Raw genomic sequence first — 54,868 nt, 5'->3', positions numbered from 1 at the left:
GGATGAGAAGATCGCCGGTTTGAACATGCCGTTTCCGGTGTCACGCCTGTTTGCCTTTTCTTCGAAAAAATCCAGCTTCGTCTCACGATTTCTGGAGAACATCTCCTTCGGGTTGTCAGTATTTTTCTTCATCTTGCGTCAGCGCAAGGTTGATGTGATCTACGCCAACGTGTGGCCGTTGTTCTCCCTCGGCCTGCTGCTGATGGCGGCCAGGCTCAAGGGCATCAAGGTGGTCGCCAGTGTCCAGGACCTGTATCCGGAGTCCTTGGCCGTGCAAAAGCGTATCGAGGAAACCGGCGGCATTTATCGCGGCCTGCTCAAGCTTGATACGCTCATCGCGCGTAACTGCGATCACTTGGTGGTGATTTCCGATGGATTCCATCGTGCTTATACCGAGACGCGAAAAATCGATCCATCGAAGGTGACGCTTGTCAGAAACTGGGTACAAGGCAGTCAGATTCAGGCCTTACCCAAGGAGCAGGCGCGAGCGGAGCTTGAGAAGGTGATGGGCTTGCGCCTGGCGCCTGAGCAGTTTCTTTTTGTGTATGGCGGCAATATGGGCGTCGCTTCCGGCCTGGATGAGTTCATGGGTTATCTGGATGGCGTCGATCCACGGGCAGTGTTCCTGTTTGCAGGTGACGGATCGCTGGTGCCGGAGCTCAAGCGGTTGCTACAGGCCCGCGGTCTGGAGTCCCGTTGCCACTTCCTTTCGCCTTGGCCGTTCGAACTGACTCCGGCAGTGTTCGGTGCCGCAGATGCTTTGTTGCTGCCAACCGCCGCAGGTCAGGAGTTCGCCTCAGTGCCTTCCAAGCTGATCACCTATATGCTGGCTGGCCGGCCCATTCTGTTGCTGGCCGATGAGCGCAGCGAGTCGGCGATCGAGCTGGGCAAATCGGATGCGGGCCATACCATTGGTGTGCGTACCAATGCGGCAGTGCTGGAGGGGATGAACTATTTGCTCAATGCCTCATCTGAGCGTCTGGCCGCAATGGGACGCAACGGTCGTGAATACGCCCAGGAGTTTTACTCGGCTGAGCGAGCAGTGCCCAAACTGAAGGCAATTGTTGAGGATGTCTATGAAGCTTGAACGGGTTAGGTTGGTTGACAGTGCTCAGGTCCAGGCATTTGCCGACTTGCATGTTCAGGCGTTTCCAGGCTTTTTTCTCAGTCAGTTGGGGCCGAAGTTTCTGGCCTTGCTCTACACCCATTACCTGCAGTCCGAACAGTGCGCCTGCATCCTTGCCTCTGATGATTCGGCAGGCCGGGCGCCCAAGGGGTTGGCGGTTGCCATTCGCCAGCCATCGCTGTTCTACAAGGACCTGTTTGCCAAGCATTGGCTGGCATTTGCCTTGCGCGCCTTGCCGAGCCTGCTGAAGAACCCGTTGTTCGTCGCCAAAAAATTATGGGCGGCGGTGTTTTATCGAGGCGATCAGGTCGAGAGTCTCGATACCGAGAATGCGGTGCTGCTGAGCACCATTTCGGTGTCGCCGCAGGCGCAGGGGCAGGGTGTGGGCAGGCAACTGCTGCAAGAAGTAGAGGCGTGGGCTGCCGAATCCGGCGCCGCTTTTGTGTACCTGACAACTGATCGCGATGCCAATGTCGAGGTCAACGGTTTTTATCAACGCAATGGTTATGTGCTGGAGTCCACGCTGAAGAAAAGTGGCAATCGCATCATGAACCGTTACATCAAACGCTTGCGGTGAACCTATGCAGAATACTCCGTTCCTGCCCTTCGCTCTTCCTGAACTGGGTGAAGAGGAAATCAATGAAGTTGTCGACACCCTGCGTTCCGGCTGGGTGACCACCGGGCCAAAAGCCAAGCAATTCGAAGCGGACTTTTCCAGTTTTCTTGGTGGTGATGTTGAAAGCATTGCCGTGAACTCGGCAACCGCCGGGCTGCACCTGGCGCTGGAAGCCATTGGTATCGGCCCAGGCGATGAAGTCATTCTGCCGTCCTATACCTTCACGGCAACTGCCGAGGTTGTCCGGTATCTGGGCGGCACGCCGGTTATCGTGGATGTGCTGGAGGAGACCTTCAATATCGATCCGGCGGCGATCGAGGCGGCGATTACCGACAAGACCCGTGCGATCATGCCTGTGCACTTCGCCGGACTGAGCTGTGACATGGATGCGATTTTGCAGATTGCCCGTCGCCATGGCCTGAAGGTGGTGGAAGATGCTGCGCATGCACTGCCAACCACCTGGAAAGGCAGCAAGATCGGTACCCTCGAGTCCGATATCACAGTGTTCAGTTTCTACGCCAACAAAACCATGACCACCGGTGAAGGCGGCATGCTGGTGACCCGCAATGCGGAACTGGCCAAGCGCTGCCGGATCATGCGCCTGCACGGTATCAGTCGCGATGCCTTCGATCGTTATGTGTCGAAGACGCCGGCCTGGTTCTACGAAATTGTCGCTCCCGGTTTCAAATACAACATGAGCGACGTCGCCGCCGCCATGGGCATTCACCAGTTGCGTCGTCTTGAAGGCTTCCAACTCAAGCGTCAGGCCATGGCCGAGCGTTACCTTGAGGCGCTGAGCGATCTGCCATTGGTGTTGCCGCCTGTGGCCGCTGCTGGCGACATGCATGCATGGCATCTGTTCCCGCTGCGTCTGCGTGCAGAGGCAAATATCAAGCGCGACGACTTCATCATCAAGATGGCCGAACTGGGCATTGGTTGCTCGGTGCATTTCATTCCGCTGCACCTGCAACCCTACTGGCGTGAAAGCTGTGCCCTGAGTCCCGAGCAGTTCCCGGTAGCCCAGAGCCTGTTCGAGCAGGAGGTTTCGATCCCGCTCTACACCAAGATGACCGAAGCCGACCAGGAACGTGTGATTGCGGCGGTGCGATCGGTGTTGGCCAATGCTTAAGCGGCTCTTTGACATTGTCTGTGCTGCGCTGGGTCTCCTGGTGCTGTCGCCGTTGCTGTTGGCGATTTTTCTGTGGGTCAAGCTGGATTCGCCCGGGCCGGTATTCTTTCGACAGGAGCGTGTCGGACGTTTCGGTAATCTGTTCAGGATTCATAAGTTCCGGACCATGAAGCTGCACGCGGAAAGTGCCGGGCGCCTGACCATCGGCGAAGATTCGCGCATCACCCGTTCGGGCCGTTTTTTACGTCGCACCAAGATCGATGAGCTGCCGCAGCTCATCGACGTGTTGCTGGGGGACATGAGCCTGGTCGGACCGCGCCCGGAAGTACCAGAATTCATGAACTGCTATGAAGAATCGGTGCGCCGCAAAGTGCTCTCGGTGCGCCCAGGGATCACTGATCGGGCATCCATCGAGATGGTTGATGAAAGTTTGATCCTGGGCCAGTACCCGGATCCTCGGCAGGCCTATATTGATGTAATTCTGCCAATCAAGCAGAAGTACTATCTGGAGTATGTCGAGCAACATGGTGTGGTGACCGATATCAAGATCATTTTTGCCACACTTGCAAAGATCGTTTCTCGATGAGGTAGCCGTTACCCTGGTAAATCACAGGGTGGTGATGAATTGTTGCCACCGCTGGAGCGCCGGGAACGGGGTGTATGAACATGGAATGCTGCAGCAATGGCAGTGTCGGCTCAGGCGTAGTGGAGTTTGAAGATGGTGAAATACGATAGGCTACGGCTCTGGCTGGTTTCATTGCCGCGCCGTTACAAACGGTTGATTCAAGTCGCGGCAGACGTGGTACTGGTCTGGATTGCGCTGTGGATGGCGTTTGTCGTTCGCCTGGGTATTGAAGAAGCCATCAACCCTTTCACCACGCACCTGTGGATATTTGTTACCGCGCCGTTGATTGCCATTCCGCTGTTTATCCGTTTCGGCATGTACCGTGCGGTGATGCGCTACTTCGGCAACGATGCGCTGGTGACCATTATCAAGGCGGTGAGCCTGTCCTCGCTGATACTGGGCGTAGCGGTTTACTGGTACAGCAACCATCAAGTCGTGATCCCCCGTTCGATCGTGTTCAACTATTGGTGGCTGAGTCTGATCATGGTCGGAGGCTTGCGCCTGGCCATGCGTCAGTATTTTCTCGGTGACTGGTTCGCGGGCATTCAGAATGTACCTTTTACCAACCGTGACGATGGTTTGCCCAAGGTAGCCATCTACGGTGCCGGGGCTGCGGGCAACCAGCTTGTGGCCGCGTTGCGCATGGGCAAGGTGATGCGTCCGGTTGCATTCATCGATGATGACGCCAGCATCACTGACCGGACGATTTCCGGTCTGCAGGTTTTCAAGTCCAAGCATATCCAGCGCATGGTCGATATGACTGGCGCCCAGGAGATTCTCCTGGCCATTCCGTCTGCCACGCGCGCGCGCCGGCGGGAGATACTCAGTTACCTGGAAGGCTTCCCGCTGCATGTGCGTAGTGTGCCCGGCTTCATGGATCTGGCCAGTGGCCGGGTCAAGGTCGATGATATCCAGGAAGTGGATATCGCCGACCTGCTGGGCCGCGACGCGGTTCCGGCACAGGATGACCTGATCGAACGTTGCATCAAGGGGCAGTCGGTAATGGTGACCGGGGCCGGTGGTTCGATCGGTTCGGAGCTGTGCCGGCAGATCCTCAAGTCGCAACCTACTACCTTGCTGTTGTTCGAGCACAGTGAGTTCAACCTCTACACCATTCTCAGCGAGCTGGAGCAGACCATCAGCAGGTCTTCGTTGCCGGTAAGGGTCTTGCCTATTCTTGGCTCCATCCGTAATCAGGCGCAGTTGCTGGATGTCATGAAGACCTGGAGTGTCGATACGGTGTATCACGCTGCAGCCTACAAGCATGTTCCCATGGTTGAGCACAATATCGCCGAAGGCGTGTTGAACAACGTCATCGGCACGCTCAATACGGCGCAAAGCGCATTGCAGGCCGGAGTTGCCAACTTTGTCCTTATCTCCACGGACAAGGCGGTTCGTCCCACCAATATCATGGGCAGTACCAAGCGTCTGGCGGAAATGACCCTGCAGGCGCTCAGCCAGGAGCTCGCGCCGGTTCTGTTTGGTGACTCGGACAAAGTCTCCCAGGTCAACAAGACGCGTTTTACCATGGTGCGGTTCGGCAACGTGCTGGGCTCGTCAGGCTCGGTGATTCCGTTGTTCCACAAGCAGATCAAGGCGGGCGGGCCACTGACGGTCACCCACCCGAAGATCACTCGCTACTTCATGACCATCCCCGAGGCGGCCCAGTTGGTTATCCAGGCCGGCTCCATGGGGCAGGGTGGGGATGTGTTCGTGCTGGACATGGGCGAGCCGGTCCGCATTGCCGAACTTGCGGAAAAAATGATCCACCTTTCCGGGCTAAGCGTGCGTTCTGAAAAGAATCCGCACGGCGATATTGCTATTGAGTTCACCGGGCTGCGTCCAGGCGAGAAACTCTATGAAGAATTGCTGATCGGTGACAACGTCGTTGCTACCCGACACCCGATGATCATGAGCGCTGCCGAAGATCATCTGCCTTGGGAGACGCTCAAGGAGCGTCTGCACCGGCTACTGGCGGCGGTTGCCGGTGATGACTACGGGCGGGTTCGCCAGTTGCTGCGTGAAACCGTTAGTGGCTATACGCCGGACGGTGAAATTGTCGACTGGATCTATCAGCAGCGCCGCCTGGATCCGTGATCTGTACCATTAAATTGTGAGCCGCGCGCTGCCTTGTCTTCATCTGGGAGTGTTGATAGGGTGGTTCTTCGTGAAGCGTATAAAACGGTGAGGCGTTAATGGCATTCCTTACACCTGCTGAACTGGCGTCAAAAGGGTTCAAGAAACTGGGTTCCAACGTACTGATCAGTGACAAGGCCTCTATTTACAACTGCGACCAGATCGAGATCGGCGATAACTCCCGAATTGACGATTTCTGTGTCGTCTCCGGTAAGGTGTCGATCGGTCGCAATGTGCATATCGCCGTTTTCTGCAATGTTGCCGGGGGCGAGCCAGGTATCACCCTGGAAGATTTTTCCGGCCTGGCCTATGGCTGTCATGTATTTGCCCAGTCCGATGACTATTCCGGCAAGACCATGACCAATCCCACGGTCCCCGCGCAGTTCAAGGGCGAAACCAAGGCCGCGGTCCGACTTGGTCGTCACGTGATCATCGGCACCTCCTCGATCGTAGTGCCCGGAGTCAACGTCGAGGATGGCTGTTCTGTCGGGGCGATGACCCTGGTGACCAAATCCACTGAAGCCTGGGGTATCTATTTCGGAATCCCGGCCAAGCGAATCAAGAATCGCAACAAGGGCCTGCTCGAGTTGGAAACGCAGTACCTGTCGACACCCTGAGTCAAAACGCGCCGCCCTGGCGCGCCAGGATATTGTCGATCAATTGTGCTGGAATACCTTGCCTGCCGTTCGTCTGTTTCTGACGGGCAAACCCGAAAAAGTGCCAATTTTGCTGGGCTTTGCGACCTTTTGGTCGGGAACTTTTCCTGCAAAGATTGGCCAGAGAGTGGTTTGCCTTTGCATAAACTGTCACAATGCGCGCCTTTCTCGTCTGATGACAGGGAAGTTTCTCCGGGATCGAGTCAATGGGGCAGGGAGCGCTGCTTACCAGGATTTTGGTGATACCTCGCTTGTCGTTGGAGCCATTGTTACTCGACCAGGCAGGCATGTGCGTGACCAGCATTTCCCGTATACCCCCCGTAAGCCAAAGTAGCGATATCGATTTTTTTGCCGTGGTTCAAAACCTCTGGAAGCAGAAATTTCTGATCGTTGCTGTCACTCTGGCAGTTGGGGCGGCGGCGGGAGCCTATGCCTTCCTCACCACTCCCGAGTATCAGGTCAGCACCACGCTGCGCCCTGCTGCGCTCAACGATCTGGATGCCCTGAACCGCTCTGGTGTTTACTCGCTGCCGCGTGAGCAGGCGCTCACCCGCGTCGGCGCCGCGCTTGATTCCTACGATGTGCGCCTGGGTTACTTCCGCGCCAATCCTCAGCTTTTCGCTCCTTTGCGCATGCCTGGCCAGACCGACGAACAAGCTTTCGAAGAGTTCAACCGCAATTCCATCAAGCTGGTGCAGCCGGACCCCAAAAAGAAGGTTGACCTGCTCAGCGCCTACATTGGCATGGAGTTGCGCTATCCAAAGAATGTCGACGGTGACGAGATCCTCAACGGCTTCGTTAAATACGCCATTGAAAGCGAGCGCCAGCAAGTGGCCTCGGACTTGTCGGTCATTATCAAGAACCGCTTGAACGAACTGGATGGCAAGCTCGACGCAGCCCGTGCTGGATATGAAGCAGGCAAGGAGTCACAAATTGCCACGCTGCTGGAGAAGGACAATCTCACGCGCGCGCAACTGCAAGATGAACTTCGGGCACTGCGCGTTCAGCTCAAGGCGCGCCGTGCCGACCGAATCGCCCAACTGGATGAAGCCATCAGCATCGCCCGTTCGCTGGGCTTGAAGAAACCGTCTACCCCTTCGGCCATGGCCAGCGAAGGCGAGTCTGGTGGCAATGTGATCCGTACTGAGGTCAATAACCAGCAGATCCCGCTGTACTTCATGGGTACTGATGCCCTGGAGGCCGAGCGCAAGGCCCTCCGTCAGCGAACTTCCGATGACTTCACCGACCCGCGGGTGGCGCAGATCGGCAAAGAACTCATGCTGCTGAAGAACAATCGCCGGATCGAATCATTGAAACAGCGTGAGAACGAAGATGTGTTCTTGCAGAACATCGAACCGTTGCGTTCTGAAATGGCCCGCTTGAAAAAGCTCGATATCGATGTGATGCGCTTGAATCTGGTCACCATTGACCAGTACGCGCTGGAGCCACTCAAACCTGTCTGGCCGAAAAAGTCGCTGATGATTCTAGCGGGCCTGGCCGTGGGGGGTATGTTGGGGGTGTTGCTGGCGATCATTCGTTACTTTGTCGTCTTGCGGATGACGAAGGTGGCAAAGGGCGGCGAGCCATTGGGCAATCCCCAGTAAGTCAACACAGGTTCGCAGCCCTTGTACGGGCTGCGGGCAGATCCGCTACCTGGCTCCGTGAAAGGGGCATGGTTACTTCTCAAGTTAATGTGCACGGCAGACGGCTTTCTTGAAGGGCCGCGGCCAGCATTATTCAGTTCATCAAGACCAACTGGTCAGATTTTACATAGGGACGCGTTACATGTTCACTAACAAGACCATTCTCATCACCGGTGGTACCGGCTCCTTCGGCAACACGTTCGTGCCGATGACACTGGCCAAGTACAACCCCAAGAAGATCATCATCTTCTCGCGTGATGAAATGAAGCAGTGGGACATGGCGAAGAAATTCGAAGGTGATTCCCGCGTGCGCTTCTTCATTGGTGACGTGCGTGACAAGGATCGTCTGTACCGGGCGCTGGATGGCGTCGATTACGTGGTGCACGCGGCGGCAACGAAGATTGTTCCGACTGCGGAGTACAACCCGTTCGAATGCATCAAGACCAACATCAATGGTGCAATGAACCTGATCGACGCCTGCATCGACAAGGGCGTGAAGCGGGTCGTGGCGTTGTCCACCGACAAGGCCAGCAGCCCGGTTAACCTGTACGGCGCCACTAAACTGGCTTCCGACAAGCTGTTTGTTGCCGGTAACTCCTACGCTGGCGGCCATGACACGCGCATGTCGGTGGTCCGTTACGGCAACGTGATGGGGTCGCGTGGTTCGGTCATCCCGTTCTTCATGTCGATCAAGGACAAGGGTGAGTTGCCGATCACCGATGAGCGTATGACGCGCTTCATGATCTCCCTGGAAGAGGGCGTGGAACTGGTCTGGCATGCTTTCGAAGATATGGAAGGCGGCGAAATCTATGTGAAGAAGATCCCGTCCATGAAGGTGACCGACCTGGCACGGGTTGTCGCTCCCGAGGCTCGGCAGAAAGTCGTCGGTATCCGCCCGGGCGAGAAACTGCATGAACAGATGATCAGTGCTGAAGACGCTTATTACACCTACGAGTATGCCGAGCACTTCAAGATCCTGCCGGTCATCAATGACTGGGCCAACTGCGAGAAGCGCATCAAGGACGGCAAGAAAGTGCCGGAAGGTTTCGTCTACGCCAGTGACAACAACACGGAGTGGATGAGTGATGCCGATCTGCAAGAGTGGATCACCATCAACAAAGAAAAAATCGGGAGCATCTGAGCCATGATCCCTTATGGTCGCCAGGACATCAGCCAGGCTGATATCGACGCTGTCGTCAGCGTCCTGCAGTCCGACTTTCTCACTCAGGGCCCAATGGTGCCGGAGTTCGAGCAGCGGGTTGCACAGCATGTAGGCGCGCGTCACGCACTTGCGCTCAATAGTGCAACGTCGGCATTGCATGTTGCCTGCCTGGCCCTGGGGCTGGGGCCTGGTGATCGTTTGTGGACTACCCCGGTTACTTTTGTCGCATCGGCAAACTGCGCCTTGTACTGTGGGGCGCAGGTCGATTTCGTGGACATCGACCCACGCACCTATAACCTCTGCCCACAAGCCCTGGCGCGCAAGTTGGAGCTGGCGGAGCAAGCGGGGACGCTGCCCAAGGTTGTGGTCCCGGTGCATCTTTGTGGTCAGCCCTGCGACATGCAGGCGATCCATGCGTTGGCCGTGCGATACGGATTCAAAGTCATCGAAGATGCCTCGCATGCCATTGGTGGCCAATACCAGGGCGAGTTCATCGGTAACGGCAAGTACAGTGACATTACTGTGTTCAGCTTCCATCCGGTGAAGATCATCACCACCGCCGAAGGCGGTATGGCGGTCACCAACGACGACGCATTGGCACAAAAGATGGCCTTGCTGCGCAGCCATGGCATCACCCGCGACCCGCAACAGATGACCCATGAAGCTGATGGGCCCTGGTACTACCAGCAGATCGATCTGGGTTTCAACTACCGCATGACCGAACTGCAGGCGGCCTTGGGTGTGAGCCAGATGCAGCGCCTCGATCAGTTCATCGCTCGCCGGCATGAGCTGGCGGCGCGCTACAATGAACTGCTGGCAGCATTACCGCTGACCCTGCCGTGGCAGCATCCAGACAGTTATTCCGGATTGCACCTGTATGTGATTCGCCTGCAACTGGACAAGATCGACAAGACCCATCGCCAGGTTTTCGAGTCGTTGCGTGAGCAGGGTATCGGAGTCAATCTTCACTACATTCCGGTACATACCCAGCCTTACTACACCGCCATGGGGTTTGCCCGCGGCGATTTCCCTGAAGCTGAAGCCTATTACCGGGACGCCATCAGCATCCCGATGTTCCAGACCATGAGCGAGTCTCAGCAGGACGTGGTCGTCGCTGCACTGACCAAGGCTTTGCAGGCATGAAACTGGCGGTCATTCCCGCCCGTGGCGGCAGCAAGCGTATTGCGCGCAAGAACATCAAGATGTTCTGCGGCAAGCCGATGATCGCCTGGTCGATCGAGGCCGCCCTCAATAGCGGTGTTTTTGACCGGGTGATCGTCTCGACCGACGATCTGGAGATCGCCGAGGTGGCCCGCCAGTCCGGGGCACAGGTGCCATTTATCCGTCCCGCGCAACTGGCTGACGATCACAGCGGCACAGTGCCGGTGATTCAGCATGCCATTGAGTGGTTCGAACAGGACGGGCAGCAGATCGATTACCTGTGCTGCCTTTACGCAACGGCACCCTTTGTAAGGCCCGAGGATTTGCAGGCAGGGCTCGACGCCTTGATCCGTGAACAATGCGATTTTGCCTTTGCCGTTACCCGCTATGCATTTCCTGTCCAGCGGGCAGTACGGATCAACACCCAGGGCCGGATTGAAATGATCTATCCGGAGCAATTCAATACCCGCTCGCAAGATCTACAGGAAACCTTTCATGACGCTGGCCAGTTCTATTGGGGGCGTACGCAGGCCTGGCGGTTGGGCAAGCCCGTGTTTGGGCCCGGCTCGGTACCGGTAGTGCTGCCAGGCCACAGGGTCCAGGATATCGACACGCTTGAAGATTGGGTTCGGGCTGAATGGATGTTCCGGGAAATGAACCGGTAAACCTTGATCCGGCTCAGGAGTCGCGAAAGGGCTTTCAGGGTAAGTTGCCAGGGTTGTTGTGATGCTGCGTAAGATCATTGAGGTAGGCGGGTGGATCGATTGAAAGTTGTGTTCCGTGCAGACGCCTCCGTCGAGATTGGCATCGGGCATGTCATGCGCTGCCTGACCCTGGCCGATGAGCTGACCGCACAGGGCGCGCACTGTCACTTCATTTGCCGGGCGCATACCGGGAATCTGATCGAGCAGATCAGGTCCCGCGGCTATCAGGTCCATCCGCTGCAAGTGGTGACCGGCATTGCCGGCAATCCGGGGGCGGACCGCGGAATCTACGGTTATTGGCTGGGGGCCAGCCAGGCAGAGGATGCGGCTGCGTGTGCTGCGCTGCTTGAAAGCATCAGGCCGGACTGGCTGGTTGTTGATCATTACGCTCTGGACCAGCAATGGGAGGGCAGTATTGCGGGGTTGTCCCGCAAGTTGATGGTCATAGACGACCTAGCCGATCGAGCCCATCAGTGCGACCTGTTGCTTGATCAGTCGTTGGGACGTTCGCCTCAGGATTATTGCCGATGGGTGCCTGCGCACTGCAGGTTACTGTGCGGTGTACAGCATGCATTGCTGCGACCGGATTTTTCCGCGTTGCGGGGCGATAGCCTGCAGCGCCGGGCGGCATTTGCCCTCAGGAACGTGTTGATCACCATGGGTGGCGTCGATAAGGACAACGTCACGGGACGCATTTTATCGGTCCTGGAAACGCTTTCCCTGGCCACTATCTCCCGGGTAACCGTAGTGATGGGGGCTACCGCGCCCTGGCTCGAAGAGGTTCGTGCCCAAGCCCGGACCCTGCCATTCAGCACCGAGGTCAAGACCAATGTCAGCAACATGGCAGAGCTGATGGCTGCCTCTGACCTTGCTATCGGTGCGGCCGGTGCAACCTCATGGGAGCGTTGCTGCCTGGGTTTGCCGACGCTGATGGTTGTGCTGGCGGAAAACCAGGTATTTGCCGCCCGACAACTGGCAGCTACCGGCGCCGTGCTGACGCTGGCGCTGGATGAGACTTTGGGCCGCGACCTTGCCCGGTATCTGGAACAGGCGAGTGGGGATCCGTCCATGTTGGAACAAATGAGCCAGCAGGCACGAAAGATTGTCGACGGCTCCGGCTGCCGGGTCGTCGCGCAGGTTATGGCTGAATCGGAAAAGGATTGAACACGTGCAGGCATTTGGAAAACTGCGAAATATCGAGGCTGACGAAGTCGGCCTGATGCTTGAGTGGCGAAACGCACCCGCCGTGCGGGCCAACATGTACACCCGGCATGTAATCAGCGAGCAGGAACACCTGGCATGGTGGCAACGCTTGCAGCAGCGCCAGGACCAGCAGTACTTCATGTACGAGTGGCAGGGGGGGGCTGCGGGGATTGTCGGCTTCACCGACATCGACACCCACAGCGCCAATGCCAGCTGGGCGTTCTATGCCGCCCCGGATGCCGCCAAGGGCACTGGCAGCCGTATGGAGTTTCTCGCGCTGGAGCATGCGTTCAACGTGCTGCAGCTGAACAAGCTCAATTGCGAGGTGCTGGCATTCAACAGTGCCGTCATCAAGCTTCACCAGAAGTTCGCCTTCCAGGTGGAAGGTATTTTTCGCGAGCAGCACCGTGTGGACGACGCGTACGTCGATATATACAGGCTGGCGCTGCTGTCCCGTGAGTGGGATATGCACCGTGATGTCATGCAAGAAAAACTGAATAAATTAATTCGAGGCCAATGATGAATCCGATGATATCCATTGCAGGGCGGGCAATCGGTGCCGCGCATGCGCCTTACATCATTGCCGAGCTGTCTGCCAACCATAATGGCAAGCTCGAAACAGCAATGAGGATCATCGAGGAAGCGAAGAAAGCCGGCGCCGATGCGGTCAAGCTGCAAACCTACACCGCAGATACCATCACGCTGAACAGCGATGCTGAAGAGTTCCGCATTCACGGGGGGCTGTGGGATGGCCGTACCCTGTACGACCTCTATCTGGAGGCGCAGATGCCCTGGGAGTGGCACCAGCCGTTGTTCGAGCATGCCCGCAAACTGGGTATCACCATTTTCAGTTCGCCCTTTGACTTTACTGCCGTCGACTTGCTGGAAAGCCTGAATGCCCCGGCTTACAAGATTGCCTCCTTCGAGGCAATCGACCTGCCATTGATCAAATATGTGGCTGGCACTGGCAAACCCATGATCATTTCTACCGGCATGGCCGATGCCGAAGAGATCAGCGAAGCGATCGAGGCCGCGTGTGAGGGCGGCTGCAAGGAGCTGGCAATTCTTCATTGTGTCAGCGGCTATCCGGCGCCGGCTGCGGAATACAACTTGCGCACCATTCCCGACATGGTTCGCCGTTTTGGTTTGGTCACCGGGCTTTCCGATCACACCCTGGACAACACCACTGCGATTGCCGCCGTTACCTTGGGCGCTTCGATCGTCGAGAAGCATTTCACCCTGGATCGCAAGGGTGGAGGACCGGACGACAGTTTCTCGCTGGAGCCACTGGAGCTCAAGGCGCTGTGTCAGGACAGCAAAACCGCGTGGGCGGCACTGGGTGACGTCAACTACGCGCGCAAATCCAGCGAGCAGGGCAATGTGCAGTTCCGTCGCTCGCTCTACTTCGTCAAGTCACTGGCCGCAGGTGATGTGGTTACCGCCGATGCGATCCGCAGCGTCCGTCCAGGGCGTGGTGTTGCGCCGAAATACTTCGATGACGTTGTTGGCAAGCGAGTAAAGACTGCGGTGCTGGAAAACACACCTGTCGATTTTGCCTCTCTCGATGTTGACTGAATAACCCGGTGCACGCTGGGCTCGAACCCGTAGTTCAAGGAGTTGAAAATGGCTGGGAGTACATTGAAGAAGATTGTCGGAAGGGTCTATCCGTTTCGTCGGCTGGCCTTTTTTACCCAGCGCCTGATCACCAGGCCTGGTCACCGCGAAGCGCTTTCCGAGGTGGCCTGCAAGCGACTTCCAGCCAAGTCTTCTTCGAGCCCATTGCCGCAACATGAACTGGGCGAACTGGGCCGCAACGGTTATGTCATGCTCGACGACCTGGTCACCTCCGACCAGGTTGCCCAGATGAAGGAATACTTCCAGGACAAGCAGGCATTCGACCGCTGGAATGCGGCGTCGGGGTTGTTCGATCCCGCGCATCCGCCTGCAGATTGCCATACCGCGCCATTCCTCAATTCCGATATCGCGCAGTCGCCATGGGCGTTGAAATGGGCCAACGACAGTCGCGTGCTGGCGATTGTTGAGAACTGGCTGGGCGCCAAACCGACATTGTCGAACCTCAGCGTGTGGTGGTCTTACCCCGGTCATGACACCCCACAAGAGGCCGAGTGCTTTCACCGCGATGTTGATGACCTGCGTTTCATCAAGTTGTTTATCTACCTTTCAGATGTCGACGAAGGCGCCGGTCCCCACGTCTTCGTGCCGGGCAGTCACAAACATGATGGTTTCAACAAGATCCGACGTTACAGCGATTCAGAAGTGATCGAGGCCTTTGGTCAAGACGGGATCAAGTACTTTACCGGAGAGCAGGGCAGTGCCTTCCTGGAAAACACCTTTGGCCTGCACAAGGGGCAACTGCCGACGCATAAGCCACGGTTGCTGTTTCAGGCGCAGTATTCACTGCATCCCATAGGTATTTACGAATATGCACCGGTAAGCGTCGAGCTGGGTGCGCCCCTGGATAATTATATCAATCGGTTGTACGTCAAATGAAAGGCACGCTGAAGCGCTTGTTCGAAAGCTTTTTCCGACTGTCGTTGGTCAGGGCGCTGGTGCGCGCGATGATTCATGTAGTTGATCTGCTGGGACGGTTCTGGACCTTTGTCAAAATCAGGGCTGTCGCCGATGTTCCACGCGGTAGCAACTGTCACTGGAGTGTCGTCCTGAAGTACCCCGAGAACATCAAGTTTCATGGCCGGGTCATGATCAGTCCCGATTGCGTTATCGGGGCAAAATCACCTGTGCACCTGGGTAATGAAGTGCGCCTTTCCCAGGGTGTGCATATTGAAACGGCCTCCCTGGATATCAATGGTCCGTTGCCCTATCAGCATGTCTCGAAGCCGGTCTGTATCGAAGACGGGGTCTGGCTGGGCGCGCATTGCATCGTACTGGCCGGGGTAACCATTGGCCGTAACTCAGTGATTGGTGCCGGCGTCGTGGTCAGCAAAAGTGTCCCGGAAAACTCGATCGTAGTCGGATCGGGATTCAGGTTTATCGAGCGGAAAGAAAGCTACTGACCTATGAATATTGTACTGATAGAAAATAGGTACAAGACCTATTTCTGGGATGCGCTGGCCAAGTGCTTCATTGCTGATGGCCATAATGTCCAGTGGATTGTACAGAACCCGCTTTTTGCACCGGCCCATGGTCAGGCCAGGCTGATCGGCTTTCCCCGAGTGAAGGACTTCAGCCCGCTGGGTGGCGACGATCTGTTCACCCGGACACGTCGGTCAGATCGTTTCGTCAATTATTTTGGCGGTCAGCCTACCCACTACCACTACTACCGGCAGGCCATCTGGCAGGCGCTGGATGACGCCAAGCCGGACCTGGTCATTGGCGAGGCCACGCTGTTTCATGAACTGCTGGCGGTAGAATGGTGCAAGGCTCGCGGAGTAGCCTTTTTTCATCCCTCCATGCCCGGCTATCCGGGAGGGCGCTACAGCATCTACGCCGCAGACAGCAAGGAGGCTATTGGTACGTCCGCGGACTGCCCGGCGGACGAGGACTGTTTTGCCCTGGCTGAAGCTATTCGCAAGCGCGAGAAGGTTCCGGACTACATGCGTCCCGCCCTGCCTTCGGATCCGGGGCGGGTGTTTCCGTTGCACGGTTCCTGGCCCAACCGGCTGACGTTGATCAAAAGCTACCTGGGGGGGGAGCGGTTCAATACGCCTTCACCGGTAAGGAAGTGGTTGCTGGACCGGGCGGTAAAAGCGCGGCTGGCGCGTTGGGCGCAACTCAGTGGCGAGCGCTTCAGCCTGGATGCCGATCAACATTACCTGCTGTACCCAATGCAGATGCAACCCGAATCCAACCTCGACCTGTGGGGACAGGATTTCCGTAACCAGGCCGAGTTGATTGCAGCGTTGGCACGAGCGCTTCCCGCCCACTGGAAACTGCTGGTCAAACTTAACCCCAAGACCAAATATGAACTGGACGATGCCCTGCTTGAACAGATCGTATCCGTGGACAATATCATCCCGGTTCCCTACGAAGTCGCAATGGGTTCCCTGCTCGAGCACGTCAAACTGATCTGTACCGTTACCGGGACTATTGCCGTGGAGGCGGTCTTGTCGCGCAAGCCACTGGTTCAATTCGGTCCAGGCGTGCTTGCCGGCGAGCCAGGATACGTACAGTTGAGTGATGTCGAAGGGATTTCGCAGGTTATTCAGGACGTGGAAAGCGGAACATTCACGCTTGCCGACGATGCGGCCAGAACCCAGTTGGTCCGCAAGCTGTATACCACCACCTTTGCCGGGCTGGTCTCCGACCCTGCATCGTTGCCAGCAGTGCTCGACCAGGACAATGTCCGGCAAATTGCAAACAACCTGGTTCGAGTGGCGGAGCAACACAGATGAAACGCACCTTGGCGTCGCTGTTGGGGTTATGCCTGCCAGCATGTGCCCTGAAGAATATGATCCTGCGCGCCCTGGGCTGGCATATCGGTGCCGGGTGCCGAATCGGATTTTCCTGGATTCGTGCCGAATCGGTCATGCTCGGCGAACGGGTTTCGATTGGCCACGGTAACTACCTGGACTGCAAATGCCTGGTCATGCGGCCGGCGGCTTACATTCAGCACTTCAACCTGGTGAAGGGCGACATCTGGGTGTTCCTGTTGCCGAATGCGGCACTTGGCAACATGAACAAAGTGTACCGGGCACGCCGTGGCGTTACTTGGGGTCGGGCAGTGTTGCGGCTTGGGGTCTACTCGAAAATCACCTCGAAACACATCGTCGACTGTACCCGAAGTGTTCGCTTTGGCGATTACTCAACGCTCGCTGGATCGGGCAGCCAGATCTGGACGCATGGATACATGCATGCGCCTTCGGGGCTGGATCGTTTTCGGGTCGATGGTAGCGTGCGTATCGGTGACAACGTCTACATCGGCTCGATGACAGTGGTCAATGCAGCAGTGTCGATCAGCGATGGGGTTACGGTCGGGGCCGCTTCCTGCGTTTCCAAATCGTTGCTCAAGCCAGGGCTGTATGTCGCGCAGCCGCTGCGCTGGATCGCCCTGGATTATGAGCAGGCCATGGTTCGCCATCCCAAAGTCGAAGTCCGGGGATTGGTGGAGCGGGTCTATAACAAGAAGCCGGGGATTTAGCGTTGCTCATCCATGCCAAGCGCCTGCTGGTACAGGCAGGTCTTTTCGGGTTATCGAAATCAGCAGTGTTGTTCGCGCCGTTTCTCGCTGCCTGGACGTTGAGCAATGCCCAGTATGGTGCGGTTGAGTGGTGGCTATCAGTGTCGATGGCGTTGGGGCCGTTGCTTGCACTGGGCATGCATGGCGTCATCGCCTATGGCACCTTGAGTGGACCTTTAGCCAGTGGCGTACAAACTGCCACCGCGTATGTGCTTATCGCCTGCGCGACGGTCATGGCTGCGAGTTGGCTGGCATTTCATCTGGTCACGGAGCCATCGCTGGCTGCTGCCGCGGTTATCGGCTTGCAAAGTGCACTTGTCGTGCTGCAACTGGCAACCTCAGCCCGGCTTAAAGCGTTGGGCAAAGGCGCGGTGGCGTCGATATTCGAGAGTGCCCTGTATCTCACCCTGCTTTTTGGCTTGGCCTCACATTGGCTGGGTGTGGACTTCATGGCCTTCTATGTGCAGGTCATGGCGCTCTGTGGCGTGCTCATGATCGGGGTATTGCTCAAGGTCTCGCAACTGCCCGGGCGTGAGGCGCTGCGTTTGGGTGCGTTGCGTGGAGTATTTCGCCACAGCTACAAGTTCCTGCTGGGAGGGGTGTTGATGGGCGCGTTCATGGGCGGCCCGCGAATAGTGCTCGGGGTACTGGACACAGAAACCACCGTTGCGGCGTTTTCAATTGTATTTCGCTGGCTGTCCATTGCCATTGTCGTGCATCAATTTATCAACACTGTGTTCTTCCGGCGCGTCTATGGCAGCGTGGTCGCATTCAGAAGTACAGCGATCATGGCTTGCGTGACGCTGGTTGCCCTGGCTGCGGCCGTTATAGCGACAGTGCTCTGGTTTGTTCCCGGGGCCGAACTCGGCCTTCCCTGGCCGTTGCCGCAAGATCGCTGGTTGGTAAGTAGCATGGCGCTGGTCATGGTGCTCTGGGCGACCAGCGCAAGCCTTGAAGGCGTTTTGGCCAGTGCGGCACGACCGGGCTTGCAAACCCTGTGTGTCGCCGCGGGGATCAGTGTATTTGTGCTGTTTGTAGGCATTGGTTACCTGTTGCCGACTGTCAGCTTCACTGGGTTGATCACGCTGGCCTGGATCGCCGGATTTCTGATGATCGTGGGCATGCAACTGTATTGGGCAGTGAAACTGGAACTGTTCACCTTCAGGCTGGAGAACATATTGAAAGTGGGTTTGCGATGACGCCGTTGTTGATAAGGCTTGCGGTGTTTCCGCCCTACCGGATTTTTCTCTGGGGTGGCTTGTGCTGTCTGTTGATCTGGTTTTTTGCCCCGATTGACTACCTGTATGAAGCTGGCCCGTCTTCGCTCTTTATCCTCGTGGCCTATGTCTACCTGTTCTTCCTGGCCTTGTTTTTTTCGGCTGGCTTGACCCGGGCGAAAGTTCTGACGCTTGAATGTGATGCGCGCTCCATTGGCCGCCTGGTGTGGCTTGTTTATGGCCTTGGAAGCGTCGGTTTGGTGCTTCGGGTTATCGAACGGATCTTTATCCGGGCCGGCGGCAATATCAGTTCCGATTTTATGGAAAACCGCGAGCTGATTGCCACCGGTGGCTCGGGCAGCATTGCGCTGGTCGGTGCGGTTTTGTCTTCATTCTTTCTATTCTTACCCATCTTCATCTGCATGATGCGGGTGGCCGGCGCGCGCCGCTGGTATCACTTTCCGATGTTGTTCTGCTGCCTGTTGTTTGCCGTTTTCGACATGGTCCTGCAGGGCTCCAGAAGTGGACTGGTGGTGTTCATGGCGACTTCGTTGACCGCTGCACTGATGACCGGATATGTCAGGCTTTCCCTGCGCAACCTGTTGCTTGGCCTTGCACTGGCCGTTGCTTTTATCTGGCTGGGGGGCATGGTCTTCTGGATCCGTACCCAGCAAATGGGTCTGGATCCGGTAGCGTCAATGGAGCTTTCCGGTTATGCCCGATTTGCCCCGGCCAGCGCTCAGGTCGTGGAGTATCTGGGGCAGAACGACAGCTCGGGTCTGGCCGGACTGATTTATGCGCTGACCCACTTTTCTCAATACATCACCCACGGGTTGTACGAGTTTTTCTATCTGGCCTCGTTAGTTGATGGAGCCAGTACCTATGGGCTGCAGAGCTTCTACATTCCCGCCAAGATCATCATGTCGGCCCTGGGTAAAGGGGATATCGAGGAGGTGTTGATTGACGGTGTCATTCGCCCGGGTGTGTACACCACGTTGTTCGGGCCCGTGGTCTATGACTTTGGCATCTGGGGTGGGGCTCTGGCATGTCTGATCTTTGCCGTGGTGCTGGGGCTGGTAGCCAGGGCCGTGAGCCGTCAGGGTATCGCCTGGTTGCCGATGTACCTGATTTTTTGTTCGTTCTTGCCGTTCTTTCTGGTCGTCAATCTGTTTGTCAGTGGTATCGGGCAGTACGCAATGATTGCCGCAGTGCTCCTGGGATTGATACTCCGCGTGTTCTATTCAACGTTGTTCAAAGCGTCTGACGCGGTGTAACAGGCAGTCGCGGCAACACATTGATTTTTTGAAAATTTGCGATGGTGATGTAGTGAATATCAGGGTAGCGGTTGTTCATGATTGGCTGGTGACATTCGCAGGTGCAGAGAAGGTGTTGGCTGAAATTATCAGTCTCTGGCCTCAGGCAGATCTGTTCTCTGTGGTGGATTTCTTTTCTGACGCCGAGCGTAAAAAGATCGGTGGCAAAGTTGCCACGACGACCTTCATCCAGCGTCTTCCACAGGCCCGCAAGCGCTATCAACTGTACTTGCCGTTGATGCCACTGGCGATTGAACAACTGGACCTGTCGGGTTATGACCTGATCATCAGCAGCAGCCACGCGGTGGCCAAAGGGGTGATGACCGGCCCTGACCAGTTGCACATCTGTTATTGCCACTCACCGATCCGCTACGCCTGGGACCTGCAGAACCAGTACCTGATCGAGTCCAACAAGAGTGAAGGGCTCAAGGGCTGGCTGGCCCGTTACCTGCTGTTCAAAATTCGCAACTGGGACGCGCGCACGGCCAACAACGTCGAGCATTTCGTCTCCAACAGCAATTACATCGGCCGCCGTATCGGCAAGGTCTACAAACGTGAGGCGACCACCATCTACCCGGGGGTGGATGTTCAGGACTTTGCTTTCACGCCTGACAAGGAAGACTTCTACCTGACCGCTTCGCGCATGGTCCCCTATAAAAAAATGGACCTGATTGTCAGGGCCTTCAGTGCCATGCCCGACAAGAAACTGGTGGTGATCGGCGACGGGCCGCAGTTCGATAAAGTCAAACAGGCGGCAGGGCCTAATGTGCGGGTTCTGGGGTATCAGCCTTTCGAGGTCCTGCGTGACCATATGCAGCGGTGTCGGGCATTTGTGTTCGCTGCCGAGGAGGACTTTGGCATCACCCCGGTCGAAGCCCAGGCTTGCGGCACGCCGGTCATTGCCTTCGGTAAGGGCGGTGCCCTCGAAACCGTCGTCGAGGGGAAAACCGGGATGTTTTTCTATGAGCAGACCGAGGCTGCGATTTGTGCCGCCATCAGCCAGTTTGAAAGCGCTGGGGATTTTGATCCGGCAAGCATTCGTGCGCATGCCGAACAATTTGCTCCCGAGATTTTTCGAGAGAGGTTCAAGCGTTTTGTCGATGACAAGTGCCAGACGTTTTTCGCTGGCTGGCGACACCATCAATAACGTGTGATGAAAGCTGGTGCTGTCGGGAGCAGACCAGCAGCCAGTCAACTTCGGGTTGGCTGCATCGATGGCGATCATGGGCAAAGAACCCAGGCGCCATAGGGCAATAACAAGCAACATTTTTATAGGACTTCCGGGGCGCGGCCAAGAGGCCGTCAGGCTCCGGAATGGGGGAGGATGTGTAGGGTATGGAACTGATCAATCGTTATCAGCCCACGTTTTCAGAGCGCTATCCGGTACCGTTCGTTGTAGCGTTGCTGGATATGTTGATTGTTATTGTGGCCTCCTTGCTTGCCCACGATTATCGATTTACAACGTTTGACATGGCAGGGCGCTATAACACCACGACTTTGCTCATTGCGGCAGTCGTTGTGCTGTGTATTACCTTTGGCGGCGGCTATGGGTCGCAACGCGGCGTGTCCATCTGGCGGCAATTGGGCATCCTTCTGGCGTGCTGGTGTCTTGCTGCGGGTATCTTGTTGTCGCTGTCATTCTTCTTGAAAGTGTCGGGTAATTACTCGCGGATATGGTTTTCTTCGACCTTGATTCTGGGCGCAGTATTTAGCCTGTCGTTTCGTGTGATCGTTTATCTGGTCTTGCGCCAGCTGCGATCTTCGGGGATGAACCTGAAGTCTGTTTTGCTGGTAGACACCGGTGGTGAAACGGCACGGCGCCTGAACCGTACACGCAAGTTGAACGAGTTTGGCTTCAAGGTGGCGACGTCCTTCAACTATCGGGCAGACGAAAGCTGGTTGGCCGAGCTGGTCGAACAAGTTGAAAGGCATGGGGCTCATGAAGTCTGGCTGTGCTTGCCGCTTAGCGAGGGCGGCGGTATTCAGGCGGTAATGTACGCCTTGAGGCATCACACGGTGGCAGTACGCTTCATTCCGGAGTGGGGCGATATCCGCTTGCTCAATCATCGTGTCAGCTACATTGCCGGGCTGTATTCGCTGGACTTGAGCTGCAGTCCGATCGACGGGCCGGCGCAGATCGTCAAGCGCCTGGAAGATCTGGTGGTCGGCGGCCTGATCAGTCTGATGATCCTGCCGGTATGTGCCGTCATCGGCATTGTGGTCAAGCTCAGCTCGCCTGGCCCGATGTTGTTCAAGCAGTACCGCACCGGGATCAATGGGGTGCGCTTCAAGGTGTACAAGTTCCGTTCGATGGTCGTCCACGATGACAAGGACGTAACCCAGGCGACGCGCAACGATATGCGTGTGACCAAAGTGGGCGCGTTCTTGCGGCGCACCAGCCTTGACGAACTGCCACAGTTCTTCAATGTCCTTCAGGGGCGCATGTCTCTGGTCGGGCCACGTCCTCATGCACTGGTACATAACGAGTATTACAAGGACCTGGTCGAGTCTTATATGCAGCGGCACAAAGTCAAGCCGGGTATCACCGGTTGGGCTCAGGTCAGCGGTTTTCGTGGTGAAACCGACACCCTCGAGAAGATGCAGAAGCGGGTGGAGCATGATCTCTGGTACATCGATAACTGGTCGCTGTGGCTGGACCTGAAGATCATTGCCAGCACCGTGTTCAAGGGGTTCATCAACAAAAATGCGTTCTAGAAGGCGGTTTGATGTGAGTGCTGACCATGGGTAGCTACTGGAATGATGACAGTCGTTGGCGGTACCTGACAGGCTGGGTGTTGGCACTGGGCTTGTTCGTGCTGATCAGTGGCAAGGTATGGTTGACCTCAGGGAGCGCGCGTAACAGTCAGGTGTATTTCTTCTTGCTGTTGCCAGCCCTGATTTACCTGGTGGCCGTTGTCGCGACCAGAAGGGCCCGGCTGCCAGGTGTGTGTTATTGGGTGTGGGCGAGTTACCTGGTTTGGGTGGCGCTTTCCGGACTGTGGTCATCGGGCAGTGAAGTGGATGCCCTCGCGTTAGCCAAGCGCGGCCTATTTATAGCGTTGTTCATGGTCGCGGTACATATGCTTGTCGATAGTTCGCCTCAGGTGTTTCGCAGGGTGTTATCTGGTGCGGTGATCGTGGTTGCACTCGGTGCCTTGGCGACCCTGTACTTTCAGTTTTACTGGCTTGATCGCTCCTTTCACTACCGTGCTTTTCGGCTGGATCGACTGGGGATCGGTGAATTTGCCAATTACCGTTATCCTGTTGCCGCCGGGATGTTCCATGGTGCCATCGCCAGTTGGGCGTTTGCCCTCGCTGTTGATAGAACGGCGTCGCTACGCAAGGCCGTTGTCTGGATGCTGGTGTTTATGGTGCTTGCGGCCTATGTGCTCTTAACCTATGCACGAGGTGCGTGGATTGCGCTGGCGGCAAGTTGCTTGTTGGCAATCCTCCTCCAGCGCTCAAGGCTAGGGTGGTGGCTGTTTAGCGGGGGCCTGGCTGTCGGGCTGGTGGCTGCTCTTATCTGGAAAGATCACTTGCTAAACGAGCTTCTGACGCGCCGGCTTTCTGGTCGTAGCCCCATCTGGGAGTATTTTTTTTCGAGCATGTCAGGCTCATGGATCGCAGGCCATGGGCTCGGTACGCCCTTTGCTTACCATTGGCCGGACGGCAAGACAGTCTCACCCCATGCCCACAGCCTTTATCTACAGCAGGTGTATGACAGCGGGTTGGTTGCATTGGGGCTTTTATTGGCGGGACTCGGCTGCGTTATGAAAAAAGCCTGGAAAATGCGCCATGATCCATTGGTATGTCTGGCGTTGCCAGCGTTGTGCTATGCGCTGATTGTCATGCTTACAGACGTAGAAAGGATCTACACGCGGCCAGGGGATTACTGGACTATTGTCTGGCTGCCATTGGCGGTACTGCTTGCCGTTACCCAGCGGGGCAGAGGGCTTGAACGTTGCGCCAAGAACGACTGAAGTCAATGTGACTGTCGATATTGTTGGTATAAAAAGTCGCCCGCAGGCGACTTTTTTATACGCATGTACCGAACTACTTAAACTTCGCTGAAATGCAGTACTTGACCGCCTTTATCGCTTACAAACTTGCCGACTGTATTATTGGCGTGATGGAGTACCGTGCCTTCACCGGCAACCCGCACTGACGTCCCCTTGGTGTTGCCTTCACTGCAATGTTCCATCCAGACGGTGCGTACACCTTGAGCTCCGAAGTTCATCGGATGCGTCCCCAGACTTTCCTCGCAGTGCACGCCATACCACCAGGAGACGCCTTGGCTACCGGCGCCGGCACCGCTGTCGACGATATTAGGGCCAAACGATTTGCGAATGTCACAGCCCATGATGACGGCCAGCCCGCTATCATTCATCGATAAACCGCTTTGGCTGTTACGCGTGGAGCCGTATGTATCTACATCGCCGGCGTACCTAACCTTGGTATTGATAACGATGTGCTTGGGTTGGGTATCACCGCTTTTACGTGAGACCAAACCATGGTCGCGGTTACGATAGATTTCGCAGCCATCGAGAACAACATAGCCGCCTTCGTTGGCGATACCTGAACCCGGGGAATACCAGAACGCGCAGTTCTTGAAGACCGCCTTGGACACCAGGCCAGAGGCATTCAGTACCCACGGCAGGACACCGAGGAACAATAGGTTTTCGAAATAGGCTTCACCGCCTTGTACGCGCATTGTAGTAGTGCCGGGCTGGCGATACACAATGCCGAGGATATCTTTCAGTGCGTTGACATTAGTTGCAAGTTTTTTGCTGACATAGAGCGTGCGTTCTTTCTGATCAAAGAACCAGCCTTCCTCGCCAGCCTGTTCCAGGTCGGCGAACTCGTGCAGCGGCTTTGGCCGGGAGTATTCGTCCAGCACATTCGATACAGTAACGGCCCGTGGATCGGAGCCGGCCGGAATCAACGCGCGGTAAAACTTGCCGCCCTGGGCCCAGTCGAGCGCTTTGGGCTCAGGCCCCGGCGCGCGGATGACGGTCAGCTTGCTCAGGTCAAACGGGCCTTGGTTTGGATTGCTGGCGCCAATGAAACTGCGAGCACTGGCACCCGAGCCGTTGTCGATGCGGATCTGGAAAGGATCATGCGCGCCGGCTGCCAGCGACTCGGCATCGGCCGACGGCAGCATGGAAATCTTGTCCATGATCTTGGCCGCGTCTTTACTTACTGTAACGGTTCCATCGGCATTCAGGGCCAGCAAGTCAAACGGCAGCCAGTCCATGCCGGTTGGTGTTTTAAGTGCATTCGACGAACCCGAAACAATAACTTTCGTGGCGATCCCTGCCAGGGCAACCACGCCCAGGCCAACAATAAATTCCCTTCTACGCATTTGACTCCCCCTCACAAAGTGCGCGGGAGTTTACTACATCTGTTGTAGTGGGGCGCGTTTGCACAAGCGTTTGTGCTACAGCTACGCTCGAATACTGTTGAGACTTGTTTGGTAAAACAATCCGCTGTGGACACATTTGCGCCGACTCTCTTGCCGGTCTAGGTTTCGGTAGCAGCCAAGGAAATGCTGCTCTGCAAATTCATAGCCAAGGAGTTTCCCCATGCGCAACACCGTCCTGTCGTACCTCTTTCTGCCACTGTTTACTGCCGTCTCGCTTTCGGCAATGGCGGCGCAACCACAAGTCGAGCCGACGGCCGCCATGGTCACTTTGCCGGTTGCCAAGCTCGATTTGAACCAGGCCGATGCCACAACCCTGCAAACCACCCTGACCGGCATTGGCAAAACCAAAGCCGAAGCCATCGTCGCCTACCGTGATGAGCACGGCGCCTTCACCTCGGTGGATGAACTGCTCGAAATCAAGGGTATTGGCAAGGCACTGCTGGATCGCAATCGGGACAAGCTCACGGTCAATTGATCACCCACAGGGAAGGAGCCGGTCATTGACCGGCTTTTTCTTGGCTGTGCGATGCCTTTGGTCGGCTCGGGTTGATAAAATATTATGATCATAATATTTTTATCTGGCGCACTTGTTCCTCTCTTTCGTCGAGCCTTTGGAGATCACTGTCATGTCGAATTCTTCATTAACCACTACGGCACTGGTCACCGGTGCATCGTCAGGAATCGGTGCTGTCTACGCCGAGCGCCTGGCAGCACGCGGGCACGACCTGCTTCTGGTCGCACGGGACGGCCAACGCTTGCAGGCGCTGGCGAATGAGTTGCAGGCCCGTCATGGCGTAAGTGTCGAAGTGCTGACTGCGGACCTTGTCGAAGCCGCCGACCTTGCCCGGGTCGAGAAGCGTCTGCGTGACGACCACCGCATTGCGGTAGTGGTCAACAATGCTGGCATCGCCCTGCATGGCACCCTGGCGGAGGTTACCGCGCAACAGATCGATGCAGTGGTCGCACTCAACATCGTCGCTGTCACCCGCCTGGCTTCTGCTGCTGCGACACAGTTCGCCAACGCCGGCCGGGGGACCCTCATCAACATCGCTTCAGTCGTGGCCCTGGCGCCGGAAATGTTCAACGCCGTCTATAGCGCGAGCAAGGCCTATGTCCTGAGCCTGACCCAGACGCTGAGCGGTGAGTTGAAAGACAAGGGGATACAGGTTCAGGCTGTACTGCCCGGGGTGACCCGTACGGAAATCTTCGAGCGTTCAGGCCTTGACGTGAACCAGATCGACCCGCAGATGGTGATGGAAGTAGGGGAGATGGTTGACGCGGCACTGAGCGGGCTGGACCAGAACGAGCTGGTAACCATTCCTTCATTGCCGCAAGCGGCGGATTGGCAGGCGTACATCAAGGCGCGGGATGCGCTGGGGCCGAATCTTTCGCGCAGTTCGGCGGCGGCGCGCTACAAGTAACGCCGTGCGTTGCCGGGCCGTGCAGAAGGCTCAGCGGTCTTGCGCATCCTTGGCATCCATCTCGGCATTGCGCTCATGCACACGTTTGAGCTGCTCCTCGGTCAAGGGCAGCTTTTTCGCGGTATCGCGCAGCAACATCAGGCCACCGACGATGGAGCCGATTGCGAGCACCAGAATCAACCAGGCATACCAGGGCATGTAATTCTCCTTTTAAACAGCAAATGACACTGCTTCACTAAATTGGAGCCAAAGCATCATTCATTGGTTCAATTATAGGGGCAGGGGTGGGCCGCGGCCATTTCGCGATCATCGGCCCCCCACGGGCCGCCGCTTCGTTTACAATGCGCGCCGTTCAAGACTTGCCAAGAGACCCGCCCATGTCCGCCTGCCAGACGCCCATCATCGTCGCCCTGGATTTCCCTACCCGTGACGCCGCCCTGAAGCTGGCCGATCAGCTCGACCCCGCCCTGTGCCGGGTCAAGGTCGGCAAGGAGCTGTTCACCAGCAGCGCATCGGGCATTGTCGAAACCCTGGTCGAGAAGGGCTTCGAAGTGTTCCTCGACCTGAAGTTCCATGATATCCCCAACACCACCGCCATGGCCGTCAAGGCCGCCGCGGAGATGGGCGTGTGGATGGTCAACGTGCACTGCTCCGGTGGTCTGCGCATGATGTCGGCCTGCCGTGAGGTGCTGGCCCAGCGCAGCGGCCCGCAGCCGCTGCTGATCGGCGTGACGGTGCTGACCAGCATGGAGCGCGAAGACCTGGCCGGTATTGGCCTGGACATCGAGCCGCAGGAGCAGGTGCTACGCCTGGCGGCCCTGGCCGAGAAGGCCGGCATGGACGGCCTGGTGTGCTCGGCGCTGGAAGCGCCGGCACTGAAGGCTGCGCACCCGTCGCTGCAACTGGTGACCCCGGGCATTCGCCCGGCCGGCAGCGCCCAGGACGACCAGCGCCGCATCCTGACCCCGCGCCAGGCCCTGGATGCAGGCTCCGACTACCTGGTGATCGGTCGCCCGATCAGCCAGGCCGCCGACCCTGCCCAGGCGCTGGCAGCAGTGGTCGCCGAGATCAGGGCTTAAGCACCAGCTTGCCGAAATTTTCCCCGCTGAACAGCTTCAACAGTGTCTCGGGGAAGGTTTCCAGGCCTTCGACCACATCCTCCTTGCTCTTCACCTTGCCGGTTGCCAGCCAGCCGGCGATCTCCTGTGCCGCCTTACCGTAGTTGGCGGCATGGTCCATGACCACGAAGCCTTCCATGCGTGCACGGTTGACCAACAGTGACAGGTAGTTGGCCGGGCCCTTGACCGCCTGCTTGTTGTTGTACTGGCTGATGGCGCCACAGATGATCACTCGCGCCTTGAAGTTCAGACGGCTGAGCACGGCATCGAGAATCTCGCCGCCGACGTTGTCGAAAAACACATCGACGCCTTTCGGGCATTCGCGCTTGAGGCCTTCCAGGACGTCCTCTGCCTTGTAGTCGATGACCCCGTCAAAGCCCAGTTCATCTTTAAGGTACTGGCACTTTTCGCTGCCGCCGGCGAGACCCACTACACGACAGCCCTTGAGCCTGGCGATCTGCCCGGCAATGCTGCCGACCGCGCCCGCAGCACCGGAAATCACCACGGTATCGCCTTCTTTCGGGGTGCCGACGTCGAGCAGGGCGAAGTAGGCGGTCATGCCGGTCATGCCCAGCGCGGACAGGTAGCGCGGCAGCGGCGCCAGTTTCGGATCGATCTTGTAGAAGCCCTGGGGCTCGCCGACAAAATAGTCCTGGATACCCAGGGCGCCGTTGACGTGATCGCCGACGGCGTAGCCCGGGTGTTTCGAGGCAATCACCTCGCCGACGCCCAGGGCGCGCATCACCTGGCCCAGGGCCACTGGCGGGATATACGACTTGCCTTCGTTCATCCAGCCGCGCATGGCCGGGTCCAGGGATAGATACAGGTTTTTTACCAGGATCTGGCCTTCGCCAGGTTCGGCCACCGGCACCTGTTCGTAGCTGAAGTCGTCGCGGGTCACGGCGCCGGTCGGGCGTTTGGCGAGCAGGAAGCGGCGGTTGGTCTGGGCAGTCATGGCAAGGCTCTCGATTGAAGGGCAATGCTTGTTGATAGACCTTGTTTGGCCAGGCGGCAAGGTTTACCCGCCTGGCGAATGCAGGGTAATCCACTGCGCTGATTGATACTGGGGAAGACAATCACCCAGGCCGATAGTGCGCCAACCGGCGCCCTGATGATGCTGCCCAATGGCGCTAATCGCTGCCTAGACTCCTGATCACTGACCTCACTTTGTTGCAGGAGCTAGCGATGAGCATGCGTTTTTCTGGCCAGGTTGCCCTGGTCACCGGTGGTGCTGCGGGGATTGGCCGGGCGACGGCGCTGGCGTTTGCCGCCGAGGGGTTGAAAGTGGTGGTGGCCGACCTTGATGCCGTAGGTGGCGAAGGCACGGTCGAGCTGATCCGCAACAGCGGCGGCGAGGCGCTGTTCGTCAGTTGCAACGTCACCCGCGAGGCCGATGTGCGGCAGTTGATGGGGCGCACGGTCGAGGCTTACGGGCGCCTGGACTACGCCTTTAACAACGCCGGCATCGAGATCGAGCAGGGCCGCCTGGCCGAAGGCAGCGAGGCCGAGTTCGACGCGATCATGGGCGTCAACGTCAAGGGTGTGTGGTTGTGCATGAAGTACCAGTTGCCGTTGATGCTCGCCCAGGGCGGCGGCGCCATCGTCAATACGGCATCGGTGGCCGGCCTTGGCGCCGCGCCGAAGATGAGCATCTACAGCGCTTCCAAGCATGCGGTGATCGGCCTGAGCAAATCGGCGGCCATCGAGTACGCCAAGAAGAAGATTCGCGTCAACGCCGTGTGCCCGGCGGTGATCGATACCGACATGTTCCGCCGCGCCTATGAGGCCGACCCGCGCAAGGCCGAGTTCGCCGCCGCCATGCACCCGGTCGGGCGCATCGGCAAGGTCGAGGAGATCGCCAGTGCGGTGCTTTACCTGTGCAGCGATGGTGCGGCGTTTACAACGGGCCAGGCCCTGGCAGTCGATGGCGGCGCCACGGCTATTTGACGCCTGCCAGCGCAGGCAGAGCGAGCGCCTTGTGGCTGCGTGCCAGGGCCAGGCCCACCAGCAGGCAGCCAACCACTAACACCAGGCCGAACACCAGCAGGGCATTACCCGGGCCGAGGCGATCGACCAGCAGCCCGGTAAGGATGACTGGCAGGCTGAAGCCCATGTAGGCCAACAGGAAGAAGCCTGCGCTGGCGCGGGTTTTTTCCTCGCCCGCCAGGGTGTTCACCGCTGACAGCCCGCCCAGGTAAATAAAGCCATAACAGGCACTGCTGGCGGCGATGGTGCCCAGCAGCACTGCCGCCAGCGCGCCGCTGTCGGCGCCCCAGGCCAGCAGCGCGTAGCTGCAGGGCAAGATCACCAGGCCAATGGCCGTGGCCCGCACCGGCGCCAGGCGCTTGGCCAGGGGCTGGAACAACAACCCGCAACTGATCACGCAAAAGGTCGAGAACCCCGACCAGTTGGCCAGGCCATGCTGTTTGAGGATCGACGGCAGCAAGGCAATCACCAGGCCGACACAGGCCCAGGCCAGCAGAATTGCCAAACCGTAGGGCAGGCTGCCGGCCGGGTAGCAGGGCAGGCGCAACAGCGCGGCAGGTGGGGCCAGGCGCCGGTCGGGCAATTGCCATACCGCCAGCATCGCCAGGCAGGCCAGCGCCAGGTGCAGATAGAAGCTGCCCGGGGTCAGGCTTGGGCCATTGAGCAGGAACAGGCTGGTCAGCGCCGCGCCGAGGCCAAAGCCCAGCGAAGTGCTGGCGGTGACCCAGGTGGCGGCATGGCGGTTGTCGCCGCCGTGCATCAGTTCGCCCATGTAGGCAGTGCCGGTGGCCGACGCCAGCGCAGTGCCGATGCCCAGCAGCAGGCGCGCCAGGCCCAGGGTCTTTAGCCCCGGCGCCAAGAGCATGAGCAAGGTGGCAAGCATCGACAGGGCCAGGGCGATGAGGATCAGCGGCCGCCGCCCGACCCGGTCGGCCAGGCCACCGAGCAACAGCAGTACCGGGATTACCCCCAGCACATACCCGCAGAAGGCCATGGCCGTGGCCCCGGCGCCCTCACCGGAAAGCTCGGCGTAAGCGGTGTACAGCGGTGCCTGCAGGTTGACCGCAAAGGTGATCAGGCACAGGGCGAAGGCCAGGAGGGCGGGGTGGCGCGGGGTGGGCATGGTTCGGCTCCTTGTCGATGGGCCGACTATCCGGTGATCGCGTGGGCGTCACAAGGCACACTGGCGAGGGTTTTGTGGTTAACTGTTCGGATAAAATCAGCGAACACTTTGCCATGCACCTGAGCCTCGATCGCCACTCCTCCCGCCCGCTCGTGCAGCAACTGAGTGAGCAATTGCAGGCCTGGATCGAACACCAGCGCCTGCGCCCGGGTAGCCGCTTGCCGTCGATTCGCCAACTGGCCCGCGAGCAGGGTGTCAGCCAGTCCTGCGTGATCGAAGCCTACGACCGGTTGGTGGCGGCGGGCTGGCTGCAGGCGCGCCATGGCGCCGGATTCTTCGTCGCCGAACAGCGCCTGCAGGCGTCGCTGGTTGATCAGCCGATCCATGACGAGGCCTTCGACAGCCGCTGGCAGCAGTTCACCGATGACCCCGGCGAGTTGCTCAAGCTCTGCTGTGGCTGGGTACCTTCCAGCTGGCGCGCTACCGAAGCCATTGCCCAGGCGCTGCGCCAGGTCAGCCGCGGCGCGGTCGAGGACTTGATCGACTATTGTCCGCCGCTGGGCCTGGCCAGCCTGCGTACCCAGCTGCACAAGGGCCTGGGGCAGATCGGCATCGACGCCGCGCCCGAGCAGATCCTCACCACCCAGGGCGCCAGCCATGCCCTCGATTTGCTGGTGCGCACGTTGCTCAAGCCCGGCGACAAGGTGCTGGTGGAAAGCCCGGGCTACTACAACCTCTACAGCCTGTTGCGCCAGCATCACGTCGACATGCTCGAAGTGCCGCGTACTCCGCAGGGGCCTGATCTGCAGGTGCTCGAGGCGCTGCTCAAGCAGCACCGGCCACGTTGCCTGTACATCAACAGCCTGTACCAGAACCCCACCGGCAGCAGCCTGTCGCCCAAGGTCGCCTATCGCTTGCTGGAGCTGGCACGCGAACATGACCTGCTGATCATCGAGGACGACATCTACGCGGACTTTCAGGACGGTGCGGTGACGCGTCTGGCAACCCTGGACGCTGAACAGCGGGTGATTTACCTGGCGAGCTTTTCCAAGACCCTGAGCAGTTCGCTGCGGGTTGGCTACCTGGTGGCCAGGGCGGAACTGGTTGCGCGCCTGGCGGAAGCGAAAATGGTCAGTGGCCTGGGGACTTCGCGGTTTACCGAGCAGGTGGTGGCGCAAATGCTCGGCAACGGCAGCTACCGCAAAAGCACGGCGCGTCTGCGCCTGCGCCTGGCCCAGCACATGGCCAAGGCGCTGGGCCAACTGGAGGCCTATGGCTGGGAGGTGTTTACCGAGCCCTATGGCGGCATGTTCGTCTGGGCGCGCTGCCCGGGACGCAGTTTTGCCGAGCTCAGCCGCGAGGCCCAGGCCTGTTCGGTGCTGTTGGCGCCGGGCAGTGCCTTTGACCCCCAGGGCGCTGCCTGTGACTGGCTGCGGATTAATGTCGCCTATGCCCAGGACCAGCGCGCGCAGGCGTTCTTTCAGCGCGCCGGACGACCTCGGCAGTCCTGAAAACGACGCAACTGTAGCTTTTTGCCATTATTCCGACGCCGGGATCTTGTGCCGCTGGCCGTGCCATTGCCACTCTTGAGGCTTGATGCATTTGCGGGCAGCAGGGGGTAGTGCGATGAGTTCGGCCAAGCGTGGTTTTTTCGCCAACCTGGGCATGGCCCGCAAACTCGGGCTGGGCTTTGCCCTGGTGCTACTGCTGACGGCGGTGGTGGCGGCAGCGGGGGTTGCCGCCCTGCACGGCGTCGGGCAGCGCTTCGATGGCTTGAAGCAGATGGCGGCGCTCAATACCGCGCTGCTCGATACCCGCTTGCAGGAACAGGCATTCGCCCTGCGCTCCGATCCCAAGTCGGTAGACGCGGTGCACCAGCGCCTCGACGCCCTGCAAGAGCAAGCCCGGACGCTGGAGCAACTGAGCGGCGTCGAACAGGCGCTGAACGACTACCGCCAGGCCTTTGACCAGTTCGTCGAACTGACCCAGGCCAAGGAGCTGGCGCTGGACATGGCCAGCTGGTCGGTCTCAAGCGTGGCCAACAACCTGGATGTGCTGCAGTCCGGGCTCGCCGACGACGGCACCTATACCCTGAAGGACACCCAGGGCCAGCAGGGCGCCGAGTTCGTCGAGCAAGCCGGGCAGGTGGCACAAGTCGCACGGCTGATGCTGCAGGCCATGGACGAAGCGCGCGTGCGTCTTGAGCAGAATCGCAAGGGCGCCGACGATGCCCGCCAGGGCCGCATCGAACAGACCGAGCAGGCAGCAGCACTGGTCGAGCAATTGAAAACCGCGGTGACCGACGCTGGCTATCAGACCGTGCTCGGCGAGGTCAGCACGCACATCGCCAGTTTCACTGAAAAACTTGCTGAATACACCGACCTGCTTGGCCGTGAGCAGCAGCTCAAGCAGCAATTGCAAGCGCGTGCCGAACAGGTCACCCGCCAGGTCGACCAGGCCCGGATCGCTGAAGACCAGGCCATGCAAGGCGAACTGCAGCGCAATGCCGTGCTGATCCTTGGCGCTGCGCTGATGGCGCTGCTGGTCGGGGTGCTGGCGGCCTGGTTGATCACCCGTGCGGTGGTCGGGCCGTTGCGCCAGGTGATGGGCCGCGCCCAGCAGATAGCCGCCGGTGACCTGCGTGGTGAAATCAGTATCGATCGGCGTGATGAGGTCGGTCAGCTGATGCTGGCCATGCAGCAGATGGGCTCGGGCTTGAGCGCCATCGTCAGTGGCCTGCAAAACGGTATCGAACAACTGGCCAGCAACGCCCAGTCGCTGTCGGCAGTCACCGAGCAGACCAACCGCGAGGTCAACAGCCAAAAGGATGAGACCGAGCAGGTGGCTACCGCCATGCAGCAGATGACCGCTACCGTGCATGATGTTGCGCGCAACGCCGAAGAGGCTGCCCTGGCGGCGCAAACGGCGGACGACAAGGTCGAGAGCGGTCAGCAGGTGGTACGCCAGAGCATGCAGCGGATCGAGCAACTGGCAAGCTCTGCTGAATCAGCCAGCCAGAGCATCGACAACCTCAGCAGCGAAGTGCAGAACATCGGCCAGGTACTTGAAGTGATCAAGAGCGTCGCCGAACAGACCAACCTGCTGGCGCTCAATGCCGCCATCGAGGCCGCGCGGGCCGGCGAGCAGGGCCGCGGTTTTGCCGTGGTCGCCGACGAGGTGCGGGCACTGGCCCGGCGTACCCAGCAATCGACCGAGGAGATCGAGCGCCTGGTCAGCAGCTTGCGCAGCGGTGCCCAGGCCTCGGTGGCGCAGATCCAGGGCAGTGCCGAGCTGGTCAAGCTGGCCGTCAGCGATGCCCTGCACACCGAAAGCGCCCTAGGCAGCATTGCCGCGGCAGTGTCATTGATCCAGCAGATGAACCAGCAGATTGCCGCAGCGGCGCAGCAGCAGAGCTCGGTAGCCGAGGAGATCAACCGCAGCGTCACCCAGATCCGCAGCAGCGCCGATCAGTCGGCGCTGGCCATGCAGGGCAATGCCAGCTCAAGTATCGAGCTGGCGCAGTTGGGCAATGACTTGAAGGGGATGGTCGGGCATTTTCGCCTGTAGGAGCGGCGTCCCTACGACTATTTACGCCAGTTGAGAATCATCAAGGTCAGCACCCCGGCGACGATCCCCCAGAATGCCGAACCGATCGAGAACAGGGTAAAGCCAGAGGCGGTGACCATGAAGGTGATCAGCGCCGCCTCGCGCTCCCTGGCCTCGTTCATCGCCACGGTCAGGCCATTCATGATCGAGCCGAACAATGCCAGGGCGGCAATCGACAGCACCAGCTCCTTGGGCAGGGCGGCGAACAGCGCCGCCAGGGTGGCGCCGAAGACCCCGGCGATGCCGTAGAAAATCCCGCACCAGACGGCCGCGGTGTAGCGTTTGCTGGAGTCTTCATGGGCATGCGGGCCGGTGCAGATCGCTGCACTGATGGCGGCCAGGTTGACGCCGTGGGAGCCGAACGGTGCCAGCAGCAATGAAGCCAGGCCGGTCACCGTGATCAACGGCGAGGCCGGCACCTGGTAGCCGTCGGCGCGCAGCACGGCGACACCGGGCATGTTCTGCGAGGTCATGGCCACCACGAACAGCGGAATGCCAATGCTGATGGTCGCCGCCAGAGAGAAACTCGGCGTGGTCCACACCGGGGTGGCCACTTCCAGGCTGAAACCGCTGAAATCCAGCAGGCCCATGGCCCCGGACAGCACCGTGCCGACTACCAACGCTGCCAATACCGAGTAGCGCGGCGAAACGCGCTTGATCAACAGGTAGCTGAAGAACATGCCCAGCACCAGCGCGGTCCGATGCTGGGCGGCAATGAAAATCTCGCTGCCGATCTTGAACAGGATCCCGGCCAGCAATGCCGAGGCCAGCGAGGCCGGAATGCGTTTGACCAGGCGCTCGAAACTGCCGGTCATGCCGCAGATCACCACCAGCACCGCGCAGGTGACATAGGCACCGATCGCTTCGCCGTAGCTGACCCCGCCCAGGCTGGTGATCAGCAGTGCCGCGCCGGGGGTCGACCAGGCGACAGTGATCGGGGTGCGATAGCGCAGCGACAGGCCGATACTGCACACCGCCATGCCGATCGACAGCGCCCAGATCCACGACGAGATCTGCCCCGTGGTCAAGCCGGCAGCCTGGCCGGCCTGGAACATCAGCACCAGGGAGCTGGTATAACCGGTGAGCATGGCGATGAAGCCGGCCACCACCGCAGACGGCGAGGAGTCGGCCAAAGGGCGCAATTGCGCAGACGTGGCGTCGGGCATGGGGGCATTCCTTGTTCTGGATGTAAGCAGTTTTTTCAGACTACCGTGCGTACTGTTGATCTTTGCCATACAGCAGGCATTGCAATTAGCCGTACAGTCGCCAACTATGGGCGCGGGTTCGATTCAGCATTACGAAGAGGGGGAGCGATGTACAAGGTTTACGGCGACTACCAGTCGGGCAACTGCTACAAGATCAAGCTCATGTTGCACCTGCTCGACCTGCCTTATGAATGGCATTCGGTGGATATCCTCAAGGGCGAGACGGAAACCCCTGAGTTCCTGACCATGAACCCCAATGGCAAGGTGCCGGTGCTGGAACTCGAGGATGGCACCTACCTGTGGGAGTCCAACGCGATTCTCAACTTCCTCGCCGATGGTAGCGAGTTCCTGCCCACCGAACCGCGCTTGCGCACCCAGGTGCTGCAATGGCAGTTCTTCGAGCAGTACAGCCATGAGCCGTACATCGCCGTGGCACGCTTCATCCAGTTTTACCTGGGGCTGCCGCAAGAGCGGCTGGAGGAGTACAAGACCCTGCACAAAGGCGGCTACAAGGCCCTGCGGGTGATGGAGAAGCAACTGCAGCTAACGCCTTACCTGGTGGGTGATCGCTATTCGATCGCCGACGTCGCGCTGTACGCCTACACCCATGTCGCCCACCAGGGCGGTTTTGACCTCGACGGCTACCCTGGCATCCAGGCATGGCTGGAGCGTGTGGCCAGCCATCCCCGTCATGTGACCATGCTCGGTTGAGCGATCAGGCGGCAAAACGCTTGTTGAGGTAGTCGATGATCACCTTGGATTCATACATCCAGGTGGTCTTGCCGTCTTCCTCGATACGCAGGCACGGCACCTTGATCTTGCCGCCTTCGGCAAGCAGGGCCTGGCGATCCTGTTGGTTGTTCTTGGCATCGCGCAGTGCCACCGGTACGTTCAGGCGGTGCAGGGTGCGGCGGGTTTTCACGCAGAACGGGCAGGCATGAAACTGGTACAGGCTCAGGCCCTTGGCCTGTTGCTCGACCAGGGCCTGGGCGGCCGGGTCGCGCTTGAGCTTGGCCGGGCGGCTGATCCAGTCACCGAACACAATCAACTGGCCGAGGCCCACACGCAGTGCTTTGACGATCATGGCAACTCCAAAGGATAAAAAAAGCCGACCACGAAAGGTCGGCTTGCAGTCTGGCCCGATTACTTGATCAGGCTGAGAAACTCGCTGCGGGTCGCGGCGTTTTCGCGGAATTCGCCGAGCATCACCGAAGTGATCATGGTCGAGTTCTGTTTTTCCACACCGCGCATCATCATGCACATGTGTTTGGCCTCGATGACCACGGCAACGCCCAGGGCGCCGGTGACCTGCTGGATCGCTTCGGCGACCTGGCGGCTGAGGTTTTCCTGAATCTGCAGGCGGCGTGCGTACATGTCGACGATCCGCGCCACCTTCGACAGGCCCAGGACCTTGCCGTCAGGGATGTAGGCCACGTGGGCCTTGCCGATGAACGGCAGCATGTGGTGTTCGCACAGCGAGTACAGCTCGATGTCCTTGACCAGGACCATTTCGCTGTTATCGGAGCTGAACAGGGCGCCGTTAGTCACTTCTTCCAGGGTTTGCTCATAACCGCGGCAAAGGTACTGCATGGCCTTCGCAGCCCGCTTGGGCGTGTCGAGCAGGCCCTCGCGGGAGACATCCTCGCCAAGCTGGCCAAGGATCGCGGTGTAGTTCTGTTCCAGGGACATGGATCTACCTGTGGGATTTATCGCAAACGCGAAGGGTACGGCGGTGACGGCGGCGCTGCAAGTACGGCGTTACTCGTCACGGCCTTCGAGCATGGTTCGCTTGAGCATGACATACACCGCGCCAGTACCGCCATGGCGGGCCTGACATGAGGTAAAACCGAGCACTTGAGGGTGCTGGCGCAGCCAGGTGTTGACGTGGCTCTTGATCATCGGTCGCTTGCCATCCAGGCGCACTGCCTTGCCGTGGGTGACGCGCACGCAGCGCACTTCGAAGCGGGTGGCTTCGGCAAGGAAGGCCCACAGGGTTTCCCGGGCCTTTTCGACGGTCATGCCGTGCAGGTCGAGGCTGCCTTCGAAGCCGATCTGGCCGAGCTTGAGCTTGCGCATCTGGCTTTCCTGGACGCCGTCACGGCTCCAGTGCAGATCGTCTTCGGGGCCGACATCAATCACAAACTGGTCCGACAGGCCATCGACCACGGTCTGGTCGCTACGGACCGTCGCGGCCTGGCGCAGGCTTGCCAGTTTCTTGCGGTCGGCCTTGGGTTTGCCGACTTCGGCGCGATCATGGGTGATCGGCTTGACGCCGCGCATCTCGCTTTTGAACAGGGAAAAATCGTCGTCTTGCATGTAAGCCTCCGCCAGGGCGGCGTAGTTTACGCGACTCCCCCAAAGCGTGCAGTCAATCGTGTTTTTTCATCAGGTGCGGTGACAGGTTGAGCTCGCGGCTGCGGCGCAGGCGCAAGCGGCTGCGGCGCCAGAACCACACACCCAGGTACAGCAGCAACAGGCCAAGGCCCAGCAGGACGCTGGCGCCGGCCGGGTTGGCGTTGAGCTCGCCCAGAGCAGCGGGGTGGCCCAGCAGGCTGGCGGCGCCGGCCATGGCCAGCAGCACGCCGGCGGTTGCCAGCAACGCCGAAAACGCCGCCGCCAGGCGCATGCCCCAGTTACGGGGCGTGCGTGGGCGCAAGCGTTTGGCATCAAAACCATCGGATATTTTCATTCCGATTTCCTCTATGGATATCCGGCGTTGGACCGAAAAGCCTTGAGGTGGTTCCGCCCGGCTGCCGGGCGGTCGCTCAGATCAGGCTGGTGGTTGGTGCCACGCAGGCAAAGTTGTCGGCCATGATCGCCATCTCGCTCTGCTGGATCTGCGCGGCTGCAATCACGCCGTCCTTGAACGGCAGGTCGCGGGTGGCGCAGGCATCCTCGATCAGGGTGCAGCGGTAACCGTAGTCTTTGGCCCGGCGCACGGTGGTACTGACGCTGGAGTGGCTCATGAAGCCGCAGACGATCAGGTCCAGGTGCCCGTACTTTTGCAGGGTCTCGTGCAGGGTGGTGTTCTTGAAGGCATTGGGCATGCGCTTTTCGATGATTACTTCATCGCCCACAGGCTCCAGGCCCGGGATGAATTCGCCGCGTGGGCCCTGCGGGTCGAACATGCCGCCGACGGTACCCAGGTGACGCACGTGGATGATCGGGCGCCCGGCCTTGCGGGCCGCCTCGAGCATTTTAGCGATGTTGGCCACGGCCGCGTCCATGCCCGAGAGCGCCAGGGGACCGCTGAGGTACTCCTTTTGCGCATCGATAATCACCAGGCTGGCGTTGTTCAGCTTGGCCGGCGGATAGCCGCGGCCGCTGAGGTGGAACATCGTCGTTGGAACAGACATCAAGGGCTCCTTTGGATAGGGCTTTTACCCTATTGTCCCCTGCCTGAGCAGTTATGTGAATCGCTTCGCGTACAAGCAGCGTCGTTAGTGGCCTGCAGCCACCCTGGCGATATCCTTACAGGTTGTTTTTGCCGATCATTTCTTTTGCCGGGCTGTTAGAATCGCAGGTCGTCTTTCAAGGAGTCTGTTGTGATCACTTCTCGCTTGCGCACCCTGCGCGATCATATCCGTTGGGCCGTCAGCCGTTTCCACGAGCATGGCCTGTTTTTCGGTCATGGCGCCGACAACGCCTGGGATGAAGCGCGGCTGCTGGTGCTGGGCTCGGTGCACCTGCCCTGGGAAGTCGCCGATGCCTACCTGGACTGCCAGCTGGAAGACGACGAGCTGGTCAACCTGCAGCGCATGCTCAAGCGCCGCATCGAAGACCGCGTGCCGACCGCCTACCTGCTGGGCGAGGCGTGGTTCTGCGGCTTGTCGTTCATCGTCGACGAGCGCGTGCTGATTCCGCGCTCACCGATCGGCGAACTGATCGAAAAACGCTTCGAACCGTGGCTGGCCAGCGAACCTGCGCGCATCCTCGACCTGTGCACCGGCTCCGGCTGCATCGGCATCGTCAGCGCCGAAGTGTTCCCCGAGGCTGAAGTGGTGCTGGCCGACCTGTCGTTCGAGGCACTGGAAGTCGCCAACCAGAACATCGAGCGCCATGGCCTGGAAGAGCGTGTGTATACAGTGCAGGGCGACGGTTTTGCCGGCCTGCCGGGTCAGCGTTTCGACCTGATCCTGTCCAACCCGCCGTACGTCGATGCCGAAGACTTTGCCGACATGCCCGCGGAATATCACCACGAGCCGGAGCTGGGCCTGGCCTGCGGTAACGACGGCCTGGACCTGGTGCGACGGATGCTGGCTGAAGCGGCCGATCACCTGACCGACAAAGGGTTGCTGATTGTCGAGGTGGGCAACAGCCAGGTGCATGTCGAGGCGTTGTACCCGGAGGTGGATTTCGCCTGGCTGGAATTCGAGCGCGGCGGCCACGGGGTGTTCATGCTCACGGCTGAGCAGTGCCGCCAGCACCAGGGGCTGTTTGCCTCGAAGGTGTAGGCACCAAGCCCGCTCCTGTAGGAGCGGGCTTGCCCCGCGATAGATTCAGCGGTGAGTCGCGATCCAGATCAACAACCCCGCCTGAAACACCGCAAAGGCCACCAGGCAAGTGATGGTAAAACGCAGCCCGCTGTCTTCACGGCGGTACTTGCTGACTCGCTCGTCACGCTCGCGCAGTTGCGCCTCTTTTTCCTGCAAGGTCTGCTCGGCCTGTTGCAGCATCTGCGCGGCATCGAGGATCTCGACCCGCTGCACCTTGTCAGTGTTCCAGCCGCCCTTGAGCTCGCCAACCTGGACATCGACGAAGCGCCCCTTCAGGTGCTGGGCATCGGCGTACTCGACCTCCAGGCCATGGCTGCGCAGCACATGGTCGCGGCGCAGGCGAGTGTCTTCGTTGAGCGCATCCTTGCTTGGCAGGGCCGCACCTTCGACCCGGTAGTGCGGCCACTTGCGCTGCGCCCACTGCACCGCCTGGTTGAGCAGAAAGCGCCCCAGGCCGCGGTTCAGCGGCTCGATCTGCAAGCCGGTGTCGGGCGTGAAGGTCACATGCTTTTCTTCATGGTCGACCCACACATCGAGGTGGTTCTGTTCCTTGCGCACTTTTTGCGCCGGCAGCTGGATGGCCATGCGCAGCAGGCTGGTCTGCTTGCTGTGGCGTTCGGCATAACCGTACTGGACAAAGCGCAGCGGCCGCGCACCGCTGTTGCGGTCGGTCGGCAACGGCGCCAGGCGCAGCATCTGGAAATGTTCGGGGGTAACATCGGCCCAGGGCAGGGGGGCAACTTCCGCTGCTGCCTGCTCGGCAGTCGTCTCGGCGGTGTCCTGGGGGGCGGCTTCGGTCATCACGGCAATCCTCATGTGCGCAGCGGGCTGGTCGCATTGACGATGCCAGCACCGCTTTATCGGCAGGATTGGCCTGGACTGGAGGCGTAATTTCTGCGAATTGGCCTCAGCTGGCGGGCAACCGCTGAATGAAGTCGACAACGCGCTGGCCAAGTTCGGCCGCTTGCGGCAGTTGCGGGTCAAGGTAGCTGTCGCGTTGCTGGCTGATTTCTTCGGGGGCGATGCGCAGCATGTGGTTCATGCCCTTGATCAACGCCAGTTCGGCATCCGGCTTGGCCGCCTTGAGGATCTCGGCGTTATCGACACCGACCTGGAAGTCATGGGTGCCCTGGATGATCAATGCCGGTACCTTGACCTTGGCGAAGGCCTCGGCCGGGTCCTGGCGGAACAGCGAAATCAGGTAGGGCTGCACGCTCGGGCGCAGGACGTCCTGCAGTGGCAGCGGCACGCGGGAAGAAGTCTTGCCGTTTTTCAAGCGGTCAAGGATGTCATGGGCACTGGCCATGTAGCGCCCCGGGATGCGGTCAAACATCTGCGCGCGCAGCGCCTTGTCGATCGGCCAGCCGCTGCCGGCAATGCTGATCACCGCGCTGGCGCCGCTGTGCTCGGCGGCAAGGCTGGCGATCAGCGCCCCTTCGCTGTGGCCAAGCAGAACCAGGCGGCCGAAGCGTGGGTCGGCCTTGATTTTCTGGCTCCAGGCCACCGCGTCGGCAACATAGCGTTCCACCGTCAGGTCACGCTCATCCGGCGTAGCAGCCAGGCTGGCGGCGACGCCGCGCTTGTCGTAACGCACGCTGGCGATATTGTTTTTCGCCAGGGTCAGGGCCAGTTGCTTGAGGTTGTCGGTATTGCCGCCGTAGGGGTTGTTACCGTCGCGATCGGTCGGCCCGGAGCCAGCAATGATCAGCACCACCGGTGGCGGCTGCTCGGTGCGCGGCAACAGCAGGCTGCCGTGCAGCACGCCGCTGCCGGTATCGAGGCTGAGCGGGCGCTGGAATACGACGGGGGCAGCAGCCTGGACCAGGCCACTGAACAGCAAGGCGATTACTGCAACAATACGCAACATCATCGGGCCACTATCGAGAGAGTGCGGTTTGGACCGGCGCGGGCGCAGAAGGTTCGCCGTCAGGGATGAACTGAATGGTTAGCCTGCGTATACTGGCGGCCTTGTTCAAATCTGGCTGATTCGCGGAGCGTCCTGCATGTCCGGCAATACCTACGGCAAGCTGTTCACTGTCACCACCGCTGGCGAAAGCCATGGTCCGGCGTTGGTCGCCATTGTCGATGGCTGCCCGCCGGGCCTGGAAATTTCCCTGGCCGACCTGCAGCACGACCTCGATCGGCGCAAGCCCGGCACCAGCCGCCACACCACCCAGCGCCAGGAAGCCGACGAAGTCGAAATCCTCTCGGGTGTGTTCGAAGGCCGCACCACCGGTTGCTCGATCGGCTTGCTGATTCGCAACACCGACCAGAAGTCCAAGGACTACTCGGCGATCAAGGACCTGTTCCGCCCGGCCCACGCCGACTACACCTACCACCACAAGTACGGTGAGCGCGACTACCGCGGCGGTGGCCGCAGCTCGGCGCGCGAAACCGCCATGCGCGTGGCCGCCGGCGCCATCGCCAAGAAGTACCTGGCCAGCCAGGGTATTCGCATTCGCGGCTACATGAGCCAGCTCGGCCCGATCGAAATCCCTTTCAAGACCTGGGATTCGGTGGAGCAGAACGCCTTCTTCAGCCCCGACCCGGACAAAGTCCCTGAGCTTGAGGCCTACATGGACCAGCTGCGCCGTGACCAGGATTCGGTCGGGGCAAAGATCACCGTGGTCGCCGAAGGTGTCATGCCGGGCCTGGGCGAGCCGATCTTCGATCGCCTGGACGCCGAGCTTGCCCATGCGTTGATGAGCATCAACGCAGTCAAGGGCGTGGAGATCGGCGCAGGTTTTGCCAGCGTCGCCCAGCGCGGCACCGAACACCGTGACGAGCTGACCCCAGAGGGTTTTCTCAGCAACAACGCCGGCGGCATTCTTGGCGGTATTTCCTCCGGCCAGCCGATCGTTGCCCACCTGGCCCTCAAGCCGACGTCGAGCATCACCACCCCGGGCCGCTCCATCGACGTCGATGGCAACCCGGTCGAGGTCATCACCAAGGGCCGTCACGACCCGTGCGTGGGTATCCGCGCCACGCCGATCGCCGAAGCGATGATGGCCATCGTGCTGATGGACCACCTGCTGCGCCATCGCGGGCAGAACGCCGAGGTACGCGTGAACACCCCGGTACTGGGCCAGCTGTAATGCCCGCCTCGGCCAATCGCGCTGCGGCTCGCTGAGCCGTGGCGGCGATTCCCTACTGGCGGCTGTCCAGCTTCTACCTGTTCTACTTCGCCTTGCTTGGTTCGACCGCGCCGTTTCTGGCGTTGTATTTCGATCATCTGGGTTTTTCCAGCGCGCGCATCGGCGAGCTGGTCGCCATTCCCATGCTGATGCGTTGCGTGGCCCCCAACCTGTGGGGCTGGCTGGGTGACCGCAGTGGCCAGCGCCTGCTGATCGTGCGCCTGGGGGCGTTGTCGACCCTGGCGACCTTTTCGCTGATCTTCTTCGCCAAGAGCTACGCCTGGCTGGCGCTGGTAATGGCCCTGCATGCGTTCTTCTGGCATGCGGTATTGCCGCAGTTTGAAGTCATCACCCTAGCCCATCTGCAGGGGCAGACCGCGCGTTACAGCCAGATCCGCCTGTGGGGGTCGATCGGCTTCATCCTCACCGTAGTCGGGCTTGGCCGCTTGTTCGACTGGCTGAGCCTGGACATCTACCCGCTGGCGCTGGTGATTATCATGGCCGGTATCGTCCTGGCCAGCCTCTGGGTGCCCAATGCCCAGCCGCCGGGGCAGAATGAGCGGGCCAGCGGCGGCGGCTTTCTCAAGCAACTGGCCAGCCCCGGGGTTGCCGCGTTTTACCTGTGCGTGGCGCTGATGCAACTGAGCCACGGCCCGTACTACACCTTCCTGACTCTGCACCTTGAGCACCTGGGCTACAGCCGTGGCACCATCGGCATGCTCTGGGCGCTGGGGGTGGTGGCCGAGGTGCTGATGTTCCTGGCCATGAGCTGGATTCTGGCGCGGGTATCGCTGCGCCGGGTGCTGCTGGCCAGCTTTGCCCTGGCGGCAGTGCGTTGGGCGTTGCTCGGCAATTTTGCCGAACATTTGGGCGTACTGTTGCTCGCCCAGCTCTTGCATGCGGCCACCTTTGGCAGTTTTCACGCGGCCGCCATCGCCTTCGTGCAACGCAGCTTCGCGGCCCGCCAGCAAGGTCAGGGGCAGGCGTTATATGCCGCACTGGCCGGCACTGGCGGCGCCTTGGGCGCCCTGTATTCGGGTTACAGCTGGAACCTGCTGGGGCCGGCTACCACCTTTAGTATTGCCAGCATCGCAGCCCTGGCTGCAGCCGTTATCATTGCGCTTCGAATGAAAGAGGATAGTTGCCCCGATGAGCAGCCTTAGCGTGTATCACCAGTCCACCCCGGACACCCCAAACAAGGTACTGACTCACCTGGAGGACATCGCCGCGACCCTGCAAGAGCAGGGCGTGCGTTTTGCCCGTTGGCAGGCTGGCGCGCCGATTCAGGCGGGCGCCAGCGACCAGCAACTGATCGGCGCTTATCAAGCCAGTATCGATGCGCTAAAAGCCGAGACCGGTTACGCCCGTGTCGAGGTAAGCCGCGAAGCGGATACCAGCCTGCGCGATGAGCACACCTGTGGCGAAGAGCGACTGCACTTTTTTGCCGCCGGGCGCGGGCTGGTCAGCCTGCGGATCGAGGACTACATCTATGCGGTGTTGTGCGAGAAGGGCGATTTGATCGGCGTGCCGGCAGGGGTTCGGCACTGGTTCGACATGGGCGAGGAGCCGCGGTTCGTGGCGATCCGGGTGTTCAACCGGCCGGAAGGTGGGCTTGTACGGTTTACTGGCGATTCGATTGCCAAGATGTTCCCGCGGCTTGACGACTGATAAACGCCATCACGGGGCAAGCCCGCTCCTACAGGTAGGAGCGGGCTTGCCCCCGCGAAGTTACCGATAAGTCGGCAAGGCAAACCGCTGCTGGCTTTGCAGCATCGAAATCACCGGCAGCTCACTGGCCTGTTCAGCCAGGTCGCGGCGAATCGCACTGATCGCCCACGACAGTTGTTCGGCGCTATGCAGCTGGGCATAAGAAATCGAGCGCTTGGTCTGGGTACCGTCGGCTGCCCGCAGGGTCAGCAGAATTCCGCCATCGGGGCGCGCCTGGGTGGTGACATCGTAGGCGGAGAATACCGAGGCAAATTTTTCCTGGATGAGGTCCATATCAGCTCCTGACTGTTAGTGGCAGACATGGAGTGACAGGTGCAGCGACTGTGCCAGCTTTTTGATTTTATAAAATCCTTATAAATCAATGGCTTAAGATTTAGTTGGGAAAGGTGTGCCGTGCATTCTGCATGGTCGTGCATTTTGCACAGTGCATTTTGCAGTATCGCCTTGGCCAATAGATTTCTTCTGTCATGGCCATGACTTATCCACCGTTGACCCGCCGCGCTCCCTGCTCAAGACTTGGGCCTTTCCGATAGCCAGGAGGTTCCCCATGTCTGACCAACGCAGGCCAACGCCGATGAACGACGACGAGGCGGCAGCGTTTGCCGAAGAGGTCTTCGACCGGGCGCGCAAGGGCGACGCGGTGATACTCGGGCGCTTGCTGGAAAACGGCTTGCCAGTGAACCTGCGCAATGGCAATGGCGACACCTTGCTGATGCTTGCCAGCTACCACGGGCACCTGGATGCCGTGGCGGTACTGCTCGAGCACGGCGCCGACCCGCAGATCGCCAATGACAAGGGCCAGTTGCCGATTGCCGGCGCGGCCTTCAAGGGTAACCTGGAGATGGTCCAGTTGCTGGTGGACAAGGGCGCCGAGGTCGATGGCGCGTCCGCCGATGGACGCACCGCGCTGATGATGGCGGCGATGTTCAACCGCACGGTGATTGTCGACTACCTGCTGGCCCAGGGCGCCAACCCGCGCCATCGCGACGCTCGTGGCACCGATGCCCTGGGCGCGGCGCAAACCATGGGCGCGCCCGAGACCACCGAGCAGTTGCTCAAGCTGCTCGGCTAACCCCACGGGGCCTTTTGCGGCTATCCTTGGCGACTTTTTTCAGCGTCGCAGGGCCCCTTCATGAAACTCCAACTGGCCGAACTCATCGGCAAAATCAGCGCTGGCTGCATGGGCGAGGACGAAGTCGCGCGTATCGCCGACGAAGCCGCCCAGGCCTATGCCGACCCGCAGGCGTTTCTCGCCGCCAACCCGGACATCAACTACGACGACAGTTTCCCTATCCCGCTGGGTGAGTGGATTGTCGTCGGCAGCCTGCCCGACACCGTGTTGTTCCAGGCTGATAGCTATCAGGATCTGTTCCAGCAGATCACCGACTCTTTCGACAAGAGCGTGCCGTTCAACCTCAAGCCCAAGCAACTGGCCAAAGTCGAGGCGCTGACCGCGCTTAACCGCATCCAGGTGCAGATGGGGGCGATGAACAAGGAAGCCGGCGGCTATGTGCTGATGAACTTCAGCCAGTTGCTCGATGACGAGCTGCAGATGGTGCTGGTCGGCAACGACGACCTGCCGCGGGTGCTGGAGCTGTGTGCCGAAGTCGGCATCGCCGCAGCGCCGGCCCTGGAAGCGCTGCGGGTGGCCGTGCACGTTTAACCCAGGGCGGTGTCGAGGAACATCATCACCGCAAAACCGCCCATCAGGCCCAGGGTTGCCGAGGTCTGGTGGCCGTTGCGGTGGGTTTCCGGAATCACTTCGTGGGACACCACGAAAATCATCGCCCCGGCTGCCAGGCCCATGCTCACCGGGTAGGCAATGGCAAAGCCGGTGGAAATACCCAGGCCGATCACTGCGCCAATGGGCTCCATCAAACCAGAACCGATGGCCACCAGCGCCGCCTTGAAGGTCGAGAGACCGGTGGCGCGCAGTGCCAGCGCCACGGCCAAACCTTCGGGAATGTCCTGGATGGCGATGGCGCTGGTCAGCGGCAGGCCGACATTAAGGTCACCGTTGGCAAAGCTGACGCCGATGGCCATGCCCTCGGGCAGGTTGTGCAGGGTGATGGCCAGGACGAACAGCCACACCCGGTTGATCCGCTCCGCCTGTGGGCCGCAAGGGCCGGTACTTTCGTGCTCATGCGGGGTGAAGCGGTCAAGGCCGAGCATCAGCAAGACCCCCAGACCCATGCCGACCACCACCGTCAGTGCCGCGTACGGGCCGTTGCCGGTGATCTCCCGCGCGGCGTCGAGGCCCGGCAGAATCAGTGAGAAGGAGCTGGCGGCGAGCATCATCCCGGCGGCAAAGCCGAGCATCACATCCTGGGTGCGCGCGCTGACCTCGCGCAGCACCACTGCCATGACTGCGCCAAGGGCGGTGGCGGCAAATCCGGCGAGGCCGCCGAGTATGGCCATGTGCAGGTTTTGCTGGTGGTCGCCATGCACAGCATTCCACGCGCTGGCGACCAGCAGGCCGAGCACCGCCAGCAAGCTCAGGCCCAAGCCTGCGCTGAGCCACGGGCTGCTTTGTGCCTGTTGCATCCAGGCACTCCACAAGGGGACGGGAGCGGGGCTGCTGTGACTGTGGGCGGGTGGCATAGGAACCTCTCTGGCGCAATTCAATCAATCGAGTGTAACCAGCGCTGCCTGGGCGCGGCGAACGATTCGCCTCTATGGGCCTGATAGCCAGCTATCCTGAGGGCAGACGCGACCAAGGGAGCAACACCATGGGTTCTACCTTCAATAGCCTGGTTGGGCTGATCATCCTTGCCCTGGACATCTGGGCGATCATCAATGTGATCAAAAGCGGTGCCAGCGGGGGTGCCAAGATTCTCTGGATCCTGCTGATTCTGCTGCTGCCGGTGCTGGGCCTGATTATCTGGGCGATAGCCGGGCCGCGGGGCAATGTGCGGCTGTAGCCCGAGATAATCTTCAGATCAGCCAGGTCCCCTCCAGTTCCAACAGGATCTGCTTGCGCTCGATCCCGCCGGCAAAGCCGGTGAGGGTGCCATTGCTGCCGATCACCCGGTGACAGGGGATGATGATGGCAATCGGGTTGGCGCCATTGGCGGTGCCCACAGCCCGTACCGACCTGGGGTTGCCGATGGCCTGGGCAAGTTCGCCGTAGCTGCAGGTGGTGCCGTAGGGAATGCGCTGCAGGGCCTGCCAAACCTCGCGCTGGAACGGTGTGCCGCGGGGCGCCACACGCACCTCGAAGGTCTCGCGCTTGCGCGCGAAATACTCGTCCAGTTGGCGCGCCACGTCGTCCAGCTGGTTGCTGGCCGGCAGCCAGTCCGCGGCCAGTTCCCAGGGCTGGGCGGCGTCCATGTGCAGCAGGCGCAGGCCCTGTTCATCGCCTGCCAGCAGCAGCGGGCCTAGCGGGCTTGGTAGGTAGCGAAAAAACATGGGGTAATGATCTCCCTGCGGATAACCCTGATTCTATTACGAAATTTTCACAAACGATTGCCGACAATTTGCGCGCGCAATTATCCGTTCGCCGAATGACCGTGCAACGCGCTCGCGTTTAGGGCACATTTGCCGATTCGTTTTACCGCCTTCCTCGAACCTGAACCCTAGGATCTTCCAATTCATGGCTAACACGGACGCCTTGAGTCAACAGCGGGCTGCGTCGCGCCCGTTGCAACCGACGCTGAAATCGCATCTGGCCTACACCCTGCTGTGCGGGCTGGTGATCATGCTGATGCTCAGCCTGGTCCGCCTCGCGTTGCTGGTCTACAACAGCGACATGATCGGCGACACGCCGACCTCGACCGTAGCCGAGGGTTTCCTCAATGGCCTGCGGTTCGACCTGCGGGTTGTGGTGTACCTGAGCATCCCGCTGCTGCTGGCGATCCTCAGTGCCCGCGCCATGGCTGCCCGCGGCCTGTTCCGGGCCTGGCTGACCATCGCCTCGAGCATCGTCATGTTCCTCGGTCTGATGGAGATGGACTTCTATCGCGAGTTCCACCAGCGCCTCAACGGCCTGGTGTTCCAGTACGTCAAGGAAGACCCGAAAACCGTGCTGAGCATGCTCTGGTATGGTTTCCCGGTGGTGCGCTACCTGCTGGCCTGGGCTTTTGGCACCTGGCTGCTGAGCCTGTTGTTCAAGGGCATCGACCGCCTGACCCGGCCTGCTGGCGGGTATGAAAGCCAGGTAGCCGGCACGCGCAGCGTTGCGCCCTGGTACGTGCGCGGCGTGGTGTTCTTCATGGTCTTGCTGGTAGCGGTCATCGCCGCTCGCGGTACCCTGCGCCAGGGCCCGCCGATGCGTTGGGGTGATGCCTTCACCACCGACTCGAACTTCGTCAACCAGCTGGGCCTGAACGGCACCCTGACCCTGATCGACGCGGCCAAGAGCCGTTTCGGCGAAGACCGCGCCAACATCTGGAAGTCGACCATCGAGCAAGGTCTGGCGACCCAGACCGTGCGCGACATGCTGCTGACCGCCAACGACAAGCTGGTCGATGCCGACAGCGCCGCCGTGCGCCGTGACTTCACCCCGCCGGCGGACAACACCCTGCCAATCAAGAACGTCGTGGTGATCCTCATGGAGAGCTTCGCCGGTCATTCGGTTGGCGCCCTGGGCAGCCCGAACAACATCACCCCGTACTTCGACAAACTGGCGAAAGAGGGCCTGCTGTTCGACCGCTTCTTCTCCAACGGCACCCATACCCACCAGGGCATGTTCGCCACCATGGCCTGCTACCCGAACCTGCCGGGCTTCGAATACCTGATGCAAACCCCGGAAGGTGGCCACAAGCTGTCCGGCCTGCCGGCGCTGCTCAGTGCTCGTGACTACGATGACGTCTACGTCTACAACGGTGACTTTGCCTGGGACAACCAGTCCGGTTTCTTCGGCAACCAAGGCATGACCACCTTCATTGGCCGTAACGACTTCGTCAATCCGGTGTTCTCCGACCCGACTTGGGGTGTGTCCGACCAGGACATGTTCGACCGTGGTAACGAAGAGCTGGCCAAGCACGATGGCAAGAAGCCGATCTACGCGCTGCTGCAGACCCTGTCCAACCACACGCCGTATGCGCTGCCCAAGGATCTGCCGGTCGAGAAGGTTACCGGCCAGGGCCGCCTGGACGAGCACCTGACTGCCATGCGCTACTCCGACTGGGCCCTGGGCCAGTTCTTCGAGAAAGCGCGCAAGGAGCCTTACTTCAAGGAAACCCTGTTCGTCATTGTCGGCGACCATGGCTTCGGCAACCACCAGCAGGTCACCGAGCTCGACCTCGGGCGCTTCAACGTGCCGCTGCTGCTGATCGCCCCGGGTATCCAGGAGAAGTTCGGTGCGGTCAACCACACCGTGGGTACCCAGATCGACATCGTGCCGACCATCATGGGCCGCCTGGGCGGCGAAACCCGTCACCAGTGCTGGGGCCGTGACCTGCTCAACCTGCCAGCCGGTGACCAGGGCTTCGGCATGATCAAGCCATCGGGCAGCGAGCAGATCGTCGGGCTGGTCAAGGGCGACCGGATCCTGATCGAGTCCAAGGACATGTCGCCACGCATGTACCGCTACGAGCTGGGCGCCAACTTCAAGGCCGAGCTGATCGAAGCCCCGGACCAGACCGAGCTGACCCACAAGCTTGAGTCGTTCATCCAGACCGCGACCAAGAGCCTGCTGGATAACACCGCGGGTGTAGTGCACGGCACCCCGGAATAACGACGTTGCTGGTGCTGTAAACAGGACCCCGGCTTGCCGGGGTCTTGGCTTTCTGGGTCATGGATGCTCAAATCGCGCGCTTGAGGAAGCGGGGGCTGCAACGGCGCCCATCAAAAAAGGATTTTTGCGTGCGCGTGTTCGTATTGTTTGCCGGCCTGTGCCATTCACTGTTGGCGCTGGCCGATGTTGCACCGGCGGATTACCAGACGCCCCCCGGCTGGCGTACCGAATGCATGGGCCGGGTGCAGTTCGATGTGCCCAAGGACATTGCCTGGCACACTTCCAGTGGCTACTGGCAGTACTACAATTTCGAGCTCCCCACTCCCACAATCACCCCTGGGGACAAGCAGATTGCCTACGGCGAAGGGTTGACCGGCGAGCTGCCCTTTCTGGTCGACATTGAGGTCAGCCCGTTGACCACCCGTGCACTCTACGAACAGATCCGCTATGTGCAGGGCCTCACCCGTGGCCCGGCGCAGGAGCGGGTGGTGAAGGCGCAGATGGAGGCGCTGGATGTCGCCATCTCTGCGAGCCGTGACGACGAAACGCGCTACAGGGCCCTGAGTGATAAGTACTACGACTTGCGTGAAAAGCTCCAGCGCATAGGCTATGTGACTTCGCAACTGGTGGTGCTTGACGACATGATCAAGCAATTTACTGGCGAGGGGCGGTCGGTGGCGAAGCTGCAGGTCGAGCGCGATGCTTTCTTCGAGGAGCAGGCGCAATGGCCGACCGATGTAGAGTACGAGCATGAGCGCTTTATCGAGCTGGGTGTGCCGGACGCCTCTGCAAACTGGTATGAAGGCAATCTGACTGCCTACCTGTGGCGCGATCAACGCATCTACCGATTCAAATTCTACAGTGGCGCCAATACCGCGACAGACACCGCGGCGCTGGCCCGGCTGGAGCCCAGGGCGCGCGCAGTGCTGGCCGCGTTCCGCATCCGCAAGCAATACGAAATTCCCCAGGACAACGGCTTCTGTGTGCCCTTCGGCTTCATTGCCGATGATGGCACGCCGCGCCATGCCATCACCTTGGGCCTCAACCCCGCAGACAACCCGAACCTGTTGCACCGCCTGGGCATGAGCAGTGACAGTGACAAGGCCGTCGAGATGGTGCCGATGCTGCTGGATCGACTGATTGCCAACCCGTTTCCGCTGCAGATCAGCGTCGATAAGTTCGGGCCCTCAAGCGTGCGGATCGGCGCCGCCAAGGGCAGGTTCGGCGGTGCACGCTTTCGCGTCTATGAGCCTGACAGTTTGAAGCCGGCGGCCACAGAAACGTTCAGGATGGTCGCCGGCGCCTTGGGCTCCGGCTACCAGCCCACTGTGGTGCTGGGAGTGACCGATGAACACTCCGAGCCGCCGCTGCAGTTCGAGCCTTCCAGGGACGATTTTCTACGCACGCTGCAAAGCATACGCGCGCTGCCAGGCGCTCATCGCTTCGAGCCGCAAGAAGACTGAACAACCACCGCTGTATCGAGGTCAACGGAAGGTAAGCCCGATTCACCCTGAACATCTGTACAGAGGAGAGTCCAATGAAAGCATGGGTCATTACCTTCGTTGACCAGAAGGGCGAGCGTACCTCGCTGCCGCTCAGCGCAGAGCTTGAGCCGAGTACCGAAGAGGCGGCGCGGCTGATTCGCTCCCATTTGTATCCGGTCCTGGGCGAGCTGGACCTCAATGATTTCCAGGACCGCGAAACCTCGCCAACGGCCAAATGGCTGAAGGAGCAGAACGGGGTGGAGATCACTGCCATCACTGAAGGGCCTTGAACCCGCATGCCGGCTGGCACGCTGGGCAATCAGGCGCTACGCTGCAGACAAGGTCGGGCGATTTTTTCTGATTGTCCGGGCTTGCCGATCCACGTCACGCAACAGCTCGAATTGCCCCCGCACGGCTTGTGTGGCGGGCAGGTGCGTTTTGCACTGAAAGTCTATCCATCGGTAATGAGGAGGACGATTCATGAGCAGCCAATACGAGGACATCAGCAGCACGGTCTTGCGTCGGATGAAAGAAGGGGGGTTCAACTTCGCGCAGATTCATCCCATCGAGTTTTATGCGGTCTTTCCGGACGAGGCACGGGCGCGGCGAGCGGCAGGTAAGTTTCGCGGCGAATCACTCAGTGCCCAGGTCCACGAGCGCGATGATGGCGCCTGGCACCTGGAGCTGAGCAAGGTGATGTTTGCAACCTATGGCGGTATCGGCGAATTCGAACAGGATTTCGAGGCGGTGATCGCCCCGCTGGGCGGAGAAATAGAAGGCTGGGGCGTCAAGCAGGAACGTCAACTGGCTTGACCGGCAAGCAAGCGCGGCGCTTCGCAATGAGGCGCCGCCGTCAAAGCGAGCGCAGCGGTTGCACAGATCTGGTGCGACCGCTCTTCGTTTAAAACGCAACATACTGAATAACAAGGAATTGTGCCGCTGGCACGGGGCTTGCGATGGCTCCGGTGCACGGGTGACAAGGAGTTCGGCATGATCCGCACCTTTTATGACGAAATGTACGCCGCTGACGGCCAGGTCCGTCCGCACTACCGGGAATTTGCCCGCTGGCTGGCCGAAACCCCGCCAGAGCTGCTGGCCCAGCGTCGACGTGAAGCCGACCTGCTGTTTCACCGCGCCGGCATCACCTTCACCCTCTATGGCGACGAGCAGGGCACCGAGCGCCTGATTCCCTTCGATACCATCCCGCGCAGCATCCCGGCCAGCGAATGGCGGGTGGTCGAGCGGGGCTGCATTCAGCGGGTCAAGGCGCTGAACCTGTTTCTAGCCGACCTGTACCACGACCAGCGCATTATTCGCGCCGGGATCATTCCGGCCGAGCAGGTGCTGGCCAACGAGCAGTACCAACTGGCGATGCAGGGCCTGGACCTGCACCGCGACATCTATTCGCACATTTCCGGGGTCGACCTGGTGCGCGACAGTGATGGCAGTTACTACGTGCTCGAAGACAACCTGCGCACCCCCAGCGGCGTCAGCTACATGCTCGAAGACCGCAAGATGATGATGCGCCTGTTCCCCGAGCTGTTCGCGGCCCAGCGCATCGCGCCGATCGATCATTACCCCAACCTGTTGCTCGATACCCTCAAGAGCTCAAGCCCGCTGGACAATCCCAGCGTGGTGGTATTGACGCCCGGGCGTTTCAACAGCGCCTTCTTCGAGCACGCCTTCCTCGCCCGCGAGATGGGTGTCGAGCTTGTCGAGGGCGCCGATTTGTTCGTGCGTGACGAGCGGGTATTCATGCGCACCACCGACGGCCCCAAGGCGGTCGATGTGATCTACCGGCGCCTGGACGATGCCTTCCTCGACCCGCTGGCCTTCAACCCCGATTCGATGCTCGGTGTGCCCGGGCTGCTGGCGGCTTATCGCTGCGGCAACGTGGTGCTGGCCAATGCCATTGGCACCGGGGTGGCCGACGACAAGTCGATTTACCCCTATGTCACCGACATGATCCGCTTCTACCTCGACGAGGAGCCGATCCTCAAGAACGTGCCGACCTGGCAGTGCCGCAAGCCTGAAGAACTGTCCCACGTGCTGGCGCACCTGCCGCAGCTGGTGGTCAAGGAAACCCAGGGTTCCGGCGGCTACGGCATGCTGGTCGGGCCGGCGGCCAGCCGTGCCGAGATCGAGGCGTTCGCCGCCCGGATCAAGGCCCGGCCAGCGGCCTATATCGCCCAGCCGACGCTGTCGCTGTCGACCTGCCCGACCTTTGTCGAAAACGGCATCGCCCCGCGGCATATCGACCTGCGCCCGTTCGTGCTGTCCGGGCGCGAGACCCGGGTGGTGCCAGGCGGCCTGACCCGGGTCGCGCTGCGCGAGGGCTCGCTGGTGGTCAACTCGTCCCAGGGCGGCGGTACCAAGGACACCTGGGTGGTCGAGGATTAAGTCATGCTGAGTAGAACTGCCTCTGATTTGTACTGGATGTCGCGTTACCTGGAACGGGCGGAAAACCTCGCGCGGATGCTCGATGTCAGTTATTCGCTGTCGCTGATGCCGCAAGACGGGCGCGGCGACGGTCTGGATGAAATGGCCATGCCGCTGCTGATCACCGGTACCCTCGACGACTACCTCGAGCGCCATGGCCAGCTGCATGCCGAACGCCTG

58 protein-coding genes and 1 pseudogene (2 of these 59 only partly in view) are annotated in these 54,868 nt (G+C 60.0%); 43 read left to right on the top strand and 16 right to left on the bottom strand.

Going from position 1 to position 54,868, the window contains the following annotated elements; genetic code table 11:
* The 6 genes from LOY54_RS20140 to LOY54_RS20115 form a co-directional block, all read left to right on the top strand.
* A protein-coding gene (locus LOY54_RS20140; RefSeq protein ID WP_258607689.1) for a glycosyltransferase family 4 protein crosses the window boundary here: on the top strand, positions 1-1,087 show its 3' portion. Its footprint begins 107 nt before the window's first position; only the last 1,087 of its 1,194 coding nucleotides appear in the window; its start codon lies beyond the left edge, outside the window; its stop codon occupies positions 1,085-1,087.
* Positions 1,088-1,277: 190 nt separating this feature from the next.
* A complete protein-coding gene (locus LOY54_RS20135; RefSeq protein ID WP_213603513.1) occupies positions 1,278-1,703 on the top strand; it encodes an N-acetyltransferase in 426 nt (141 codons plus the stop codon).
* 4 nt (positions 1,704-1,707) lie between these two features.
* Entirely contained in the window at positions 1,708-2,871 is a 1,164-nt protein-coding gene (locus LOY54_RS20130; protein ID WP_045195356.1) for a DegT/DnrJ/EryC1/StrS aminotransferase family protein, read from the top strand.
* On the top strand, positions 2,864-3,457 hold the full coding sequence (locus LOY54_RS20125) for a sugar transferase (protein ID WP_045195354.1): 594 nt from the start codon (positions 2,864-2,866) through the stop codon (positions 3,455-3,457). The genes LOY54_RS20130 and LOY54_RS20125 overlap by 8 nt, the downstream gene beginning before the upstream one ends.
* A 132-nt stretch (positions 3,458-3,589) precedes the next feature.
* Positions 3,590-5,593 carry a nucleoside-diphosphate sugar epimerase/dehydratase gene (locus LOY54_RS20120; protein WP_045195352.1) on the top strand — a complete coding sequence of 668 codons (2,004 nt, stop codon included), beginning with the start codon at positions 3,590-3,592 and terminating at the stop codon, positions 5,591-5,593.
* Between the two features lie 98 nt (positions 5,594-5,691).
* Positions 5,692-6,249, top strand: a complete 558-nt coding sequence (locus LOY54_RS20115; protein WP_093380442.1) for an O-acetyltransferase — start codon at positions 5,692-5,694, stop codon at positions 6,247-6,249.
* A 1-nt stretch (position 6,250) separates the two neighbouring features.
* Here the strand turns inward: LOY54_RS20115 and LOY54_RS20110 are convergent, their stop codons facing one another.
* Positions 6,251-6,592 (bottom strand): hypothetical protein, encoded by a 342-nt coding sequence (locus LOY54_RS20110; RefSeq protein ID WP_258607687.1) that lies wholly within the window; start codon positions 6,590-6,592, stop codon positions 6,251-6,253.
* On the opposite strand from LOY54_RS20110, the gene LOY54_RS20105 reads away from it, so the two are divergent.
* The 16 genes from LOY54_RS20105 to LOY54_RS20030 all read left to right on the top strand — a co-directional run bounded on the left by LOY54_RS20105 (position 6,582) and on the right by LOY54_RS20030 (position 23,829).
* Positions 6,582-7,892 (top strand): Wzz/FepE/Etk N-terminal domain-containing protein, encoded by a 1,311-nt coding sequence (locus LOY54_RS20105; protein WP_258607685.1) that lies wholly within the window; start codon positions 6,582-6,584, stop codon positions 7,890-7,892. The two genes, LOY54_RS20110 and LOY54_RS20105, sit on opposite strands and share 11 nt — an antisense overlap.
* A 181-nt stretch (positions 7,893-8,073) precedes the next feature.
* A complete protein-coding gene (gene pseB, locus LOY54_RS20100) occupies positions 8,074-9,072 on the top strand; it encodes a UDP-N-acetylglucosamine 4,6-dehydratase (inverting) (protein WP_045195347.1) in 999 nt (332 codons plus the stop codon).
* Between the two features lie 3 nt (positions 9,073-9,075).
* The gene (gene pseC / locus LOY54_RS20095) at positions 9,076-10,236 is read left to right on the top strand and encodes a UDP-4-amino-4,6-dideoxy-N-acetyl-beta-L-altrosamine transaminase (RefSeq protein ID WP_045195345.1); all 1,161 of its coding nucleotides are present in this window, start codon (positions 9,076-9,078) and stop codon (positions 10,234-10,236) included.
* Positions 10,233-10,919: a pseudaminic acid cytidylyltransferase gene (gene pseF, locus LOY54_RS20090; RefSeq protein WP_045195343.1), complete on the top strand. Its 687-nt coding sequence runs from the start codon at positions 10,233-10,235 to the stop codon at positions 10,917-10,919. Before pseC ends, pseF begins: the two co-directional genes overlap by 4 nt.
* Positions 10,920-11,009: 90 nt before the next feature.
* Positions 11,010-12,122 (top strand): UDP-2,4-diacetamido-2,4,6-trideoxy-beta-L-altropyranose hydrolase, encoded by a 1,113-nt coding sequence (gene pseG, locus LOY54_RS20085; RefSeq protein WP_258594519.1) that lies wholly within the window; start codon positions 11,010-11,012, stop codon positions 12,120-12,122.
* A 4-nt stretch (positions 12,123-12,126) separates the two neighbouring features.
* The gene (gene pseH / locus LOY54_RS20080) at positions 12,127-12,681 is read left to right on the top strand and encodes a UDP-4-amino-4,6-dideoxy-N-acetyl-beta-L-altrosamine N-acetyltransferase (RefSeq protein ID WP_249744406.1); all 555 of its coding nucleotides are present in this window, start codon (positions 12,127-12,129) and stop codon (positions 12,679-12,681) included.
* Positions 12,678-13,736: a pseudaminic acid synthase gene (gene pseI, locus LOY54_RS20075; protein WP_258607683.1), complete on the top strand. Its 1,059-nt coding sequence runs from the start codon at positions 12,678-12,680 to the stop codon at positions 13,734-13,736. Before pseH ends, pseI begins: the two co-directional genes overlap by 4 nt.
* Before the next feature lie 48 nt (positions 13,737-13,784).
* Positions 13,785-14,672 carry a phytanoyl-CoA dioxygenase family protein gene (locus tag LOY54_RS20070; RefSeq protein ID WP_213603520.1) on the top strand — a complete coding sequence of 296 codons (888 nt, stop codon included), beginning with the start codon at positions 13,785-13,787 and terminating at the stop codon, positions 14,670-14,672.
* Entirely contained in the window at positions 14,669-15,196 is a 528-nt protein-coding gene (locus LOY54_RS20065) for a DapH/DapD/GlmU-related protein (protein WP_258607682.1), read from the top strand. Before LOY54_RS20070 ends, LOY54_RS20065 begins: the two co-directional genes overlap by 4 nt.
* 3 nt (positions 15,197-15,199) lie before the next feature.
* Complete coding sequence (locus LOY54_RS20060) at positions 15,200-16,534, top strand: capsular biosynthesis protein (RefSeq protein WP_258607681.1); 1,335 nt, start codon at positions 15,200-15,202, stop codon at positions 16,532-16,534.
* Positions 16,531-17,280 (top strand): hypothetical protein, encoded by a 750-nt coding sequence (locus tag LOY54_RS20055; protein WP_258607680.1) that lies wholly within the window; start codon positions 16,531-16,533, stop codon positions 17,278-17,280. The genes LOY54_RS20060 and LOY54_RS20055 overlap by 4 nt, the downstream gene beginning before the upstream one ends.
* A 2-nt stretch (positions 17,281-17,282) precedes the next feature.
* On the top strand, positions 17,283-18,518 hold the full coding sequence (locus LOY54_RS20050) for a hypothetical protein (RefSeq protein WP_258607679.1): 1,236 nt from the start codon (positions 17,283-17,285) through the stop codon (positions 18,516-18,518).
* Positions 18,515-19,810 (top strand): hypothetical protein, encoded by a 1,296-nt coding sequence (locus tag LOY54_RS20045; RefSeq protein WP_213603527.1) that lies wholly within the window; start codon positions 18,515-18,517, stop codon positions 19,808-19,810. The genes LOY54_RS20050 and LOY54_RS20045 overlap by 4 nt, the downstream gene beginning before the upstream one ends.
* 58 nt (positions 19,811-19,868) lie before the next feature.
* Positions 19,869-20,996: a glycosyltransferase family 4 protein gene (locus tag LOY54_RS20040; RefSeq protein ID WP_258610740.1), complete on the top strand. Its 1,128-nt coding sequence runs from the start codon at positions 19,869-19,871 to the stop codon at positions 20,994-20,996.
* A gap of 194 nt (positions 20,997-21,190) precedes the next feature.
* A complete protein-coding gene (locus tag LOY54_RS20035; RefSeq protein WP_093387385.1) occupies positions 21,191-22,564 on the top strand; it encodes an undecaprenyl-phosphate glucose phosphotransferase in 1,374 nt (457 codons plus the stop codon).
* A 26-nt stretch (positions 22,565-22,590) separates the two neighbouring features.
* Positions 22,591-23,829 carry an O-antigen ligase gene (locus LOY54_RS20030; RefSeq protein ID WP_258607678.1) on the top strand — a complete coding sequence of 413 codons (1,239 nt, stop codon included), beginning with the start codon at positions 22,591-22,593 and terminating at the stop codon, positions 23,827-23,829.
* Between the two features lie 77 nt (positions 23,830-23,906).
* On the opposite strand, the gene LOY54_RS20025 is transcribed toward LOY54_RS20030, so the two are convergent.
* Positions 23,907-25,211, bottom strand: coding sequence for a right-handed parallel beta-helix repeat-containing protein (locus LOY54_RS20025; RefSeq protein ID WP_258607677.1), 1,305 nt, complete (start codon positions 25,209-25,211; stop codon positions 23,907-23,909).
* A gap of 220 nt (positions 25,212-25,431) precedes the next feature.
* Between LOY54_RS20025 and LOY54_RS20020 the strand changes: the two genes are divergently transcribed.
* Together LOY54_RS20020 and LOY54_RS20015 are read left to right on the top strand one after the other, a co-directional pair.
* Positions 25,432-25,746, top strand: coding sequence for a helix-hairpin-helix domain-containing protein (locus LOY54_RS20020; protein WP_045195325.1), 315 nt, complete (start codon positions 25,432-25,434; stop codon positions 25,744-25,746).
* A gap of 151 nt (positions 25,747-25,897) precedes the next feature.
* Entirely contained in the window at positions 25,898-26,692 is a 795-nt protein-coding gene (locus tag LOY54_RS20015) for an SDR family oxidoreductase (RefSeq protein ID WP_093380462.1), read from the top strand.
* 30 nt (positions 26,693-26,722) lie between these two features.
* Here LOY54_RS20015 and LOY54_RS20010 read toward each other — a convergent pair whose 3' ends face one another.
* A complete protein-coding gene (locus LOY54_RS20010) occupies positions 26,723-26,890 on the bottom strand; it encodes a DUF2897 family protein (RefSeq protein WP_010224101.1) in 168 nt (55 codons plus the stop codon).
* 179 nt (positions 26,891-27,069) lie between these two features.
* Here LOY54_RS20010 and pyrF point away from each other — a divergent pair, with 179 nt between their 5' ends.
* Positions 27,070-27,771, top strand: coding sequence for an orotidine-5'-phosphate decarboxylase (gene pyrF / locus LOY54_RS20005; RefSeq protein ID WP_038994059.1), 702 nt, complete (start codon positions 27,070-27,072; stop codon positions 27,769-27,771).
* Here pyrF and LOY54_RS20000 read toward each other — a convergent pair.
* Positions 27,761-28,765, bottom strand: a complete 1,005-nt coding sequence (locus LOY54_RS20000) for an NADP-dependent oxidoreductase (protein ID WP_258607676.1) — start codon at positions 28,763-28,765, stop codon at positions 27,761-27,763. The genes pyrF and LOY54_RS20000 overlap by 11 nt on opposite strands.
* Positions 28,766-28,995: 230 nt before the next feature.
* Here LOY54_RS20000 and LOY54_RS19995 point away from each other — a divergent pair, with 230 nt between their 5' ends.
* The gene (locus tag LOY54_RS19995) at positions 28,996-29,757 is read left to right on the top strand and encodes an SDR family oxidoreductase (protein WP_045195319.1); all 762 of its coding nucleotides are present in this window, start codon (positions 28,996-28,998) and stop codon (positions 29,755-29,757) included.
* On the opposite strand, the gene LOY54_RS19990 is transcribed toward LOY54_RS19995, so the two are convergent.
* Positions 29,750-30,919, bottom strand: a complete 1,170-nt coding sequence (locus LOY54_RS19990) for an MFS transporter (RefSeq protein ID WP_045195317.1) — start codon at positions 30,917-30,919, stop codon at positions 29,750-29,752. The two genes, LOY54_RS19995 and LOY54_RS19990, sit on opposite strands and share 8 nt — an antisense overlap.
* Before the next feature lie 113 nt (positions 30,920-31,032).
* Between LOY54_RS19990 and LOY54_RS19985 the strand changes: the two genes are divergently transcribed.
* The 3 genes and pseudogenes from LOY54_RS19985 to LOY54_RS27705 all read left to right on the top strand — a co-directional run bounded on the left by LOY54_RS19985 (position 31,033) and on the right by LOY54_RS27705 (position 34,486).
* Entirely contained in the window at positions 31,033-32,430 is a 1,398-nt protein-coding gene (locus tag LOY54_RS19985) for a PLP-dependent aminotransferase family protein (RefSeq protein ID WP_258610739.1), read from the top strand.
* Between the two features lie 85 nt (positions 32,431-32,515).
* Positions 32,516-33,625: pseudogene (locus LOY54_RS27710) on the top strand (HAMP domain-containing protein); the annotation flags it as partial.
* Entirely contained in the window at positions 33,605-34,486 is an 882-nt protein-coding gene (locus LOY54_RS27705) for a methyl-accepting chemotaxis protein (protein WP_408980601.1), read from the top strand. The pseudogene LOY54_RS27710 and the gene LOY54_RS27705, both read left to right, overlap by 21 nt.
* Positions 34,487-34,503: 17 nt before the next feature.
* Here LOY54_RS27705 and LOY54_RS19975 read toward each other — a convergent pair whose 3' ends face one another.
* The gene (locus tag LOY54_RS19975; protein WP_258607674.1) at positions 34,504-35,691 is read right to left on the bottom strand and encodes a benzoate/H(+) symporter BenE family transporter; all 1,188 of its coding nucleotides are present in this window, start codon (positions 35,689-35,691) and stop codon (positions 34,504-34,506) included.
* Positions 35,692-35,838: 147 nt separating this feature from the next.
* Here LOY54_RS19975 and LOY54_RS19970 point away from each other — a divergent pair, with 147 nt between their 5' ends.
* Complete coding sequence (locus tag LOY54_RS19970) at positions 35,839-36,441, top strand: glutathione S-transferase family protein (protein ID WP_045195312.1); 603 nt, start codon at positions 35,839-35,841, stop codon at positions 36,439-36,441.
* 4 nt (positions 36,442-36,445) lie between these two features.
* Here the strand turns inward: LOY54_RS19970 and LOY54_RS19965 are convergent, their stop codons facing one another.
* The 5 genes from LOY54_RS19965 to LOY54_RS19945 form a co-directional block, all read right to left on the bottom strand.
* On the bottom strand, positions 36,446-36,814 hold the full coding sequence (locus LOY54_RS19965) for a glutathione S-transferase N-terminal domain-containing protein (protein ID WP_045195311.1): 369 nt from the start codon (positions 36,812-36,814) through the stop codon (positions 36,446-36,448).
* A 59-nt stretch (positions 36,815-36,873) separates the two neighbouring features.
* Positions 36,874-37,419 (bottom strand): GTP cyclohydrolase I FolE, encoded by a 546-nt coding sequence (gene folE, locus LOY54_RS19960; protein WP_045195310.1) that lies wholly within the window; start codon positions 37,417-37,419, stop codon positions 36,874-36,876.
* A 69-nt stretch (positions 37,420-37,488) separates the two neighbouring features.
* Complete coding sequence (locus LOY54_RS19955) at positions 37,489-38,046, bottom strand: Smr/MutS family protein (RefSeq protein ID WP_038994072.1); 558 nt, start codon at positions 38,044-38,046, stop codon at positions 37,489-37,491.
* 52 nt (positions 38,047-38,098) lie between these two features.
* Complete coding sequence (locus tag LOY54_RS19950; protein ID WP_045195308.1) at positions 38,099-38,419, bottom strand: hypothetical protein; 321 nt, start codon at positions 38,417-38,419, stop codon at positions 38,099-38,101.
* 76 nt (positions 38,420-38,495) lie between these two features.
* Positions 38,496-39,086, bottom strand: coding sequence for a cysteine hydrolase family protein (locus tag LOY54_RS19945; RefSeq protein WP_045195307.1), 591 nt, complete (start codon positions 39,084-39,086; stop codon positions 38,496-38,498).
* A 189-nt stretch (positions 39,087-39,275) separates the two neighbouring features.
* Between LOY54_RS19945 and prmB the strand changes: the two genes are divergently transcribed.
* Positions 39,276-40,184 (top strand): 50S ribosomal protein L3 N(5)-glutamine methyltransferase, encoded by a 909-nt coding sequence (prmB, locus tag LOY54_RS19940; RefSeq protein ID WP_258607673.1) that lies wholly within the window; start codon positions 39,276-39,278, stop codon positions 40,182-40,184.
* 45 nt (positions 40,185-40,229) lie between these two features.
* Here the strand turns inward: prmB and LOY54_RS19935 are convergent, their stop codons facing one another.
* Together LOY54_RS19935 and LOY54_RS19930 are read right to left on the bottom strand one after the other, a co-directional pair.
* Positions 40,230-41,027: a hypothetical protein gene (locus LOY54_RS19935; RefSeq protein WP_045195305.1), complete on the bottom strand. Its 798-nt coding sequence runs from the start codon at positions 41,025-41,027 to the stop codon at positions 40,230-40,232.
* 106 nt (positions 41,028-41,133) lie between these two features.
* A complete protein-coding gene (locus LOY54_RS19930; protein WP_093380483.1) occupies positions 41,134-42,096 on the bottom strand; it encodes an alpha/beta hydrolase in 963 nt (320 codons plus the stop codon).
* Between the two features lie 133 nt (positions 42,097-42,229).
* Here LOY54_RS19930 and aroC point away from each other — a divergent pair, with 133 nt between their 5' ends.
* From aroC to LOY54_RS19915, 3 genes are read left to right on the top strand one after another with little or no spacing between them, the layout of a single operon-like run.
* Positions 42,230-43,321 carry a chorismate synthase gene (aroC, locus tag LOY54_RS19925; protein WP_045195301.1) on the top strand — a complete coding sequence of 364 codons (1,092 nt, stop codon included), beginning with the start codon at positions 42,230-42,232 and terminating at the stop codon, positions 43,319-43,321.
* Between the two features lie 38 nt (positions 43,322-43,359).
* Positions 43,360-44,523: an MFS transporter gene (locus tag LOY54_RS19920; protein ID WP_258607672.1), complete on the top strand. Its 1,164-nt coding sequence runs from the start codon at positions 43,360-43,362 to the stop codon at positions 44,521-44,523.
* Positions 44,510-45,028: an acireductone dioxygenase gene (locus LOY54_RS19915; RefSeq protein WP_195884783.1), complete on the top strand. Its 519-nt coding sequence runs from the start codon at positions 44,510-44,512 to the stop codon at positions 45,026-45,028. The genes LOY54_RS19920 and LOY54_RS19915 overlap by 14 nt, the downstream gene beginning before the upstream one ends.
* A 60-nt stretch (positions 45,029-45,088) precedes the next feature.
* Here the strand turns inward: LOY54_RS19915 and LOY54_RS19910 are convergent, their stop codons facing one another.
* The gene (locus tag LOY54_RS19910) at positions 45,089-45,361 is read right to left on the bottom strand and encodes a DUF3509 domain-containing protein (protein WP_045195296.1); all 273 of its coding nucleotides are present in this window, start codon (positions 45,359-45,361) and stop codon (positions 45,089-45,091) included.
* A gap of 274 nt (positions 45,362-45,635) precedes the next feature.
* Here LOY54_RS19910 and LOY54_RS19905 point away from each other — a divergent pair, with 274 nt between their 5' ends.
* Positions 45,636-46,160 carry an ankyrin repeat domain-containing protein gene (locus tag LOY54_RS19905; RefSeq protein ID WP_045195295.1) on the top strand — a complete coding sequence of 175 codons (525 nt, stop codon included), beginning with the start codon at positions 45,636-45,638 and terminating at the stop codon, positions 46,158-46,160.
* 60 nt (positions 46,161-46,220) lie between these two features.
* Positions 46,221-46,751, top strand: a complete 531-nt coding sequence (locus LOY54_RS19900) for a hypothetical protein (protein WP_045195293.1) — start codon at positions 46,221-46,223, stop codon at positions 46,749-46,751.
* Here the strand turns inward: LOY54_RS19900 and LOY54_RS19895 are convergent.
* Positions 46,748-47,689, bottom strand: a complete 942-nt coding sequence (locus tag LOY54_RS19895) for a ZIP family metal transporter (protein WP_258607670.1) — start codon at positions 47,687-47,689, stop codon at positions 46,748-46,750. The two genes, LOY54_RS19900 and LOY54_RS19895, sit on opposite strands and share 4 nt — an antisense overlap.
* 128 nt (positions 47,690-47,817) lie before the next feature.
* Here LOY54_RS19895 and LOY54_RS19890 point away from each other — a divergent pair, with 128 nt between their 5' ends.
* Complete coding sequence (locus LOY54_RS19890) at positions 47,818-48,009, top strand: PLDc N-terminal domain-containing protein (RefSeq protein ID WP_045195289.1); 192 nt, start codon at positions 47,818-47,820, stop codon at positions 48,007-48,009.
* Between the two features lie 13 nt (positions 48,010-48,022).
* Here LOY54_RS19890 and LOY54_RS19885 read toward each other — a convergent pair whose 3' ends face one another.
* A complete protein-coding gene (locus LOY54_RS19885) occupies positions 48,023-48,496 on the bottom strand; it encodes a methylated-DNA--[protein]-cysteine S-methyltransferase (RefSeq protein WP_093380494.1) in 474 nt (157 codons plus the stop codon).
* A gap of 184 nt (positions 48,497-48,680) precedes the next feature.
* Between LOY54_RS19885 and LOY54_RS19880 the strand changes: the two genes are divergently transcribed.
* From LOY54_RS19880 to LOY54_RS19855, 6 genes are all read left to right on the top strand, one after another.
* Entirely contained in the window at positions 48,681-50,765 is a 2,085-nt protein-coding gene (locus tag LOY54_RS19880) for an LTA synthase family protein (protein WP_045195285.1), read from the top strand.
* Positions 50,766-50,893: 128 nt separating this feature from the next.
* Positions 50,894-52,228: a hypothetical protein gene (locus LOY54_RS19875; protein ID WP_258607668.1), complete on the top strand. Its 1,335-nt coding sequence runs from the start codon at positions 50,894-50,896 to the stop codon at positions 52,226-52,228.
* 74 nt (positions 52,229-52,302) lie between these two features.
* Positions 52,303-52,539 carry a hypothetical protein gene (locus tag LOY54_RS19870; RefSeq protein ID WP_258607666.1) on the top strand — a complete coding sequence of 79 codons (237 nt, stop codon included), beginning with the start codon at positions 52,303-52,305 and terminating at the stop codon, positions 52,537-52,539.
* Positions 52,540-52,729: 190 nt separating this feature from the next.
* Positions 52,730-53,062 carry a ribonuclease E inhibitor RraB gene (locus LOY54_RS19865; protein ID WP_010226349.1) on the top strand — a complete coding sequence of 111 codons (333 nt, stop codon included), beginning with the start codon at positions 52,730-52,732 and terminating at the stop codon, positions 53,060-53,062.
* Between the two features lie 177 nt (positions 53,063-53,239).
* Positions 53,240-54,649, top strand: coding sequence for a circularly permuted type 2 ATP-grasp protein (locus LOY54_RS19860; RefSeq protein ID WP_258607665.1), 1,410 nt, complete (start codon positions 53,240-53,242; stop codon positions 54,647-54,649).
* A 3-nt stretch (positions 54,650-54,652) separates the two neighbouring features.
* Positions 54,653-54,868, top strand: partial view of an alpha-E domain-containing protein gene (locus tag LOY54_RS19855; RefSeq protein WP_045195278.1) — the start only. 735 nt of this gene lie beyond the right edge of the window; the window shows 216 of its 951 coding nt (coding positions 1-216); its start codon is at positions 54,653-54,655; its stop codon lies beyond the right edge, outside the window.

Source organism: Pseudomonas sp. B21-032, from assembly GCF_024748965.1.
GTDB lineage: Bacteria > Pseudomonadota > Gammaproteobacteria > Pseudomonadales > Pseudomonadaceae > Aquipseudomonas.
This window is presented reverse-complemented; position numbering and strand designations above follow the sequence as displayed.

Excerpts from the sequence above, each read along its gene's own strand:
- LOY54_RS20130 (WP_045195356.1), top strand. The coding sequence starts at position 1,708 with ATGCAGAATACTCCGTTCCTGCCCTTCGCTCTTCCTGAACTGGGTGAA.
- LOY54_RS20125 (WP_045195354.1), top strand. The coding sequence starts at position 2,864 with ATGCTTAAGCGGCTCTTTGACATTGTCTGTGCTGCGCTGGGTCTCCTG.
- LOY54_RS20120 (WP_045195352.1), top strand. The coding sequence starts at position 3,590 with ATGGTGAAATACGATAGGCTACGGCTCTGGCTGGTTTCATTGCCGCGC.
- LOY54_RS20115 (WP_093380442.1), top strand. The coding sequence starts at position 5,692 with ATGGCATTCCTTACACCTGCTGAACTGGCGTCAAAAGGGTTCAAGAAA.
- LOY54_RS20110 (WP_258607687.1), bottom strand. The coding sequence starts at position 6,592 with ATGCTGGTCACGCACATGCCTGCCTGGTCGAGTAACAATGGCTCCAAC.
- pseB (WP_045195347.1), top strand. The coding sequence starts at position 8,074 with ATGTTCACTAACAAGACCATTCTCATCACCGGTGGTACCGGCTCCTTC.
- pseC (WP_045195345.1), top strand. The coding sequence starts at position 9,076 with ATGATCCCTTATGGTCGCCAGGACATCAGCCAGGCTGATATCGACGCT.
- pseF (WP_045195343.1), top strand. The coding sequence starts at position 10,233 with ATGAAACTGGCGGTCATTCCCGCCCGTGGCGGCAGCAAGCGTATTGCG.
- pseI (WP_258607683.1), top strand. The coding sequence starts at position 12,678 with ATGATGAATCCGATGATATCCATTGCAGGGCGGGCAATCGGTGCCGCG.
- LOY54_RS20070 (WP_213603520.1), top strand. The coding sequence starts at position 13,785 with ATGGCTGGGAGTACATTGAAGAAGATTGTCGGAAGGGTCTATCCGTTT.
- LOY54_RS20065 (WP_258607682.1), top strand. The coding sequence starts at position 14,669 with ATGAAAGGCACGCTGAAGCGCTTGTTCGAAAGCTTTTTCCGACTGTCG.
- LOY54_RS20060 (WP_258607681.1), top strand. The coding sequence starts at position 15,200 with ATGAATATTGTACTGATAGAAAATAGGTACAAGACCTATTTCTGGGAT.
- LOY54_RS20055 (WP_258607680.1), top strand. The coding sequence starts at position 16,531 with ATGAAACGCACCTTGGCGTCGCTGTTGGGGTTATGCCTGCCAGCATGT.
- LOY54_RS20045 (WP_213603527.1), top strand. The coding sequence starts at position 18,515 with ATGACGCCGTTGTTGATAAGGCTTGCGGTGTTTCCGCCCTACCGGATT.
- LOY54_RS20030 (WP_258607678.1), top strand. The coding sequence starts at position 22,591 with ATGGGTAGCTACTGGAATGATGACAGTCGTTGGCGGTACCTGACAGGC.
- LOY54_RS20025 (WP_258607677.1), bottom strand. The coding sequence starts at position 25,211 with ATGCGTAGAAGGGAATTTATTGTTGGCCTGGGCGTGGTTGCCCTGGCA.
- LOY54_RS20020 (WP_045195325.1), top strand. The coding sequence starts at position 25,432 with ATGCGCAACACCGTCCTGTCGTACCTCTTTCTGCCACTGTTTACTGCC.
- LOY54_RS20015 (WP_093380462.1), top strand. The coding sequence starts at position 25,898 with ATGTCGAATTCTTCATTAACCACTACGGCACTGGTCACCGGTGCATCG.
- LOY54_RS20010 (WP_010224101.1), bottom strand. The coding sequence starts at position 26,890 with ATGCCCTGGTATGCCTGGTTGATTCTGGTGCTCGCAATCGGCTCCATC.
- pyrF (WP_038994059.1), top strand. The coding sequence starts at position 27,070 with ATGTCCGCCTGCCAGACGCCCATCATCGTCGCCCTGGATTTCCCTACC.
- LOY54_RS20000 (WP_258607676.1), bottom strand. The coding sequence starts at position 28,765 with ATGACTGCCCAGACCAACCGCCGCTTCCTGCTCGCCAAACGCCCGACC.
- LOY54_RS19995 (WP_045195319.1), top strand. The coding sequence starts at position 28,996 with ATGAGCATGCGTTTTTCTGGCCAGGTTGCCCTGGTCACCGGTGGTGCT.
- LOY54_RS19990 (WP_045195317.1), bottom strand. The coding sequence starts at position 30,919 with ATGCCCACCCCGCGCCACCCCGCCCTCCTGGCCTTCGCCCTGTGCCTG.
- LOY54_RS19985 (WP_258610739.1), top strand. The coding sequence starts at position 31,033 with ATGCACCTGAGCCTCGATCGCCACTCCTCCCGCCCGCTCGTGCAGCAA.
- LOY54_RS27705 (WP_408980601.1), top strand. The coding sequence starts at position 33,605 with ATGCTGGCCATGCAGCAGATGGGCTCGGGCTTGAGCGCCATCGTCAGT.
- LOY54_RS19975 (WP_258607674.1), bottom strand. The coding sequence starts at position 35,691 with ATGCCCGACGCCACGTCTGCGCAATTGCGCCCTTTGGCCGACTCCTCG.
- LOY54_RS19970 (WP_045195312.1), top strand. The coding sequence starts at position 35,839 with ATGTACAAGGTTTACGGCGACTACCAGTCGGGCAACTGCTACAAGATC.
- LOY54_RS19965 (WP_045195311.1), bottom strand. The coding sequence starts at position 36,814 with ATGATCGTCAAAGCACTGCGTGTGGGCCTCGGCCAGTTGATTGTGTTC.
- folE (WP_045195310.1), bottom strand. The coding sequence starts at position 37,419 with ATGTCCCTGGAACAGAACTACACCGCGATCCTTGGCCAGCTTGGCGAG.
- LOY54_RS19955 (WP_038994072.1), bottom strand. The coding sequence starts at position 38,046 with ATGCAAGACGACGATTTTTCCCTGTTCAAAAGCGAGATGCGCGGCGTC.
- LOY54_RS19950 (WP_045195308.1), bottom strand. The coding sequence starts at position 38,419 with ATGAAAATATCCGATGGTTTTGATGCCAAACGCTTGCGCCCACGCACG.
- LOY54_RS19945 (WP_045195307.1), bottom strand. The coding sequence starts at position 39,086 with ATGTCTGTTCCAACGACGATGTTCCACCTCAGCGGCCGCGGCTATCCG.
- LOY54_RS19935 (WP_045195305.1), bottom strand. The coding sequence starts at position 41,027 with ATGACCGAAGCCGCCCCCCAGGACACCGCCGAGACGACTGCCGAGCAG.
- LOY54_RS19930 (WP_093380483.1), bottom strand. The coding sequence starts at position 42,096 with ATGATGTTGCGTATTGTTGCAGTAATCGCCTTGCTGTTCAGTGGCCTG.
- aroC (WP_045195301.1), top strand. The coding sequence starts at position 42,230 with ATGTCCGGCAATACCTACGGCAAGCTGTTCACTGTCACCACCGCTGGC.
- LOY54_RS19915 (WP_195884783.1), top strand. The coding sequence starts at position 44,510 with ATGAGCAGCCTTAGCGTGTATCACCAGTCCACCCCGGACACCCCAAAC.
- LOY54_RS19910 (WP_045195296.1), bottom strand. The coding sequence starts at position 45,361 with ATGGACCTCATCCAGGAAAAATTTGCCTCGGTATTCTCCGCCTACGAT.
- LOY54_RS19905 (WP_045195295.1), top strand. The coding sequence starts at position 45,636 with ATGTCTGACCAACGCAGGCCAACGCCGATGAACGACGACGAGGCGGCA.
- LOY54_RS19900 (WP_045195293.1), top strand. The coding sequence starts at position 46,221 with ATGAAACTCCAACTGGCCGAACTCATCGGCAAAATCAGCGCTGGCTGC.
- LOY54_RS19895 (WP_258607670.1), bottom strand. The coding sequence starts at position 47,689 with ATGCCACCCGCCCACAGTCACAGCAGCCCCGCTCCCGTCCCCTTGTGG.
- LOY54_RS19890 (WP_045195289.1), top strand. The coding sequence starts at position 47,818 with ATGGGTTCTACCTTCAATAGCCTGGTTGGGCTGATCATCCTTGCCCTG.
- LOY54_RS19885 (WP_093380494.1), bottom strand. The coding sequence starts at position 48,496 with ATGTTTTTTCGCTACCTACCAAGCCCGCTAGGCCCGCTGCTGCTGGCA.
- LOY54_RS19880 (WP_045195285.1), top strand. The coding sequence starts at position 48,681 with ATGGCTAACACGGACGCCTTGAGTCAACAGCGGGCTGCGTCGCGCCCG.
- LOY54_RS19870 (WP_258607666.1), top strand. The coding sequence starts at position 52,303 with ATGAAAGCATGGGTCATTACCTTCGTTGACCAGAAGGGCGAGCGTACC.
- LOY54_RS19865 (WP_010226349.1), top strand. The coding sequence starts at position 52,730 with ATGAGCAGCCAATACGAGGACATCAGCAGCACGGTCTTGCGTCGGATG.
- LOY54_RS19860 (WP_258607665.1), top strand. The coding sequence starts at position 53,240 with ATGATCCGCACCTTTTATGACGAAATGTACGCCGCTGACGGCCAGGTC.